Origin of the sequence: Nocardioides pinisoli, from assembly GCF_024199985.1 — a bacterium.
Classification (GTDB): domain Bacteria; phylum Actinomycetota; class Actinomycetes; order Propionibacteriales; family Nocardioidaceae; genus Nocardioides; species Nocardioides pinisoli.
Genome location: NZ_JANARS010000015.1, coordinates 1 through 53450 on the forward strand (window position 1 = coordinate 1; position 53450 = coordinate 53450).

Genomic DNA, 53450 nt, shown 5'->3' on the forward strand with positions numbered 1-53450 from the left:
GCACGACCCACGATGACCACGGGGGAGCAGGGGCCCGCCACGCGCGCCCCTGCTCTCCTCGGTCCGGGCGCCCCTCGGGGCGGTCTGGGCCGGCCGCGTGCCGGTGGCCGCCGAGTGATCCCGGCCACCAAAGGGCCGGACGCGCCGACGCGGGGGAACAAAACCCGCTCCGCCCGGTCTTGCGCCAGGTGATGACGACGACTGCCGAGACCTCCGCCCTGCCCGCCGACCCCTCGTCGGACGACCTCGACGTCCCGTCCGTGACCGCCCGCCACTTCGGCCTCGCGGTCCTCGCGCTCGCGATGGGCGGCTTCGCCATCGGCACCACCGAGTTCGTCACGATGGGGCTGCTGCCCCAGATCGCCGCGGGCGTCGACGTCTCGATCCCGACCGGCGGGCACGTCATCTCGGCCTACGCCGTCGGGGTGGTCGTGGGCGCTCCGGTGCTGGCGTTCCTCGGCGCGCGCCTGCCGCGACGCGCGCTCCTGGTGGCCCTGATGGCGGCCTTCGCCGTCGGCAACGGCCTGAGCGCCCTCGCGACGTCCTACGAGCAGCTGATGGTCGCCCGCTTCGCCGCCGGCCTTCCCCACGGCGCCTACTTCGGTGTCGCCTCGCTGGTGGCGGCGAGCCTCGCCCGCCCGTCCCGCAAGGGCCGTGCGGTGTCGCTGGTGATGCTCGGCCTGTCGGTGGCCAACGTGATCGGCGTACCGGCAGCGACCGTGCTCGGACAGGAGCTCGGCTGGCGCGCGGCTTTCTGGGCCGCAGGCGGCCTGGCCGTGGTGACCCTCGCCCTCGTGGTGTGGTTCGTGCCGTCGGTGCCCGGCGACGCCGGCGCGAGCGGACGGCGCGAGCTCTCCGCCTTCACGGTCCCGCAGGTGTGGTTGACCCTGCTGGCGGGCGCCGTCGGCTTCGGCGGCATGTTCGCCGTCTACTCCTACATCGCCCCCGTCGTCACCGACGTCGCCGGCCTGGGCGAGCGCTCGGTCGCGGTCTTCCTGCTCTCCTTCGGCCTCGGCATGGTGGCCGGCACGTGGCTGGCGGGGATCATGGCGGACTGGTCGATCTTCCGCTCGCTCATCATCGGCGGGGTCGGCATGGCCTTCACGATGCTCGCCTTCTGGCTCGCCGCGCCGCACGGCTGGGCCGCCCTGCCGGTCGTCTTCCTCATCACCACCCTCGGCTCGGTGCTGGTCGTCAACCTCCAGCTGCGGCTGATGGACGTGGCCGGCGACGCCCAGACCCTCGGCGCCGCGATGAACCACGCCTCGCTCAACATCGCCAACGCGCTCGGCGCCTGGCTGGGCGGCCTGGTCATCGCGGCTGGCTGGGGGCTCCGTGCCCCCGCCCTCGTCGGGCTCGGCCTCTCCATCGCCGGGGTGGCCATCCTGCTGCTGTCGGCGGCCCTCCACGTGCGTGGGCGCGACGCCGTACGCGCCTGACCTGCCCTGCCTCGCGCCCGGAACGTGCACGCTTTTTCCGTTGATGTTGCGTGCTGTTAACACGGGCGGAACTCTTGTGTAGCGCGGACTTGTAACGATCCAATCCACGAGGGGCGGGCGGTCCGCCCCACATCTTCCGGAGGGGGACGTCATGGACGAGGACAAGATCGCACGCGCGGTGGAGCGCCGTCGCCAGCTGGCCGACCGCAACATGGGGGCGGTGGTCGACCTGCTCCGGCGACGCGAGGAGCTGCGGGGGATCTACCCCGCGGCCGACCTGGTCGCCGAGAACGTCGGCTGGGCCGTCTGAGCCGCCCGGGCGCGCGGCCCCGCTCGGGCGGGGCCGGTGGCCAGCAGCACGCGGGCCTGGAGCGCTCGACCTAAAGCGCCCAGCAGTTGCCGACCTGCGGCAGCCCGGCGAAGCGCGCCTCGAAGAACGGCAGCGCCTCGGCCAGGTGCGGTGCCATGCCGCCGACGTGGAGCGGCGCGACGTTGGTCGAGAAGCGGACGTTGGCGCCCGCCGCGCACCAGGACCGCGCCATCGCCCGCCCGACGCCGTACGGGATGGTGTCGTCGAGCGCGGAGTGGGTCACCAGCACCGGCACCCGGGGCCGGATCGTGCCGATGCGCTGCGAGGCGATGATCGCGGCGAACGGCTCGCGCGTCATCAGCTCCGACATCGGCCGCCCGTCGGCGCTCAGGGTGGAGGACCGGACGAACGCGTTGTCGAGCAGGTCGAAGACGCAGTCCTGCTCGACGCCGTCCATCGCCGCGCGGCCGGCGGCGTTGAGGTACGGCGTCAGGTCGACGTCGTGGCTGGCAGCCAGCCCGCGCAGCGCGAAGAACGCGAACGCCGAGAAGAGCCCGCCGTCGAGGTTCGTGGCCACCTTGGCCAGGTCGGCCGGCACCGCGCCGACCACCGCGCCGCGGACCCTGAGGTCGGGGGCGTAGGTCGGAGCCAGCTCGACGGCCGACGCGGCTGCGCCGCCACCTTGGGAGTAGCCCATGAGGCCGACCGGGCTGGTGGTGGTGAGCCCGGTGCCCGACAACCGCTGCGCGGCGCGTACGACGTCGAGCGTGGCGCGGCCCTGCGAGACGCGGTCCATGTAGGTGTGGATGCCGGCCGTGCCGAGTCCCTCGTAGTCGGGCATCGCGACGGCGTAGCCGCGCAGCAGCAGGCCCTCGATGCCGACGCCCTCGTACTCGATGCCCTCGGAGAACTGGCGCGACGGCGCGCAGCGGTCGGCCATGCCCTGGGTGCCGGGGGCGTAGCCGATGACCGGGCGCGAGCCGGTGCCGATCCACGGCGAGCGGGGCACAAGGACGGTGCCGGACGCGGCGATGGCCGTGCCGCGACGGTTGGTGGTCGTGTAGAGGACCCTCTGGGCGTTGCGAACCAGGCTGGTCGCGTCGAGCGGGTCGAGCAGGAAGGTCATCGGCTCGCTGCGGATCACGACGCCGTTGCCGCTGGGCAGGACGGCCGGTGCCTCGTAGAACGCCGGCCGTGGCGGCTCGTCGACCGCAGCGCGCGCCGGCGTCGTGGCCAGGGCGAGGGTCGCGGCGGCGGCCGCGACCGTGGTGGTGAGCAGGGCCGTGAGCGTCGCTGTCACGCGACGCAGGGGTGCGGTGTGCATGGCGGTTCCCTCCCGAGGGCCGGACCCGGACCGGCCGATGAGGGGAACCTACTGGTGAGTCACGTCACGCGACAGTGTGACGCCGGTCACGCCCAGCCGTAGACCATGCCCATCGCCCGGCGCACCTCGTCGAGCGTCGCCTCGGCGACCTCGTTGGCGCGGGCGTTGCCGCGCTTGAGCACCTCGTCCAAGTAGCCCGGGTCCGCCTCGAGCTCGGCCCGGCGGGCCCGCAGCGGGGCGAGCTCGGTGTTGATGGCGTCGGTCAGGCGGCCCTTGAGCGCCCCGCCGCCGCCGTCGCCGATCTCCTCGGCGACCGCTGCCGGGTCGACGCCCTCGCACAGGCCGATGAGCGTCAGCAGGTTGGCCACCTCGGGACGGCCGTCGGGGTCGTAGGTGATGACCCGGTCGCTGTCGGTCTTGGCGCCTTTGAGCTTCTTGGCGGTCTCGTCGGCGCTCATCCGCAGCTCGACGACGTTGCCCTTCGACTTGCTCATCTTGGTGCCGTCGGTCCCGAGGATCAGCGGTGCCTCCGACAGGAGCGCGCCGGGCTCGGGGAACACCGGGGCGTAGCGGTCGTTGAAGCGGCGCGCGACCACGCGGGTCTGCTCGAGGTGGGGGAGCTGGTCGCGGCCGACCGGCACCACGTTGGCCTTGCAGAACAGGATGTCCGCCGCCTGGTGCACCGGATAGGTGAGCAGCAGCCCGCCGATCGAGGTGATGCCGGCCGACTTGGCCTCGTCCTTGACGGTGGGGTTGCGCTGCAGCTCGGCGACGCTGACCAGGCTGAGGAAGGGCAGCATCAGCTGGTTGAGCGCCGGCACCGACGAGTGCGTGAAGATCGTCGCCTTCTCGGGGTCGAGGCCGGCGGCGATGTTGTCGACGAGCAGGTTGCGCACGTTGCCGGCGATGTCGCCGGCGACCTCGCGGTCGGTGATGACCTGGTAGTCCGCGATCAGCTGCCAGATCTCGGCGCCGCTGTCCTGGAGACGGAGGCGGTTGCGGATCGAGCCGAAGTAGTGGCCGATGTGCAACGCCCCGGTGGGACGGTCCCCGGTCAGCATGCGCAGCGAGGCGGGGTCCTTCGCCATCTGCTCCTCGATGGCGTCGCTGCGAGCCTGTGCGGCGCGGAAGGTGTCACTCACGCGGCCGATCCTTTCACGGGGCCGATCGGCGCCGCGATCGGGTTCTGTAGGGTTCGGAGGTGCCCACCATCGGAGTAGCGATCGCGATCCCCGAGCCCTGGGCGACCGAGCTCCAGGACTACCGGACCAGCGTCGGCGACACGACGGCGACGCAGATCCCCACGCACATCACGCTGGTCCCGCCGACCGAGGTGCCCGACCCCGAGCTCGGGGCCGTGACCTCGCACCTCACCAAGGCCGCGGCCACCGTCTCGCCGTTCGACATCCACCTGCGGGGCACCGGCACGTTCCGTCCGGTCTCGCCGGTCGTGTTCGTCACCCTGGCCGAGGGGATCTCGGGCTGCGAGGTGCTCGCCGGCGCCGTACGTCAGGGACCGCTCGAGGTCGACCTGCGCTTCCCGTACCACCCGCACGTCACCATCGCCCACCACCTCGACGACCAGGCGCTGGACCGGGCCTTCGCGGAGCTCGCCGACTTCGAGTGCCGCTTCGGCGTCGACGCGTTCAGCCTCTACGTCCACGACGCCGACGCCGGCTGGCAGGTCACCGACCACTACGAGCTGGGGTAGCCGTGCCCGTCCTCGACTCCGTCAAGCAGCGTGTCGCCGACCTGCGGGGGCACCGCCCACTGGTCGACCACCTCGTGCGCGCCGTCGAGCACTACGGGCAGGTCAACGGCAGCGCCCTCGCCGCCGCGGTGACCTACTTCGCGTTCCTCTCGTTCTTCCCGATCCTCGCGCTCGCGTTCGCCATCTTCGGCCAGGTGACCAAGGTCTACGAGGACGCGCAGGACACGCTCGTCGACGCCGCCAACTCCGTCCTCCCCGGCCTGGTCGGCGGCGACAGCGGGGTGCCGCTCGACACCCTGCAGGCCGCGGCCCCGGGGATCTTCAGCATCGGCATCCTGCTCACCCTCTACTCCGGCCTGGGGTGGCTGTCCGGCATGCGCACCGCCCTGATGGCGATCTTCGAGGAGCCGGAGCGCGAGAAGCCCAACTTCGTCGTCGGCAAGGTGCGCGACGTGCTGGCGCTCCTGGCGCTCGGCTCGATCCTCGTCACGAGCGTGGCGGTGTCCGGCGTCGCGACCAGGCTGCTCACGCCGATCATGGACGCGCTCGGCCTCGGCGTCGTCGCGGAGGACTTCTTCTGGGTGCTGGCGCTGGTGCTGGGCCTGGCGGCCAACACGCTGCTCTTCTTCGCCTTCTTCCGCCTGCTCGCCCGGCCCGACACCCCCAGCCGGTCGCTGTGGTCCGGCGCCCTGGTCGGGGCGATCCTCTTCGAGGTCCTCAAGCAGCTGTCCACCTACCTGCTCCGGGCGACGGCCAACTCCGAGGCCTTCCAGGCCTTCGGGATCGCGCTGATCCTGCTGGTCTGGATCAACTACTTCTCCCGCGTCGTCGTCCTCGCCGCCGCGTGGGCGCACACCTCGCGCGAGGCCCGCGCGCTCCGCGACGCCCACCGGGTCGCCGACCAGATGCCCGAGGGTCCCCGGATCGACCTCGCCGCGGCAGCGCCCGCCGTACGCCCTGCCGCCCCGGCCGCGGCGCCTCAAGCCGCCTTCGCCGCCGGCGCCGTCTCGATGCTCGGGCTCGTCGCCCTCCTCCGCCGCCGCCGCTGACCTCCGCGCCCGCCCGCCCCGTCCCCGCCGTTCTCCCCGCGGCCCCCGAGCGGTGAGTGAGGGGGATTGTGGCGCGCGAGAACCCCCCCCCTGTAGCACCGCCGACCGTGCGTCACGGGGGTGTTCGCTTGTGAGCGGTGCCTGAGGGGCACTCGAAGGTGGCGCAATCCTCATGACACACCGCCCACCGCGGGCGGCGCGGGGTGGCGCTCGCGGGCCGCTCATCGTCCACAACGGGTCAGTCGGCCTGATCGTCCACAGGGCTTGCGGAGATCGGTCGAGCCTCACGACGTCTGCGGGCTCACTTGGCGCCATGAAGCGTGTGCCGCAGCACCTGTGCACCGGTCCGATCCCGCGCGACCAGGCTCTCGAGATGGGAGTGACTCGTGACGTTCTCGAGGGCGTGCAGTTTCGACGGCTCCACCAAGGCGTGTACGTCCACCGCGACCACCCCATGACCTGGTCGGACCATGTCGAGGCGGCCCGGCTGGCGCTGCCGCCGTCGGCTCGTACGACGGGCGCGACCCGGCTGCGTCAGCTCGGGTTGAAGGTGGGCCCGCCCTCCCCGCTCCACTTCGTCGTCGCGGGCGACCTGCACCTGACGCTCGACGGTGTCTTCCTGCACCGAACGGTGAAGATGCCGCCGCACGATGAGGACGGCGTCAGCGCCGAGGCCGCCTTCATCGCGTTCTGCGCCGAGGCGCGCTTGATCGATGCGATCAAGGCGGGGTCGGTGCTGCTGAACAAGACGGCCATGGACCGACGGCTCCTCGAGCGCATGCTGGCTGAGGAGCCGTGGCGCCGGGGTGCGGCTGAGGCGTCGTACGTCCTGCCGTTCCTCGAGGGGGACTGCCGGTCCCTTCCCGAGTCCGAGCTGTTCGCGTACGTCCTGTTCGCCGAGCTGCCGGTGCCTGCGGTCAATCAGGTGATTGAGCTCTCAGACGGCGCCGCAGTCACGCCTGACCTGTGGTTCGCCGGCCACGGGCTCGCCGTCGAGTACGAGGGCGAGCACCATCAGGACGACCGGGCGCAGTACAACGCCGACATCGACCGGTACGCCGCCTACCGTCGCAGCGGCGTCCCCTACGAGCAGGTCACGAAGGAGCGGCTGCGTTCGCCCAAGGCGACCGTCCGCCTCGTGCACCGGGCGCTCGTTGACCGCGGGTACGAGGGACCGCCGCCGAGCTTCGACGGCGCCTGGCCCACGCTGTTCATGGCGCTTCGCGAGCTCGTACGTCGTGCCCGAACGGCGTGAGGTGGCGAGCGGTGCGGCAGGAGGATTCGATGACCCCGGAACGCCCCCCACACACCGCCGGTCGGCGTGTCACGCAACAAATGCCGACGAGCGGTGCACGAAGAGGATTCCGAGACTCGTGAATCCCCCTCACGCACCGCTCGCGGGGTTGCGTGTGGAGCGGGTGCGGCTCAGTGACCGTGCTTGATCGCGGTGCGGAGGTCCTTGTTGAGCTGCGAGATCACGTCGAGCGGGATCTCCTTGGGGCAGGCGGCGGTGCAGGCACCGATGTTGGTGCAGCCGCCGAAGCCCTCGTGGTCGTGCTGGGCGACCATGTTGACCACGCGCTCGTCACGCTCGGGCTGGCCCTGGGGGAGCAGGCCGAGGTGGGTGACCTTCGCGCCCATGAAGAGCGACGCGGAGCCGTTGGGGCAGGCGGCGACGCAGGCGCCGCAGCCGATGCAGGTCGCGACGTTGAAGGCGCGGTCGGCGTCGTCCTTCGGGACGGGGACCGAGTGAGCCTCGGGGGCGGAGCCGGTGTTGACCGAGACGTAGCCGCCGGCCTGGATGATGCGGTCGAAGGCGCCGCGGTCGACGACGAGGTCCTTGACGACCGGGAAGGCGTCGGAGCGCCACGGCTCGATCGTGATGGTCTCGCCGTCGCTGAACGAGCGCATGTGCAGCTGGCAGGTCGTGGTGACCTCCGGGCCGTGCGCGTCGCCGTTGATCATCAGCCCGCACATGCCGCAGATGCCCTCGCGGCAGTCGGAGTCGAACGCGATCGGGTCCTCGCCCTGGTCGTTGAGCTGCTCGTTGAGCACGTCGAGCATCTCGAGGAACGACATGTCGGGGGAGACGTCGGCCAACTCGTAGGTGTGCATCGCGCCGGCGCTGACGGCGTCGGGCTGCCGCCAGATCTTCAGGGTCAGGTTCACTTGTAGCTCCGCTGCTTCATCTCGATGGCCGTGTAGACCAGGTCTTCCTTGTGCAGGACGGGCCGCTCGTCGAGGCCGGCCCACTCCCAGGCGGCGACGTAGGCGAACTCGTCGTCGTGGCGCAGCGCCTCGCCGTCCTCGGTCTGCGACTCGCCACGGAAGTGGCCGCCGCAGGACTCGCGCCGGTTGAGCGCGTCGATGCACATCAGCTCGCCGAGCTCGAAGAAGTCGGCCACGCGGCCGGCCTTCTCGAGCGACTGGTTGAGCGACTCGCTGGTGCCGAGCACCTTGACGTTGCGGTAGAAGTCGTCGCGCAGGCCACGGATCAGGTCGATCGCCTTCTTCAGGCCCGTCTCCGTGCGCTCCATGCCGCAGTACTCCCACATGATGTTGCCGAGCTCGCGGTGGTACGAGTCGACGCTGCGGGTGCCGTTGACCGACAGGAAGTGCTGGATCCGGTCCGTGACCGACGTACGGGCCTCGACGACGGCCGGGTGGTCCTCGCCGATCGGCTCGAACGGGCCGTCGGCGAGGTAGTCGCGGATCGTGTGGGGCAGGACGAAGTAGCCGTCGGCCAGGCCCTGCATCAGCGCCGAGGCGCCGAGGCGGTTGGCGCCGTGGTCGGAGAAGTTGGCCTCGCCGGTGACGAACAGACCGGGGATCGTGGACTGGAGGTCGTAGTCGACCCACAGGCCGCCCATGACGTAGTGCACGGCCGGGTAGATCCGCATCGGGACCGAGTAGGGGTCCTCGCCGGTGATCCGGGCGTACATGTCGAAGAGGTTGCCGTACTTGTTGGCGACGGCGTCGCGACCGAGCCGGTCGATCGCGTCGGCGAAGTCGAGGTAGACACCACGTCGTACGCCGTCGACCTCGGGCCCGACGCCGCGGCCCTCGTCGCAGACGTTCTTCGCGGCCCGCGACGCGATGTCGCGGGGGACCAGGTTGCCGAAGGAGGGGTAGATCCGCTCCAGGTAGTAGTCGCGGTCCTCCTCGGCGATCTCGCGCGGGTCCTTGTCGCAGTCGGCCTGGTTCTTCGGCACCCAGATGCGGCCGTCGTTGCGCAGCGACTCCGACATCAGCGTCAGCTTGGACTGGTGCGAGCCGGAGACCGGGATGCAGGTCGGGTGGATCTGCGTGTAGCAGGGGTTGGCCATGTAGGCGCCCTTGCGGTGCGCGCGCCACGCGGCGGTGACGTTGGAGCCCATCGCGTTGGTGGACAGGTAGAACACGTTGCCGTAGCCGCCGGAGGCGAGCACGACGACGTCGGCGAGGTGGGTCTGGACCTCGCCGGTGACCATGTCACGGGCGATGATGCCGCGGGCCTTGCCGTCCGCGACGATCAGCTCGAGCATCTCGTGGCGGGTGAACATCGACACCGTGCCGGCGGAGATCTGCCGCTCGAGCGCCTGGTAGGCGCCGATCAGCAGCTGCTGGCCGGTCTGGCCGCGGGCGTAGAACGTGCGGGAGACCTGCACGCCGCCGAAGGAGCGGTTGTCGAGCAGGCCGCCGTACTCGCGGGCGAAGGGGACGCCCTGCGCGACGCACTGGTCGATGATGTTGGTGCTGACCTCGGCGAGGCGGTAGACGTTGGACTCCCGCGAGCGGTAGTCGCCGCCCTTCACGGTGTCGTAGAAGAGGCGGTGGACGGAGTCGCCGTCCTCCTTGTAGTTCTTCGCGGCGTTGATGCCGCCCTGCGCGGCGATCGAGTGCGCGCGGCGCGGGGAGTCCTGGTAGCAGAACGTCTTGACGTTGTAGCCGGCCTCGCCGAGCGTGGCCGCCGCCGAGGCGCCGGCCAGGCCGGTGCCGACGATGATGATCGAGAGCTTGCGGCGGTTGGCCGGGTTGACGAGGCGGGCCTCGAACTTCCGGTTCTGCCAGCGGTCGGCGATCGGGCCCTGCGGCGCCTTGGTGTCGACCAGCGGCTCGCCGGGCGTGTAGTAGCCCATCGCGTCGTCGTACTCGCCGTCGAGCGCGCCGGTGGGCGAGGCCTCCGTCGAGGTGACGGTGTCGGGCATGTCCATGTCGTGGCTGTGGCTCACGTGCGGTGACCCCTTACTTGGTGATGATGCCCGCGAGCACGGCGAGCGGGACGAGGGAGAAGCCGATCGAGACGATCAGCGCGGTGACGAAGCCGAAGACCTTGGCGCGCTGCCGCTTGGCCGCGGTGCCGGTCCAGCCGAGGGTCTGCGCCGCGCTCCAGATCCCGTGGTGCAGGTGGGCGCCGAGGGCGAGCATCGCGACGATGTAGATCAGCGTCATCCACCACAGGTCGAAGGTGTCGACCATCAGGTTGTAGGGGTCGTTGGTCGCGCCGCCCTGCGGGTTGACCTTGCCGATGGTGAAGTTGAGCAGGTGCCAGATGAGGAAGACGAGGATCGTCACCCCGCCCCAGCGCATCATCAGGCTGGCCCGCGTCGCGCCGGTGTCCTTCTTCATGACGTACTTCGTGGTGCGCGCACGAGCCGCGCGCCGCCAGAGCACCAGGGCGCAGTAGACGTGCACCACCAGCGACAGGATCAGGCCCAGTCGCAGGATCCAGAGCGCGCCCTCGTGCGGCAGCATCGGCTCGCCGAGCTCGCGCAGGTGGTGGGCGTACTCGTTGAACGCGTCGTGACCGGCGAAGGCCTTGAGGTTGCCGTACATGTGCGCGAGCACGAAGCCGAGGAAGATGAAGCCGCTGACGGCCATGCCCAGCTTGAGCGCGATGGTGGTGCGCGAGGCCCGCGCGCCCTTCACCAACGACGGCCGAGGGGGAGTGAGTTGGGTTGCCACCCCGCCACGGTATCGCGGCGTTCACGCTCACGACGCGCCGAGGCCGTGTGAGGTTTTGCTGGGCGCGTTGTCTTCCGCTCAGGCGTGACACAGGTCATAGTCGGGACCGTTGTCCGGGAGCACGTTCCGGAGCCGCGACGTTCACGGAGGACGCATGGCGACGACCGACCACGGGGTGACCAGTGCGGGCCGCGCGCGCATCGATGCGCGGACGCTTCGGCAGGACCGGTGGTGGCTCTCGCCGCTGGCCACCTTCGTGGTCTTCGCCGGCTTCGTCGTCTTCGCCACGATCCGCGCATTCATGGGCCGCGACTACTACGCCTCGCCCTACCTCTCGCCGTTCTACTCGCCCTGCCTGGGTGACTGCGTCGAGGGCGCCTCCGACTTCGGCCAGCCGTTCGCCTGGTGGCCGCTGTCCGCGGCTCTGATCATCCTCGTCTTCCCGCTCGGCTTCCGGATGACCTGCTACTACTACCGCAAGGCCTACTACCGGGCGTTCTGGCTGAGCCCGCCCGCCTGCGGCGTCGCCGAGCCCCACGGCTCCTACTCGGGTGAGACCCGGTTCCCGCTGATCCTGCAGAACGTGCACCGGTGGTTCTGGTACGCCGCTGTGCTGGTCGGCCTGGTGCTCACGTTCGACACCGTGCTGGCCTTCCGGCCGATGCCCGCGGAGTACGCCGTCGGCGACGGTGAGACCAGCGGCGTCCACATGGGCCTGGGCACGCTGCTGATGATCATCAACGTCGTCTTCATCTGGCTCTACACGCTGTCGTGCCACTCGTGCCGCCACATCGTCGGCGGCCGGCTGCGTCACTTCTCCAAGCACCCGGTCCGCTACAAGCTCTGGACCTGGGTCTCGCGGCTCAACGAGAGCCACGGCACGTGGGCGTGGTACTCGCTGTTCTCGGTCGCCATCGTCGACTTCTACATCTACCTGCTCGCCACCGGAGTCATCCAGGACGTGAGGTTCTTTTGACCCCCACGACGTTCTCATCTCCCCCGCTTCGCTCCTCCGCCGACAACGCCGCGGGGACCCCGAAAGGCTTCAGATGATCAGCGAATCCAGACATCCGATGACGGGCAACGAGATGTCGCCGGAGGCGCGTGGCGGCATGGAGCGGCACGCGTACGACGTCGTGGTGATCGGCGCGGGCGGGGCCGGGCTGCGGGCCGCGATCGCCGCGCACGAGGCGGGCGCGCGCACGGCCGTGGTGTGCAAGTCGCTGCTCGGCAAGGCGCACACCGTGATGGCCGAGGGCGGTGCGGCGGCGGCGCTCGGCAACCGGTGGCCGGAGGACAGCTGGAAGGTCCACTTCCGCGACACCATGCGCGGCGGGAAGATGCTCAACAACTGGCGGATGGCCCAGCTGCACGCGCAGGAGGCGCCCGACCGGGTGCTCGAGCTCGAGGACTGGGGAGCGCTGTTCGACCGCACGGAGGACGGGCTGATCTCGCAGCGCGACTTCGGCGGCCACAAGTACGCCCGGCTCGCCCACGTCGGCGACCGCACCGGCCTCGAGCTGATCCGCACGCTGCAGCAGCGCACCGTCCAGCTCGGGATCGACGTGTACATGGAGTGCACGGTCACCGAGGTGCTCAAGGACGGCGGCCGGGTCGCCGGTGCGTTCGGCTACTGGCGCGAGACCGGCCGCTTCGTGACCTTCGAGGCGCCGAGCGTGATCCTCGCGACCGGCGGCATCGGCAAGTCCTACAAGGTGACGTCCAACTCCTGGGAGTACACCGGCGACGGCCATGCCCTCGCCCTGCGTGCCGGCGCGACCTTGATCAACATGGAGTTCGTGCAGTTCCACCCGACGGGCATGGTCTGGCCGCCGTCGGTGAAGGGGCTGCTGGTCACCGAGTCGGTGCGCGGCGACGGCGGCATCCTGCGCAACTCCGAGGGCAAGCGGTTCATGTTCGACTACATCCCCGACTTCTTCCGGTCCGAGACGGCCGACACCGAGGAGGAGGCGGACCGGTGGTACGACGACAAGTTGAACAACAGGCGCCCGCCCGAGCTGCTGCCGCGCGACGAGGTCGCCCGCGCGATCAACTCCGAGATCAAGGCCGGGCGCGGGTCACCGCACGGCGGCATCTTCCTCGACATCGCCAGCCGCCGCGACGCCGACTACATCCGCAAGCGGCTGCCGTCGATGTACCACCAGTTCAAGGAGCTCGCCGACGTCGACATCACCGCCGAGCCGATGGAGATCGGCCCGACCTGCCACTACGTGATGGGCGGAGTCGAGGTCGACCCCGACACCCAGCAGTCGGCCGTGCCGGGCCTCTACGCCGCGGGCGAGGTCAGCGGCGGCATGCACGGCTCCAACCGGCTCGGCGGCAACTCGCTGTCCGACCTGCTGGTGTTCGGCAAGCGCGCCGGCGAGGACGCGGCGGCCTACGCCACGACCGGCGACCGGCCGACCGTCGACGAGGCCGACCTCAAGGCAGCCCAGGCCAGCGCGCTCGCGCCGTTCGAGGTCGAGGGCGGCGAGAACCCGTACACGATCCAGCACGACCTCCAGCAGTCGATGAACGACCTGGTCGGCATCATCCGCACTGCGCCCGAGCTCGAGGAGTCGCTCGGCGAGCTCGAGCGGCTCAAGGAGCGGGCGGACCGGATGGTCGTCGAGGGGCACCGGCAGTACAACCCCGGCTGGCACCTCGCCCTCGACCTCCGCAACATGCTGCTGGTCAGCGAGTGCATCGCCAAGGCGGCGCTCGCCCGGCAGGAGTCGCGCGGCGGTCACACCCGCGACGACTTCCCCGGCCCCGACCCTGAGTGGGGCGCGAAGAACCTCGTGCTCTCGATCGACGCCGACGGCACCGGGGTGGAGATCGCGGAGAAGCCGCTGCCGGTGATGCCCGACGACCTCCAGCAGCTCTTCGAGGACAAGTGAGGGGACAGCCATGGCCTACGACCTGAAGATGCGCGTCTGGCGCGGTGACGCCGACGGTGGCGAGCTCACCGACTACACCGTCGAGGTGTCCGAGGGCGAGGTCGTCCTCGACGCGCTGCACCGGCTGCAGGCGACCCAGACCGGCGACCTCGCGATCCGCTGGAACTGCAAGGCCGGCAAGTGCGGCTCGTGCAGCGCCGAGGTCAACGGACGACCGCGGCTGATGTGCATGACGCGGCTCTCCGACTTCGAGCCGTCCGAGACGATCACTGTCACGCCGATGCGGACCTTCCCGGTGATCCGCGACCTCGTCACCGACGTGTCCTTCAACTACGAGAAGGCCCGCGAGCTGCCCTACGCCGAGCTCGGCCCGCGCGACGCCGACGGCAAGCGCCGGATGATGCAGGTCGACGTCGAGCGCGGCCAGGAGTTCCGCAAGTGCATCGAGTGCTACCTGTGCCAGGACGTATGCCACGTCGTGCGCGACCACGAGGACAACAAGCAGCACTTCGCCGGGCCGCGCTTCTTCATCCGCTACGCCGAGCTCGACATGCACCCGCTCGACACCCACGACCGCCGCAAGCTGGCGCAGGATGCCGCCGGGCTGGGGATGTGCAACATCACCAAGTGCTGCACCGAGGTGTGCCCGGAGGGCATCCACATCACCGACAACGCGATCATCCCCATGAAGGAGCGCGTGGTGGACCGGAAGTACGACCCGCTCGTGTGGCTCGGCAACAAGATCGGCCTGCGCAACAAGGACAACGACGGCCGCGCCGAGGTGTGAGGCGTGCTCAGTCCCGTGCGCACCCGGCGGCGGGGACACGCTCAGCTGTCCGGCTGCAGGGGCAGCAGGCGTGACGACGGCGAGGTCCGCTGCAGGTAGAGGCTCGAGGCACGCGCGACGAGGGGGTGCCGGTCGGTGTGGTGGACGGCGCGCTTCCGCAGCCAGAACCCGCCGGCCCTGAGCTGGCTGCCGAGCACCTCGGCGGGCCCCGGCAGCCGCCCCTCCCGCTCGAGGAACGCCCGGCGGTAGCGGCGGAAGAGACGTCCGTGGTCGAGGGCCAGCGACACCAGCGCGGCCTGGGTGGCGGCGAGCAGCTCGGGGTCGGTGACCTCGTCGAGGGCCGGGCCCGCCGGTGCGACGTCGTGCGCCACGAGGTCGGCGAGCTCGCCGTGCACCGTGACCCCGCGATGCTCCAGGGCCGCCACCAGCCGTTCACCGTAGGCCTGCGCCCAGGCGAGGTGCGCCGACGGCAGCTCGAGCGGCCGGGCCGTCGTGCCTGCGAGCCGCGCCCGGATCCCGGCCTCGATGACGAAGCGGTGCTGGGTGGCGTTGAAGCGCTCGCCGACCGCCTCGTTGAGGCGGCGTACGACCTCGAGCTCGGCCGCGCCCAGCGAGACGTTGCGGACGACCTGCCGGTCGCCGGGCCAGCCCGTGGGGAGGTGGGCGGCCTCGGCGAAGCGCGCCAGGAGGACGGTGCCCGGGGTGCCGGGCGGCGGCACGGTGACGAGCCGGATCCGCTCGACCGGCACCGCCGACGCCCAGGTGTCGACGACGCGGAGGAGGTCGTGGCGCCAGTGGAAGGAGACGCCCTCGCTCGGCGGCGCACCCTCCTGTCCCCGCACCGACGCCACGAAGTCCGCCCAGGTGGTGGTGCCACCGTTGACGATCGTCTGCTGCCACGCCGAGACCAGCGTCCGCGCCATGTCGCGCGCACCGACGACGACGTGGACCCGGTGGCCCCCGAGCGCCTGCACCAGCCGGCGTGCCTGGCGGGGTCGCGCCAGCGACAGCTCCTCCTCCGAGACCACGACGGTCGGCCCGTCGTGGGCGTCCACCAGGTCGACCAGCCGGCCCAGCGCCCCTGCGGCCTCCCCGCGCTGCTCCCCGCCGACCCGTTGGCCGAGCAGGTCGTAGGCCGCGAGGCGCTGGGCTCGGTGGCCCCCCGGGAAGAGCACCCCCGCGGCGGCGAGCTGCTCCGCCGTGGCCGCAAGGGCGCCCTGGATCGTGGTCGTCCCTGTCTTGTAGAGACCCACGTGGAGGAAGACGTCTGCCATGGCCACGACGCTAGGAACGCGACGACGCCCGGGGCATGGGGCTGGAGTCCCGTGGCGCCGGGAGGATCCGGCCGTTCCGGACCGGCACGCCGCACGCCTAGCGGGTCGCGGTGATCCCGCCATCCACGGGGATGAGGGCGCCGTGGACGTAGGCGGCCTCGTCGGAGGCGAGCCAGGCGATCGCCGCGGCCACCTCGTCGGGGGTGCCGGGACGTCCTGCCGGAGTGCCGGCGGTCATCCGGGTCACCACGTCCTCGTCACCGGCGGTGATCGGCGTCCGGGTCGCACCGGGTGCGACGGTGTTGACCCGTACGCCGCGGGGGCCGAACTCGGCCGCCCAGCTGCGCGCCAGCTGGGCCTCGGCTGCCTTGGTGGCGGAGTAGAGGCCGACGAAGGCATGGCCGACGGACGCCATCCACGACCCGACCACGACGATCGCGCCGCCTCCCTGCTCGACCATTGCGGGGGCGATCGCCGCGGTGAGGACCTGGGGTGCACGCACGTTGACGGCGAGCGTGGCCTCGAGGTCCCGGTCGGTCAGCGAGACGGTGTCGACGGGCGGGCAGATCGCGGCGTTGTGCACGAGGACGTCGATCCGTCCGTCGAGGGCCGCTGCCCAGTCGGCGGCGAGCTCGCGCAGCACCGCCGGCGGCGCGGTGAGGTCGCCGGGCACGAAGACCGCGGACCCGCCGGCGGTGGTGATCGCCTCGGCGACCGTCCGTCCGCGGCCGGCGTCGCGGCCGGTGACGACGACGCGGGCTCCGCGTCGGGCGAGGTGGTGGGCGGTGGCGGCGCCGATGCCGCTGGTGGAGCCGGTGACGACCGCGGTGCGACCGGCGAGGGTGGGTGAGGTGCTCATGGGCAGGAGTCCACCCCGGTCCGCAGCCGCGCACCAGCGCACGTCCTGCCGGGGCACGGCACGACCACGCAGGACGCCGTACGTCTCCGTAGGCTGGGCGGGTGCCTGCCGACCGATCCGCGCTGGGAGCGTTCCTGCGCTCGCGCCGCGACGCCCTCACCCCGGCGCAGGCGGGGATCACGCCGTTCCCCGGGCCGCGTCGGGTGCCCGGGCTCCGCAAGGAGGAGCTGGCCGTGCTGGCGGGCCTGAGCCCGGACCACTACAGCCGCCTCGAGCAGGGCCGGCAGCACACGGTGACCGACGACGTCGTCGAGGCGCTCGGTCGGGCCCTGCGCCTCGACGACGTGGAGCGCGCCCACCTCCGCGACCTCGCCGCCCCGCCGCGGCGGGCCGGCGCAACCTGGGAGGTCACGCAGCGCGCCGACCCCGGCCTCCTGCGCGTGATGTCCACCCTCGACCACGTCCCGGTCCTGCTGCTGGGCCGGCGCTCGGAGGTGCTGGGCTGCAACGCGCTGCTGCGGGCCGTGCTGGGGGCGGAGGTCGACACGGGATCGGTCCTCGTGCGCTGGCTCTTCCTCGATCCCCGCGCGCGCCGACGCCTCGAGAACTGGCCGGACTACGCGGCGGCGGCCGTGGGTGCGCTCCGCTACGAGGTCGGGCGCCACCCGGCCGACCGCAAGCTCCGGGCACTGGTCGACGAGCTCCGCGCGGGGGACCCGGACGTGTCCCGGTGGTGGGACGACCACGGCGTGACCGACCGGACGTCGGTCGACAAGCGCATCGCCCATCCCGTCGTCGGCCGGCTCTCCTTCGGCATCGAGGCGCTGGTGTCGCCCCACGACCCCGAGCAGCGGCTCATCGTCTACACCGCCCCTCCGGACTCGCCGACCGCGGCCGCGCTGCCGGTGCTCGCGTCCTGGGGGCTCGAGGAGCCCGTGAGACCTATCCCATAGGTCCGGCAGGTGTTCGCGACGTGACGCTCGTCCTATCCTGCGCAGCATGACCGACGTCGAAGGTGGACTGGACGAGCCCGAGGAGCTGCAGCCCGCGGAGGGGTCGCTCAAGCTCGTCGGTGACCACGACGCGTACGACGTCGCGGCGTGGGAGGCGGCCACCGCTGCCGTGCTGCGCAAGGCGCGCCGCCTCGGCGAGGACGCGCCCGACTCCGACGTCTGGTCGGCGCTGACCCGGACGACGCTCGACGGCGTCGAGGTCGCCCCGATCGGCCAGCCCGCCGACCTCGACGGGCTCAGCACCACGGGTCGTCCGACGCGCGCCGGTGCGTGGGACGTACGGACGCAGGTGGAGGTCGTCGACGCCAAGGCGGCCAACGAGGCCGCACTGCAGGACCTCGAGAACGGCGCCACCTCGCTGCTGCTGCACCTCGACGAGGACGCGTCGCCCGACTGGGCCACGCTGCTCGACGGCGTGCTGCTCGACCTCGCGCCCGTCGTGCTGGACCGGCCCTCCACCGAGCAGGTGGAGGCGTTCGCCGACTTCCTCGAGGGCGTCGAGGGCGCGGTGCACCCGGCGACGAACCTGTCCTTCGACCTCCAGACCCTCGAGATGCTGCCGTCCCGGGTGCGCGACGACGGCGTCACCGCGCGCGACCTGTTCGCTCTCGTCGCGCGCCGCGGCTTCCAGCTCGGCGTGCGCGCCCTGGTGGTGGACGGGACGGCGCTGCACGACGAGGGCGCCAGCGACGCGCAGGAGCTCGGCTGGGCGATCGCGACCGGTGTGGCCTACCTCCGGCTCCTCGCCGAGGAGGGCTTCTCCGTCGAGCACGGCGCCCGGATGGTCGAGTTCCGCCTCGCCGCCACCGACGAGCAGTTCCCCTCCATCGCCAAGCTGCGCGCGGCCCGCCGGCTGTGGGCCCGCGTCCTCGAGGCCAGCGGTGCGGAGGACGGCGCGGGCACCGAGATGGCGCTGCACGCGGTCACCAGCCGGCCGATGACCAGCAGGCAGGATCCGTGGGTCAACATGCTGCGCGGCACGGTCGCGGCGTTCGCAGCGGGGGTGGGCGGCGCCGACGCGGTGACCGTGGTGCCGTTCGACGAGCCGCTCGGTGCTCCTGACGCGTTCGGTCGCCGCATCGCGCGCAACACCTCCTCCCTGCTCATCGAGGAGTCGCACGTCGCGACGGTCACCGACCCCGCCGGCGGTTCCTACGCCGTCGAGAGGCTCACCGACGACCTGGCCGCCGCCGGGTGGGCGGAGCTCGGCCGGATCGAGTCCGCCGGAGGCGCGCTGGCCGACGAGGCCCGCCAGGGCGTGAAGGAGCGTGTCCGGGCCGTGCGTGCCGAGCGCGACGCGCAGGTCGCCGACCGGTCGCGTCCGCTGACCGGGGTCTCGGAGTTCCCGCACCTCGGCGAGGTGCTGCCCGAGCGCGAGCACCTCCCGCACCGCCACGTCCGGCGCTACGGCTGGGCCTACGAGGACATGCGCGCCCAGCCCGCCACCCGCCCGGCCTTCCTCGCGACGATGGGCACCGTCGCCGCGCACACGGCGCGCGCGACGTTCGCGACCAACCTGTTCGCGGCCGGCGGTGTCGCGGTCGAGGCGGCCGGCGCGACCGCCTCGGTCGAGGACGTGACGGCGGCCTACTCGGGCCAGCCGGTGGTCTGCCTCGCCGGCACCGACGCGGCCTACGCCGAGTGGGGCGCCGACCTCGTGGCCGCGCTGCGGGCGGCAGGGGCGTCGTACGTCGTCCTGGCCGGCAAACCGGGGGAGAAGACCGTCACCGACGTGGACGACTCGTGCGCCATGGGGGTCGACGCGCTCGGCTTCCTGGCCCGGATCCGAGAGGAGCTCGCCAAGTGAGCACGCAGGGGAGCATCCCGGAGAACTTCGCCGAGGTGGGTCTCGACACGCCCGCTCGTTCCTCGCGGGCTGCTCGCCCGACGAGTGGCGGGGACCGCGAGCCGTGGGCGAGCCCGGAGGGCATCGACGTGCTCCCGGTCTACGGCCCCGAGCACCTCGAGGGCCTCGACGGTCTCGACACGTGGCCGGGCCTGGCGCCGTTCCTGCGCGGGCCCTACCCGACGATGTACACCACGCAGCCGTGGACGATCCGGCAGTACGCCGGCTTCTCCACCGCCGAGGAGTCCAACGCGTTCTACCGTCGCAACCTCGCCGCGGGGCAGAAGGGGCTGAGCGTCGCCTTCGACCTCGCCACCCACCGCGGCTACGACTCCGACCACCCCCGGGTGCGCGGCGACGTCGGCATGGCGGGCGTGGCGATCGACTCGATCTACGACACCCGCACGCTCTTCGACGGCATCCCGCTCGACGAGATGTCGGTGTCGATGACGATGAACGGCGCCGTGCTGCCGGTGCTCGCGCTCTACATCGCGGCGGCCGAGGAGCAGGGGGTGAAGCCGGACCAGCTCGCGGGGACCATCCAGAACGACATCCTCAAGGAGTTCATGGTCCGCAACACCTACATCTACCCGCCCGCGCCGAGCATGCGGATCATCAGCGACATCTTCGCCTACACGTCACAGAAGATGCCCCGCTTCAACTCCATCTCGATCTCGGGCTACCACATCCAGGAGGCCGGGGCGACGGCCGACCTCGAGCTCGCCTACACGCTGGCCGACGGCGTGGAGTACATCCGCGCCGGCCTCGACACGGGCATGACGATCGACCAGTTCGCGCCGCGCCTGTCGTTCTTCTGGGCGATCGGGATGAACTTCTTCATGGAGGTCGCCAAGATGCGCGCGGCCCGGGCGCTGTGGGCGCGGCTGGTCGACGACTTCGAGCCGCAGAACCCCAAGTCGCGCTCGCTGCGCACCCACTCCCAGACCTCGGGCTGGTCGCTGACCGCGCAGGACGTCTTCAACAACGTCGGGCGCACGTGCATCGAGGCGATGGCCGCGACGCAGGGCCACACGCAGTCGCTGCACACCAACGCGCTCGACGAGGCGATCGCGCTGCCGACCGACTTCTCCGCGCGCATCGCCCGCAACACCCAGCTGCTGCTGCAGCAGGAGTCGGGCACCACGCAGGTCATCGACCCGTGGGCCGGCTCCTACTACGTCGAGAAGCTCACCCACGACCTCGCCGAGCGGGCCTGGGCCCACATCCAGGAGGCCGAGCGGGCCGGTGGCATGGCCGCGGCGATCGAGCAGGGCATCCCCAAGATGCGCATCGAGGAGGCGGCCGCCCGCACCCAGGCGCGCATCGACTCGGGCGCGCAGAAGGTCATCGGCGTCAACACCTACCGCCTCGCCGCGGAGGACAAGCTCGACGTGCTCCGCGTCGACAACGACGACGTCTACCGCCAGCAGGTCGCCAAGCTCGAGCGGCTGCGCGCCGAGCGTGACGACGACGACGTACGCCGTGCGCTGGAGGCGCTCACCAACAGCGCCGAGCGCGGCCCGGTCGGCGGCGGCTCCCTCGACGGCAACCTCCTCGCGCTGGCCGTCGACGCCGCCCGCGCGAAGGCCACCGTCGGGGAGATCTCCGACGCGCTGGAGAAGGTCTACGGCCGCCACCAGGCGGTGATCCGTACGATCAGCGGCGTGTACCGCGACGAGGCAGGCGCCGCCGAGGGCAGTGCCGTCGCCGCCGTGCTGCAGGCGACCGAGGAGTTCGAGGCCGAGGAGGGCCGCCGCCCGCGCATCCTCGTGGCCAAGATGGGCCAGGACGGCCACGACCGCGGCCAGAAGGTCGTCGTCACCGCCTTCGCCGACCTCGGCTTCGACGTCGACGTGGGGCCGCTGTTCTCCACGCCCGAGGAGGTCGCGCAGCAGGCGATCGACGCCGACGTCCACATCGTCGGCGTCTCCTCGCTCGCGGCGGGCCACCTCACGCTGCTGCCCGCGCTCAAGCAGGCGCTGGCCGACCAGGGGCGCCCCGACATCATGGTCGTCATCGGCGGCGTGATCCCGCCCGACGACGTGCCCGTGCTGCACGAGATGGGTGCCGCCGCGGTCTTCCTGCCCGGCACCGTGATCGCGGAGTCGGCCCTCGACCTGATCGCGCGCCTGCGGGAACAGCACGCCGGCTGATGCCCCGGCCGATCGACGTCGAGGCCCTCGTCACCGACGTGCAGGCCGGGCAGCGGGCGGCGGTCGCGCGCGCCATCACCCTGGTCGAGTCGTCGCGCCCCGAGCACCGGGTGGCCGCGCGAGAGCTGCTGATGGCGCTGGCGGCGACCGACCGCCCGATGGCGACCCGGGTCGGCATCTCCGGCGTGCCGGGGGTCGGCAAGTCGACCTTCATCGAGGCGCTGGGCACCCGGCTCACCGGGGCCGGGCACCGCGTCGGCGTGCTCGCCGTGGACCCGTCGTCGGTGCGCACCGGCGGCTCGGTCCTCGGCGACAAGACCCGCATGGCGACGCTGTCGGTCGACCCGAACGCCTTCATCCGTCCCTCGCCCTCGGCCGGCACCCTCGGTGGCGTGGCCCGGGCGACCACCCAGGCGATGCTGGTCCTGGAGGCGGCGGCGTACGACGTGGTCCTGGTCGAGACGGTCGGCGTGGGGCAGTCGGAGGTCACCGTCGCCGGGATGGTCGACACGTTCCTCTTCCTCACCCTCGCCCGCACCGGCGACCAGCTGCAGGGCATCAAGAAGGGCATCCTCGAGATCGCCGACGTCGTGGCGGTCAACAAGGCCGACGGCGAGCACGAGGCCGACGCCCGCGTCGCGGCCCGCGAGCTCGCCGGCGCGCTGAGGCTGGTGCGCGGGCACGCCGAGTGGGCCCCGCCGGTCGTCACCTGCTCGGCGCTGACCGGCGCCGGGGTCGACGACGTGTGGCAGCGGGTCGGTGCGCACCGCGAGCACCTCGGCATCGACGGCCTGGCCCACAAGCGCGCCGGGCAGCAGCTCGAGTTCACCTGGGCGCTCGTGCGCGACGAGCTCGACCAGCGGCTGCGCTCCTCGCCCGGCGTCGCGGCGGTGCGCGACGACGTACGCCGGGCCGTGCTGTCCGGCGAGCTGCCGGCTCCACTGGCCGCGGACCGGCTGCTCGCGGCGTACGACGGGCGTGGCACCTAGGCGTCTCGGACGGTGCGTAGCAGACACGGGGGAGATGCCGCGCCCGTAGACTGGGCCGGTCATGCCAGATCCTCTTCCTGCCACTCCCGTCATCGCCGAGGTCGTCGACAAGTACGCCGACGAGCTCGTCGCCCTCCGTCGCGACCTCCACGCCCACCCCGAGCTGAGCTGGGCCGAGGAGCGCACCTCCCAAGCGGTCGTGACCGCGCTCGAGGAGGCCGGCTGGGCGGTGACGCGACCCGAGGGTGGGGGAGTGCTGGCCGAGCTCGGCCAGGGCGGACGCCTCGTCGCGCTGCGCGCCGACCTCGACGCGCTGCCGGTCGACGACCTCATCTCCGACCCGTGGCGCAGCACCAACCCCGGCGTCGCCCACGCCTGCGGCCACGACGTCCACACGGCCGGGCTCGTCGGGGCCGGGCTCGCGCTGGCGGAGGTGGCCGCCCGCGGCATGCTGCCCGGGCGCGTGCGCCTGCTCTTCCAGCCCGCCGAGGAGGTCATGCCCGGCGGCGCGCTGCACCTGATCTCCGCCGGCGCGCTCGAGGGCGTCTCCCACGTCTTCGGCCTGCACTGCGACCCGAGCCTCGACGTCGGCCGCATCGGCCTGCGCGAGGGCCCGCTCACCGGCGCCGCCGACGCGCTGACCGTTCGGCTCATCGGCAAGGGCGGCCACACCTCACGCCCCCACCTCACCGAGGACCTCACCTTCGCCCTGGGCAAGGTGATCACCGAGCTCCCGGCGATCCTCAGCCGACGTCTCGACCCGCGCGCCGGGGTCAGCGTGGTCTGGGGCATGGTGCGCGCGGGCTCGGCCCACAACGTGATCCCGCACGGCGGCGTCGTGGCCGGCACGGTCCGGATGCTCGACGCGGTCGCGTGGGCCGACGCCGAGCACCTGATTCGCCAGCTGATCAGCGCCATCGTGGCGCCCTACAGCGTGACCGCCGAGGTGACCTACCAGCGCGGCGTGCCCCCGGTGGTCAACCACGAGGAGTCCACCCGACTGCTCGGCATCGGGGTCGAGAACGTCCTGGGTCCGCACGGCCACGTCTCCACCGCCCAGAGCCTGGGCGGCGAGGACTTCGGGTGGTACCTCGACTCCGTCTCCGGCGCCATGGCCCGCCTCGGCACGCGCACCCCCGGCGGACCGACGTACGACCTCCACCAGGGCAACCTCCGCGTCGACGAGGGTGCCACGACCATCGCGGCGCGCGTGCTCGCCGAGGCAGCGGTGACGGCGCTCAACGACTGACCGCTCAGGCGGTCGGCAGGGGGAACCCGAAGGTGAAGGTGCTGCCCTCGCCGGGGGTGGACTCGACGTCGAGACGACCGTCCATCAGCGCCGCGAGCTCGCGGGCGATCGCCAGGCCGAGACCGACGCCGAGGCGGTCGCCGTCGGGCTGGTGGCCGACCTGGACGAACGGCTCGAAGAGCGTGCGCAGGTCGTCGGGTGCGATGCCGATGCCGGTGTCGCTGACGACCACCTCGACCCACGTGCCGGCGTCCGGGTCGCCCTCGGGAGCCGGCGGGACGCTGATGCGTACGTCCACTGAGCCCTGGTCGGTGAAGGCGATGGCGTTCTGGACGAGGTTGGTCACCACCTGACGGATCCGCCGGGCGTCGCCGATGCCGGCCTCCGGCACGTCCGCGTCGACGGCGAAGGTCATCGCGATGCCCTTCGCCTCGGCGAGCGGACGCGACCAGCAGGAGATCTCGCCGAGGATCTCGCGGAGGTCGACGGCGCCGGGCCGGAGCACGGTCTGGTGGGCCTCCAGGCCGGAGAACTCGAGGATCTCCTGCACCAGGTCGAGCAGCCGTTCGCCGGAGCGGTGCACGATCCGCGCGAAGTGCGCCGGCTCGGGCGCGAGGTCGGTGTCGAGCAGCAGCTCCGACGCGCCGATGAGGGCGGCCAGCGGGGTGCGCACCTCGTGGCTGACGGTGGCGAGGAAGAGCGTCTTGGCGGCGTTGGCCTCCTCGAGCTCGCGGAGGACGCGGTTGGCCTCGGTGACGTCCTCGGAGACGCCGTGCACGCCGACGACCTCGCCGCCCACGATCACCGGGATCGCGGTGCAGCGGATGTCGGTCAGCTCACCGTCGGTGCTGATCACGCGGGCGTCCACGACCTGCGGCTCACCCGCCATCGCGCCCTCGAAGCCGGCCTGGATGCGGTGCAGGTCCTCGGGGTGGATGACCTGGGCGAAGTGGGCCTTCCGCAGCTCCTGGAGGGTCAGGCCGGTCATCTCGAGCGTGTGGTCGTTGGCGTCGGTGAAGTAGCCCTGCTCGTCGACGGAGTAGGTCGCGTGCGGGTGGTGGGTGAACATCGACGCGTAGCGCTCGTTGCTCTGGGACATCGCCTGCGCGCCGAGGGTCGCGTCGGTCGCCGAGGAGCGGTCGCAGTCGTGGTCGTGCTCACCGAGAGCCATCAGGACCTCCGAGAATCGTGTTGGCGTGCGCTGCACCGTACCCCGCGCCATGCGCCGCGGATGCATCCTCCCGGTGCGTCGACGTGTTCGAAAAGAATCGTCGGGCCAGTGGATCAACGCGTGGATCGAGGCCGGCCACTGTCGGAGGGTCCTGACGCAATGTGATCATGACGACGCAGCTGGTGGGCCGGATCTCCCGGCCCGGGCCACCGGTCACGGAGGCGACGACCACGCCGACCGGGCACGTGCACGAGTCGGCGCGGGGGCCGTGGGCGGGTGGGTGCCTCAGCCGCCGTTGACCTGGCCCCTGACGCAGGCGACGAGCCCCGGGAGGTCGAGGGTGTAGGTAGGACCACCGGTCTGCCCGTATGCCTCCAGGCGACCCGCTGCGCGTTCGACGAGTGTGGACGCACCGACGGCGTTGCCGCGCGCGTGATGGGTCAGGCCCACGCACAGCTGCGCCAGGCCTTGCCACAAGGCGCGTTCCTCGTCGGGGCACGACTTCCACCGGACCTCGAGAGCCTCATGAGCCGCGAAGGGACGTCCGTCGTCCAACAGGCTGCGGGCGTAGGCCAGGGTCTCTTCGGGAGGCAGTGGTTCCTCCGAGATGGGCTCGACCCCGACTGCGCCATAGGGCAGGGGCCGTCCCAGTGCGTCGCGTGGTCGGGCCTGTTGCGCACGTCCCTCTGCGTTGCGATCGCGATCGGCGACCATGTCACGAACCTCCTGGGGCTACACGAAGCGCGACTGAAGGGCCACTGCCACGTCGCTTGACGGATGACGGCATCACCAATCGGCGCCGCGTCGCACTGGAAGCGACGGTAGCGCCTTCGACATCGTCCCTTGTCGTGCCTCGGTGCCATAGTCGACGCATGAACAGGTCCCGCGCGCTCGCGCTGGTGCTGCGTCTCACCGGCGCCGCGTTCATCGTGGTGTTCGCGCTGCTGTTCCTGGCATCGGTCACCCGGACCGACACCCCGGAGCTCCTCTACCGCCTCTTCGCCTGGGGCGACGTCGGAGACGCCGAGGAACAGATGCTGGCGGCGGTCTACATCGTGTGGGGTGCCTGCCTCTGGATCGCGGCACGCGCCCCTCTGCAGCACCGGCTCTTCATCGACTTCACCATCATCGCGAACCTCGCCCACGCCGCGGTGATGGCGGTGCAGTCGTTCACGTACGAGGGCGAGCACGCACACCTGTGGGGCGACGTGGTGATCCTCGTCGCCGTCATGGGCGTCCTCGCTGCGCTCTGGCTGCCGGTCCGTAGACAGTCGGCGTAGTCGTCCTCACCTGCCGCGCGGTGGGGGCAGTTCCGCGTGGGGTCAGGGTGCCGGCCTAGGACCCGGCGATCGCCCGCACCCTGGTGAGGAGCCGGGACCGCTCCTCGGGGGTGAGTGGGACGTCCAGAGCCGTCAGCCACTCCTCGACCTCGCCCTCGAGGAGCCCGCGGTGCTCGGTCGGCTCGCCGGGACGGCGGACGGTGAGCGACTCGTGGGTCACGGTCACGTGCCGACCGGGAAGGTGCTTGGTGAGGATCAGGCCCGTCGTGAAGTGCGAACCGGGGAAGGTGCTCGTGTAGTGGTGCCCGATCACCACGTCGACCGGCTTCACCTCGAGCTCGTCGGTGGTGTGCGCGAGCTCCCACCCTTCCTCGCGGCGCCTGGACAGGGCCCAGTCACCCCCGTCCGTGCGATGCAACCGGTAGCCCCAGCCCGGTGGGTAGTCGTCCTCCGCGCCGTCGACCATCGGGATGGGGCGCAGCAGGCTCATCCCGAAGCCGGGGTCGCACAGCATCCGCCGACCCTCGACGACCACCTCCACGACCATGTGGGTCCGCCCCTGCTGGGTGCCGGCGTCCGGGTCGCCGACCCGGCCCAGGTGACGCCGTACCTCGTATCCCAGCCGCTGCAGGGCGGCGGCGAAGATCGTGGAGTGCTCGAAGCAGTAGCCGCCCCGGCCACGGTCGACGAACTTCCGCTGGACCACGTCGAGGGAGATGCCCGGCGCCTGCCCGAGGAGCACGTCGATGTTGTCGAACGTGTACGTCCGCACGTGCGCCTCGTGCAGCTCGGCGAGCGCCTCGTGACCCGGCTCGCGCGCCCCGACACCGAGTCGCGCCAGGTAGCCGTCGAGGTCGAGCTGGTCGGTCTTCCACGGGTCGGACGACATGGACGTAGTCAACCGCACGATCCGCCGACACCAGCCGGCGTGCCGGGGCCGACGGCGGTCCATGGCCGAGCCCTCCGAGCCTCGGAAGTGAGTTCCGATGTCCCTGCCACGCATCTTCTGCCTGGTCTCCGCGGCCGACGACCTGTCGCTCCTGTCCGACCTCGCCGAGGCCGGGATCGACGGCTTCCAGGTCCGCGACAAGGCCGCCACCACCCGCGAGCTCGTCGAGCCGATCCACGTGGTGCCGTCACCGCGGTGACGGCCCAGGACACGACTTGCGTCCACGCCGTCCACCCCGTGCCTGTCGAGATCGTCGCGCAACAGGTGGACGCGGTGCTCGCGGACCTGCCCGTCGCCGTCGTGAAGACCGGCATGCTCGGCTCGCCCGACGTCGTACGCCTGGTGGCCGGCAGGCTCGGCCAGCTGCCGCTCGTCGTCGACCCGGTCCTCGTCGCCACCAGCGGCGCTGTGCTGGGCGACGACGCCGTCGTGGCGGCCTACTGCGACCACCTGCTCCCCACCGCCACGGTCGCCACCCCCAACCTCGACGAGGCCCGCGCCCTCACGTACGCCAGCGCGCTGGCCGCCCGGCTCGCCCACGGGGACGTGCTCGCCCACGCCGCCAACAGCGCTGCGGCGTACGTCGCCGACCGGCTCGACGACAGCAGCGGCTGGGGACTCGGCCGTGGCCGCGGCCCCGTCTCCCACCTCGCACCCTCGCGTCCGGCCACTAGGGTCGGCCCATGGCGCGCCGCGGGGACGAGTGGCACTGGCGACCGGAGCCGGGATGGCTGTGGCTGTCGCTCCTCGGGCTGACGAGCGGCGCGCTCGTGGGCGTCGTCTTCGCCGTGGTGGTCGTCGTGGTGGACGTCTTCGGGGCGGGCGCGCTGAACAGTGACTCCGGCGGGTCGCTCGGCGCACTCCTCGGCCTGGGGGTGTTCGGAGCCGTGCTCGGCGGTGCAGTGGGGCTGGTCCTCGGCTCTGCCACCGGGGGAGTGCTCATGCTCCTGGTGGGCCGTCGCATGCCGGGGCGCGGGCAGGCGGTCCTCGCCTTCGTCGTGGCCGCGGCCACGGTGGGTGTGCTGGGGCGGCACCTCCTGGCCCCGGTCCTCAGGGTGGAGTCCGCCGCTGTCATCGTGCTGCTCTCGGCGAGCGCGCTGATCGCCGGCCTGGTGGCGGTCTGGTTCCGCAGGCAGCTGCCGGGACCCGGACGAGCTCGCGGCCCCCTCAGGCCGTGATCGCGGGCTCCGCGCCGCCCGAGAGGAGCTCGTCACGCAGCGCGACCAGGCGACCCACCTCGGTGAGGAAGCGTCCGGTGCTCTCGCCCACCTCGAGCTCGTCGAAGTAGTGGTGCCGCATGGCGACACGGGCGAGGTGGTGCTCGTCGTGCCCGAGCCGGGCGTCGAGGAGCGACGCGAGGTCACGGACGTCGTCGGCCCCGATGACGTCCGCGCAGCGGCTGATCGGGGCCTGGTGGTGGAGCGCGTCGACGTCGCCGTGGGGGTCGGTGAGGAAGATCGGCTTGTCGGTGTGCAGGTAGAGCCAGTCCAGGCCGACCGAGGACACGTCGGTGACCATGGCGTCACAGCCGGGCATCACGGCGAGGATGTCGCCGGTGAGCACCTGGGTGTGCCAGGCGGCGGGGTCGAGCCGCGCGGCCTCGTCGATGAGTCCCATGACTGCCAGGTGCGCGTCGGCGATCGCGGGCGTGAGGCTCGTCGTCACCTTCGGGTGCGGCTTGTAGACCAGCCGGACGTCGGGCACCGCGAGGATCGCCCGGACGATCGCCTCGCCGAGGGAGTCGAGCGACGTGTAGTCGTTGTAGTCGGCGTCACCCTCCCACGTGGGGGCGTACATCACCGTGCGTCGCTCGCTCGGCGCCAGCAACGGCGTGCGGGGGAGGTCGAGCTGGGGCCGGCCGACGCGGACCAGCCTGGCGGCGTCGAAGTCGAGCAGCCCGGTCAGGTAGCGCTGGACCGCGGCGTCGCCGGCGACGAAGACACGGTCATAGGCCTTGGCGTTGTTGCTCGCCATGGACTGCTTGTCGCTCTCGCCGTGGTTGACGTGCACGTGGAGCATGCGGCTGTCGAGGAGCGACTCGAAGTTGAGCACCGAGTTGTTGCAGTAGAGCACGACCTTGGCGTCGAGCTCGGCGTAGAGCTCGGTGAGCTCGGGGAACGACGGCGCGGTGAGGACGGTCAGGCTCGTGCGCGACGCGATCAGGGCGGCGGAGTCGGGGTCGCGCAGCACCAGGCCGACCGGGTGGACCCGGTCCAGCACCTCGAGGACCTCCAGCCACTGGGCGAGCTGGTAGGTCCTGGTCGGGTCGCCCGCGAAGTAGGCGATCACGCGCACGTCGTTCACGACGAAATCCTACTCGCGACCCCGCGTCACGGGGGTGCTGTTCCACAGACGCAGAAGGGCCCGGCGCACAGCACCGGGCCCTCCTGGAGTCAAGGCTCGCGTCGCCCCTACTGCGGTCGGTAGGGCACGCCGTCAGCAGCCGGGGGCCGGGAGCGGCCCACCAGCCCGGCGACGGCGAAGATCGTGACGACGTAGGGCAGCATCAGCATGAACTGGCTGGGCACGTTCGAGCCGATGACCGAGAGGACGCCCTGCAGGTTGGAGGCGAAGCCGAACAGCAGCGCGGCCAGGGTCGCCCGGATCGGGTCCCACTTCCCGAAGATGACCGCCGCGAGAGCGATGTAGCCCGCGCCACCGGTCATCTCGCGGTTGAACTGCGGCACCGAGACCAGGGTGTAGAAGGCGCCGCCGAGGCCGGCGACCGCTCCGGCGATGAGGATCGTGCGGTAGCGGGTGCGGTTGACCTTGATGCCGACGGTGTCGGCGGCCATCGGGTGCTCGCCGACCGCGCGGACGCGCAGGCCCCAGCGGGTGCGGTAGAGGGCGAACGTGACCACCGCGACCGCGATGTAGAGCAGGTAGACCACCGGCGTCTGGCGGAACAGGATGGGCCCGATCAGGGGGATGTCGCCCAGCACCGGGATCGGCACCACCTTGAAGCGGGCGGAGGTGTTGAGGTCGGCGGCGTTGGGGGCCAGCACCTGGCTGAACATGAAGCTCGTGATGCCGATGACGAGCACGTTGAGGACCACACCGACGATGATCTGGTCGACGAAGTAGCTGATCGCGAAGAGGCCCAGGACGAGGGCGACGAGCGCGCCGGCGACGGCGGCGGCGAGCAGCCCGGGCCAGGGCGACCCGGTCATCGAGCTGACCACCGCGGCGGCGAAGGCGCCGAAGAGCAGCTGGCCGTCGATGGCGATGTTGACCACGCCGGCCCGCTCGCCGAGGACGCCACCGAGGGCACCGAAGACGAGGGGTACGGCGAGGGCCAGCGAGCCGGCCAGGAGGCCGACCACCGGCAGGGTCTCGCCGACGGCGGCCCAGACCAGGAACCCGGTCATCCAGGCGACGGCGAAGATCGAGACCAGCCACATCGGGGTGCGCTTCTTCGCGAGGTAGCGGCGCACGGACTCACCCGTGAGCAGGGCGCACACGACCGTCAGGGCCCAGGCGGTCGGCATCGTCGGCAGCGTCAGGTCGGGCAGCTGGAAGATGTCGGTCTCGCGGGCGAGGCGGAGCGTGGTGTCGCCGGACTCCGGCTGCAGCAGGAGGATCAGCGCGAGACCCACGGTCAGGACGCCGAGCACCACGGGCGTCTTGCGGGAGACGAGGGTGACGACCTCGCCGGTCGTCGCGGCCGGAGCCGGCGACGCGCCGGTGGAGGTCGGGTCGGTCAGGGCGCTCACTTGGCCTCCTTGGCGGGGAGCCGGAAGATCGCCCGCACCAGCGGGGGTGCGGCGATGAAGAGGACGATCAGGGACTGGACGACCAGCACGATGTCGACCGGGATGCCCTCGGCCGCCTGCATGGAGAAGCCGCCCGCCTTGAAGGCACCGAACAACAGCCCGGCCGCGAGGATGCCCAGCGGACGCGACCGGCCGAGCAGCGCCACGGTGATGGCATCGAAGCCGATGCCGGCGTCGAGGTCGAGGGTGACCCCGTCGGGCACGGTGCCGAGCACCTGGTTGACACCGGCGAGACCGACGAGGGCGCCCGCGATCAGCATGACCGTGATCCAGGTGCGACCGACGTCGATGCCGGCCGAGCGGGCGGCGCTGGGGTTCTCGCCGACGGCACGGATGCGGTAGCCCAGCGCCGAGCGGTTGAGCAGCCACCAGGCGAAGGCCACGGCGACCAGGGCGATCAGGAAGCCGAGGTGCAGGTTGAAGCGGTCGCCCAGGATGTCGGGCAGGACCGCCGACTCCTTCATCGGCAGGGACTTGGGGTTGGCCGATCCCGGCGCCTGCAGGAGGCCCTCCTTGGAGAGGGCGTAGAAGAGCAGGTAGTAGGCGACGTAGTTGAGCATGATCGTGACGATCACCTCGTGGGCACCGGTGCGCGCCTTGAGGACACCGGCGATGGCCGCCCAGAAGGCGCCGACCACGGTGCCGACGAGGATCGCCAGGGGCAGGTGGATCGCGATCGGCAGGTCGAAGTTGATGCCGACGTAGCCCGCGGCAGCGCCGGCGAGCAGCATCTGCCCGCGGCCACCGATGTTGAACAGTCCGGCGCGGAAGCCCAGGCCGACACCGAGGCCGGCGAGGATCAGAGGGGCGGCGAACTTCAGGGTCTCCGTCAGCGGACGGATCTGGGTGGCGAAGTCGCTGACGAGGTTGTTGTAGACCGCCCCGCGGAAGAGCGCGGTGTAGGCGCCCCACACGGCGTCCCAGACGGCGGAGAAGAAGTCGCTCGGCCGGGCGAAGACGTACCCGGCCGTCTCCCGCACGGTGTCGTCGGTGGCGGCGACCATGACCGAGCCGACCAGCACGGCCAGCACCACCGCCAGCACGCCGGCGAACGCGTCGCCGGCGACGATCTGGCGCATCAGGGAGTGGCCCTTGCCGGGCTCCGGGGGCTGCCCCCCGGATTCCTTCTCGGCCGGTGCCGGGGCCTGCTCGTTGGTCACTGCGTCGTTCACGCCACGTCTCCCTCGAGGTCCTTCGGCCGCTCGCCGGTCATCATCAGGCCCAGCTGTTCGCGCGGGGTGTCACCCGGGACGATGCCGACCACGCGACCGCGGTAGAGGACCATGATCCGGTCGGCGAGCGCGACGACCTCGTCGAGCTCGGTCGAGACGACCAGGACGGGGACGCCGCTGTCGCGCGTGGCCACCACCTGCTTGTGGATGAACTCGATCGAGCCCACGTCCACGCCGCGGGTGGGCTGTGCGGCGACGAGCAGGCGCAGGTCGCGGGACAGCTCGCGGGCGACGACGACCTTCTGCTGGTTGCCGCCGGAGAGGTTGCCGCACGCGGTGTCGATGTCGCGCGCGCGGACGTCGTACTGCTGCAGCTTCTCCTGGGCGAAGGCGCGCAGCTTGTCGATCTGCAGCGAGCCACGGCGCACGAACGGCAGGTGGAAGCTGCGGTTGAGCATGAGGTTCTCGGCGATCGTCATGTTGCCGACGAGACCGTCCTCCTGGCGGTCCTCGGGGATGAAGCCGACGCCGGCGTCGAGGACCTGGCGCACGGACCTGCCGAGCAGCTCCTTGCCGTCGAGGCGCACGGACCCGGTCACGTGGTCCTGGAGGCCGAGGATGGCCTCGGTGAGCTCGGTCTGTCCGTTGCCCTGCACGCCGGCGACGGCGAGGACCTCACCGGCCCGGATGGAGAAGCTGATCCCGTCGACCTGGACGTGGCCCGTGGCGTTGACGACGCGCAGGTCCTTCACGACGAACACCTCCTCGCCGAGCTTCGGCGGACCCTTGTGGACCACCAGCTCGACGGGCCGGCCGACCATCATGGCGGCGAGCTCGGCGTTGGACGCCGTGGGCTCGGCCTCGCCGACGACCTTGCCGAGGCGGATCACGGTGATCTTGTCCGCGACGGCACGGACCTCGCGCAGCTTGTGGGTGATGAAGACGATGGCCTTCCCGGCCTCGCGGAGCTGGCGCATGATCTCCATCAGCTCGTCGGTCTCCTGCGGGGTCAGCACCGCGGTGGGCTCGTCGAAGACGAGCAGCTCGGCGTCGCGGGAGAGCGCCTTGATGATTTCGACCCGCTGCTGGACGCCGACGGGCAGGTCCTCGACGAGCGCGTCGGGATCGACGTGGAAGCCGAAGCGCTCGGAGATCTCCTTCACGCGCGCGCGGGCGGCGTCGAGGTCCAGGGTTCCGGCGAAGCCGGTCGACTCGTTGCCGAGCATGACGTTCTCGGCGACGGTGAAGACAGGGATGAGCATGAAGTGCTGGTGGACCATGCCGATGCCCGCTGCCATCGCGTCGCCGGGTCCGCTGAAGTGCTGCACCTCGTCGTCGAGCAGGATCTCGCCCTCGTCGGCACGGTAGAGGCCGTAGAGGACGTTCATCAGTGTCGACTTGCCGGCGCCGTTCTCGCCGAGGAGTGCGTGGATCTCGCCGGGTTCGACGGTGAGGGAGATCCTGTCGTTGGCGACCAGGCTGCCGAAGCGCTTGGTGATGCCACGGAGCTCGAGCTTCATGAGATCGCATCCTATGCAGGTGCCAGGGGCGGGGGATGGTCGGGCAAGAGCGAGGGGAGGCCGACTCGCGTCGACCTCCCCTCGTCCGGTGGAGCTGCTTACTGGTTGAGGTACGAGGTGACCTCGATGGAGCCGTCGATGATGCCGGCCTTGACCTCGTCGAGCTCGCCCTGGAGCGAGCCGGGCACCTTGCTCTCCCAGTTGTGGAAGGGGGCGATGCCGACGCCGTCGTTCTCCAGCGTGCCGACGTAGGGCGTGAAGTCGAAGTTGTCCTCACCGGCGGCCATGATGGCCTCGTAGGTGGACACCTTCATGTTCTTCAGGATGGAGGTCATGACGACCTCCTGCGTGTTGGGGTCGGTCTCGAAGAGGTCGGCGTCGACGCCGACCATCGCGATGTCCTTGCCCGAGTCCTCGATCGCGGTCAGCGCGCCCTGGTAGATCGGGCCGCCGACGGGAAGGATGACGTCGACGTCCTGGTCGAGGATGCGCTTGGCGGTGCTGGTGGCGGCCTCGTTGGCCTCGAAGCCACCGGTGAAGGAGCCGTTCTCGCCGTCCCAGCCGACGACCTCGACCTTCTTGCCCTTCTCCTTGTTGTAGTACTCCACGCCCTGCTTGAAGCCGTCCATGAAGATGGTGACGGTGGGGAAGGGCTGACCGCCGTAGGTGCCGACCTTGCCGGTCTTCGTGGTGTCAGCAGCGGCGTAGCCGGCGAGGAACGCGGCCTGCGCGGTGTCGTAGAGCAGCGGCTTGATGTTGGGCTCGTCGGCCTTGCCGTCGAAGGTCTGGCCGTCGTCGCCGCCGTCCGCGGAGTCGTCGATCAGGACGTACTCGATGTCGGGGTTGGCGGCCGCCGACTCCTTGGTGGCGGCGGCGAGCGCGAAGCCGACGGTCACGATGGCGTCGCATCCCTGGGAGACGAGGGCCTCCAGGTTCGGGCCGTAGTCGTTCTCGCTGTTGGACTCCACGTCCTTCAGCTCCACGCCGAGCTCGTCGGCTGCCTGCTTGGCGCCCTCGTAGCCGAGCTGGTTGAACGACTTGTCGTCGAAACCACCGGCGTCGGACACGATGCACGGCAGGAAGTCGCTGGCAGCCGAGCTGCTGTCGTTCCCGCTCCCGGTGTTGGTGTCTTCCTCGGGCGCGTCACCACACGCAGCCAGGGTCGCGGCGGCGAGCAGCGCCACGAGGCCGCTCGAGACGACCTTCCTCGTCTTCAACACAAATGCCTCCAAGTTCATGCACCCCGGGGTGGGGACAGCTTTTCGGGAGCATGATGCCTGCCGGGGCGCACCCCGTCACGAGGTTCGGGACTTCCGAAATGCGTTTGAGACATAAAACCCGCCGGACATCTTTCGGCGAGACCTGCCAAAGACCGTGGCTTCCCCGTATGCGCCATAGTGTCCGCGTGGATGACAGGGTGCACGACCCGGTGGACGACCGGGAGGGCGGCGGCTGGGGCCAGGACGACTGGGACGGCCTGAGGCAGCAGGCCGTCGACGTGATGCGGCGCGCGTACGCGCCGTACTCGAAGTACAAGGTGGGAGCGGCTGCGCGCGCGGATGACGGCCGGATCGTGGTCGGCTGCAACGTGGAGAACGCGGCGTACGGCGTCGTGCTGTGCGCCGAGTGCGGAGTGGTCTCGCAGCTGCACGCCACGGGCGGCGGCCGGCTCACGCACTTCGTGTGCGTCAACGCCGAGGGCGAGGTCATCATGCCCTGCGGACGGTGTCGCCAGCTGCTCTTCGAGCACGGCGGTCGTGACCTACTGGTCTGGACCGTCTCGGGCGTCAAGCCCATGTCGGAGGTGCTGCCCGACGCCTTCGGACCCGACGACCTGGCCCACCTGACCGGGGTGGCCGACGCAGCAGCGGAAGGAACCCACTAGTGGCCGCCCACGACGCCGTCGAGGTCATCCTCGCCAAGCGCGACAAGCACGAGCTCTCCGACAGCCAGATCGACTGGGTGATCGACGCCTACACGCGCGGGGAGGTCGCCGACGAGCAGATGTCGTCGCTCGCGATGGCGATCCTGCTCAACGGCATGAACCGCCGCGAGATCTCGCGCTGGACCGGCGCGATGATCGCGTCGGGGGAGCGGATGGACTTCTCCGGGCTCTCGCGCCCGACGGCCGACAAGCACTCGACCGGCGGCGTCGGCGACAAGATCACCCTGCCGCTGGCCCCGCTCGTCGCGGCCTGCGGGGTGGCCGTCCCCCAGCTCTCCGGTCGCGGCCTGGGCCACACCGGCGGCACGCTCGACAAGCTCGAGTCGATCCCCGGGTGGCGCGCGGCGCTGAGCAACGAGGAGATGTTCGCGATCCTCGAGGACGTCGGCGCGGTCATCTGCGCGGCCGGTGACGGCCTCGCCCCGGCCGACAAGAAGCTCTACGCCCTGCGCGACGTGACCGGCACCGTCGAGGCGATCCCGTTGATCGCGAGCTCGATCATGAGCAAGAAGATCGCCGAGGGCACCGGTGCGCTGGTGCTCGACGTCAAGGTCGGCAGCGGCGCCTTCATGAAGGACCTCGCCACCGCGCGCGAGCTGGCCGAGACCATGGTCGCGCTCGGCACCGACGCGGGCGTGCGCACCGTCGCGCTGCTCACCGACATGGCCACCCCGCTGGGCCTCACCGCCGGCAACGCGGTCGAGGTGCAGGAGTCCGTCGACGTGCTCGCCGGAGGCGGCCCCGCCGACGTGGTCGAGCTGACCCTGGCCCTGGCCCGCGAGATGCTCGCCGGGGCGGGTCGTGACGACGTCGACCCCGCCGACAGTCTGGCCGACGGCTCGGCGATGGACGTGTGGAAGAAGATGATCCGCGCCCAGGGTGGCGACCCGGACGCGGCGCTGCCGCAGGCGAAGGAGTCGCACGTCGTCACCGCGCCGGCCACCGGCACCCTCACCAGCCTCGACGCGATGGCGGTCGGCATGGCCGCCTGGCGGCTGGGGGCCGGCCGGGCGCGCAAGGAGGACCCGGTGCAGGCCGGCGCCGGCGTCGTCTGGCACGCCCGCCCCGGAGACCGGGTCACCGAAGGCGATCCCCTCTTCACCCTGCTCACCGACGAGCCGGAGCGCTTCGAGCGGGCGCTGGCCTCGCTCGAGGGCGGCTTCTCGGTCTCCTCCGGTGAGGGCGACGACCTCGCCGAGGCCCGCCGGGAGATCGTGCTCGACCGCATCGGCTGACCCCGCCGCGGGCTCTCCCCAACTCTGGCGATGACCGGTCAGTAGCAACCGGCTCGCCCGGGTCCCCTCCTACGTTTTCTTTACCTTAGGGATCGTGGGGAGCCCATGAAGCACAGCAACAAGGGGCGCGCGGACACCGGCGCCATCGTCATGTCGACGGCCGTGCTGGCGGCCGTGGTGCTGGTGACCGGCCTCGCCGTGGGCGCGGGCGCCACCTGGTTCGCGCTCTCGCGCGACGACGGCGAGGCGTCGTCGTCCGACGGGTGCGCCGACTTCCGCAGCGTCGACGTCGCGGTCGCCCCGGAGATGTACGGCGTCGTGGTGGCCGCCCTCGCGGACGTCACGCCCGACTGCGTGCAGGTCGACCCGGCGATGCGGTCAGGCATGGAGGTCTCCCGCGGCGCGTCCATGGGCGGCGCGCTGCCCGACGTCTGGATCCCGGAGGCGCACTTCGTCGCCACCGAAGCCTTCCTCGGCAGCGCGGCCCGGCCGCGGCTGCTGGCGCAGAGCCTGGCCACCACGCCCGTCCTGCTCGTGGGAGGTGCCGCAGCCAGGCAGTTCCCGTCGTGGGGCGAGGCCGAGGCCTCCGGACTGGTCACGTCGCCGGATCCCGAGTCGTCGACCGTGGGGGCGCTGGCGCTCACGGCGCCGGAGGCGGAGGCCGGCATGGTGGGCCGGACCAGGGAGGAGGCCCGCCAGCTGATGGTCCCCTTCGCGCAGGCGCAGAGTGCTCGCACCGTCAGTGGCCTGGACACGAACGTGCGTCCCGCCATGTTCGTGCGCCGCTCGCCGCGCCTCGTCGTGACCACCGAGCAGCAGCTGCAGACGGACGACGGACGTCCCGACCTCCGCGACCTGACCCCCGACGTGGGTGCGCCGGTCCTCGACTTCCCGCTCATGGTGAGCCGCGACGCCGCGCCGGGCTCCCGGGCGCTCGCGCGGGCGCTCGCCGACCACCTCCGCAGCGAGGAGGGACGGTCGCTGATCGCCGCCGAAGGGCTCCGCGTGCCGGACGGGGCGGGCGGGGCCACGTTGGCGCCGCCCTCGGCGAAGGCGATCGCCGAGGCGGTCTTCTCGTGGAGCGTGCTCAGCGTGCCGTCGGCGATGCTCGCCGTCGTCGACGCGTCCGGCTCCATGGACGCGGAGACCGGCACCGGCTCGCGCATGGACCTGCTGGCCGACGCGGCGCGGATCGGACTGGGCTTCCTCCCCGACCACGCCCGGGTGGGCCTGTGGATCTTCTCGATCGACAAGGGAGGTCCTGGCCAGGACTGGCGCGAGCTCGAGCCGATCCGCCGCCTCGACGACCTGCGCTTCGGCCGCACCCAGCGCTACGCGCTGCGGGAGCGCGCCGCCGAGCTGCCCGCCCTGACCGATGGCGGGACCGGCCTGTACGACACGGCGCTGGCGGCCTACCGGGAGGCGCTGCGCAACTACCGGCCGCAGTACTCCAACTCGGTCGTCCTGATGACCGACGGCCGCAACGAGGACCCCGGTTCGATCAGCCTCGAGCAGCTGCTGCAGCGACTCGAGGAGCTGCGCGACCCCGACAAGCCGGTGCGGATGGTGGGCATCGCGATCAGCGGCGACGCCGACATCGCCGCCCTGCGCCGGATGGCGCAGGTGACCGGCGGTGAGGCCTACCTCGCGGCCGAGCCCGAGGACATCCTGGGGGTGTTCGCGCAGGCCGTGCTGTCGCGGTGAGGCTCAGGCCAGGAGCAGCACGACGTGGGCGGCCACGCAGGCCGGCTTGTCGTGGCCCTCGATCTCGACGGTGTGCTCGACGACGAGCTGCTTGCCGGCGGGCAGGTCGCGGACCTCGCCGAAGCGCACGTTCGAGCGCAGCCGGCTGTCGACCGGCACCGGGCTGGGGAAGCGCACCTTGTCGAGCCCGTAGTTGAGCCGGGCGCCGGGAGTCTCGAGCCGGAAGACCTGTGAGGCGAAGTGCGGCAGCAGGCTCAGGGTGAGGAACCCGTGGGCGATGGTGGTGCCGAAGGGGCCCGCGCCCGCCTTCTCGACGTCGACGTGGATCCACTGGTGGTCGAGGGTGGCGTCGGCGAAGGCGTCGATCCGGGCCTGGTCGACGACGAGCCACTCGCTGGTGCCGATCTCGGACCCGGAGGCGGCGGCGACCTCGTCGAGCGTGGTGAAGGTGCGCATGCGCACGAACATAGTGCTTCACCGTGGCGGGCCCTGATTGGATGTGCCGATGAGCACTCCCACCCGCGACCAGGTGCAGGCCGCCCCGAAGGTCCTGCTGCACGACCACCTCGACGGCGGGCTGCGCCCGCAGACGATCGTCGAGCTCGCCGCCGACGCCGGCCACGAGCTGCCGGCCGCCGACGCGGAGTCGCTCGGACGCTGGTTCGCCGAGTCGGCCGACTCGGGCTCGCTGGTCCGCTACCTCGAGACCTTCGACCACACCGTCGCGGTGATGCAGAGCGGCCCGGCGATCGCCCGCGTCGCCCGCGAGTGCGTGGAGGACCTCGCCGCCGACGGCGTCGTCTACGCCGAGGTGCGCTACGCCCCGGAGCAGCACGTCACCGGCGGGCTGACGCTCGACGAGGTCGTCGCCGCGGTCCAGGAGGGCTTCGACGCCGGCATGGCGGCCAGCGGCGGCCGGATCGTCGTACGACAGCTGCTGACCGCGATGCGGCACCAGGCGCGGTCGATGGAGATCGCCGAGCTCGCGATCGCCTGGCGCGACCGGGGCGTCGCGGGCTTCGACATCGCCGGCGCGGAGGCCGGCTTCCCGCCCACCCGCCACCTCGACGCCTTCGAGTACCTCCAGCGCGAGAACGCCCACTTCACGATCCACGCCGGCGAGGCCTTCGGCCTGCCGTCGATCTGGGAGGCCATCCAGTGGTGCGGCGCCGACCGGCTCGGCCACGGCGTGCGGATCATCGACGACATCACCGTCCACGACGACGGCTCCGTGGAGCTGGGCCGGCTCGCGGCCTACGTCCGCGACAAGCGCATCCCGCTCGAGATGTGCCCGAGCTCCAACATCCAGACCGGGGCCGCGGAGTCGTTCGCGGAGCACCCGATCGGGCTGCTGACCGACCTGCGCTTCCGGGTCACCGTCAACACCGACAACCGCCTGATGAGCGGCACGTCGATGACGCAGGAGATGTTCGGCCTCGTCGAGGCGTTCGGCTACACGCTCCAGGACCTGCGCTGGTTCACGATCAACGCCATGAAGTCGGCGTTCCTGCCCTTCGACGAGCGCCTCGCGATCATCGACGACGTCGTCAAGCCGGGCTACGCGGCGCTCATCGTCGACTAGCGGCGCCGGTGCCGGCGGTCAGCTCGGCGTAGGCCTGGTCGCCCGTCGCCCGGCGGCACCCCTGCCGCACGGCGTGCGCGACGACCCGCTGCTGGGCGCGCATGAGCGCGAGCCCGCGGCGCAGGAGCACCAGCGGGGGCTTGCGGTGCTCGCGCAGGTCGCGGGTGAGGCGGCGCCAGAACGTCAGGAGCGGGTGCTGGGTGATGCAGTAGGCAGCGGCGAGGATGCCCTCGTCGCGGCAGGCGGCCACCACGTCCGGGGCGAAGATGCCCTCCGCGACGAAGCGGGTGGCGCCGGCGAGGTCCACGGTGTGCGAGCCGCACCGGCCGTTGCGGGCGATCTCGTAGACCGGCACCTCGCTGCGACCGGTGGCGCACAGCTCCCGCAGCGCGGCGAGCGCGTCGGCCTCGTGCCATGAGTCCGGGTGGTCCCAGTCGACGAGCCCGGCGTTGGCGCCGGAGGTGATGCGGGGGAGCGAGGGGTCGTCGCCGTCCTTGTAGAAGTCGTCGAGACGCAGGACGGGGAGTCCGAGGCGCTCGGCGAGCCGGGACTTCCCGGCGCCGCTGGGGCCGGCCAGGACGACCACCTGGGCAGTGCTCATTTGTTACGGACTCATTTCGTCGTTCGGCCACGGGGGGTAAAGGCTGGACATTAGTCTCGCCCAGACCCCCGATCGACACCTCTGTGGGAGGACCTTCATGAGTCTCGACGACTCGACCGCGCCCGAGACCGCGGACACCTCCGGCGGCCCCGGAGGTCGCCCCGCCAAGACCTTCGTGCTGGGCGGGCTCGCGCTCGCGCTCGTCGTCGGCCTCGTCGGCTTCTTCACGGTGCGCGGCGCCAGCGGCGAGCCCGAGAGCGCCGACTGCGTCACCGAGGTGGTCACGCTGACCACCGCCCCGGTGATGGAGGACCTGGTCAAGCAGGCCGTCAAGGACGTCAACCAGGACGAGCCCTGCATCGACATCCAGGTCACCGCCGGCACCGTGAAGGACGTCGTCGCGCTCCTCAGCGACCCTAACGCCGAGCTCCCCGAGATCTGGATCCCGGACAGCCCGACCTGGAAGGGCCAGCTCACCAGCGCCGGCTGGAGCGGCACGCCGATCGCCGAGGTGCTCGCCCAGACGCCCGTCGGCCTCATCGGCGGCCCCGCGGCCAAGGCCCCGGCGTCCTGGTCGGCCGTGCTCGACGGCGGCAGCCTGGCGATGGCCGACCCGAGCGCCGAGGGTGCCTCCGCGCTCGCGCTGCTCGCGCCATACGCCGAGATGAAGAAGACGGGTGAGACCGCCCTGACCATCGAGGAGAAGACCGTCCCGGTCGCCCAGACCTACGGCGAGCGCGCCGTGGCCGGCAGCGCCAACGAGACCGACCTCTCCACCATCACCGCCTCCAGCACCCAGCTGGTCCCCGCGACCGAGAAGGCCTACCTGGCCGCGCGCCGCAGCAACGACCAGCTCACCCTGGTGGCGCCGCGGACCGGCGTGCCGATGCTGCAGTACCCGCTGATCGACGTGAACCGCGGCACCAAGGACATCCTGTCCACCGGTGGCGACCTCTCGTCCCGCGTGGGCCGCGCCTTGGGTCGCTGGTTCGCCTCGAGCGCCGGCGTCGAGGCCATCGCGGCCGCCGAGCTGCGCGGTCCCGAGGGTGCCCCGCTGCCCAACGACATCGGTCTCGGCAGCGCCCAGGTGCTCCCCAAGGTGCCGCAGAAGACCACCGACGACGCGCTGCGCCAGTGGCGCGTGCTGTCGGTGCCCTCCAGCATCCTCGCGGTCGTCGACCTGTCCGGCTCCATGAAGATGGCCATCGGCGACACCACCCGCATCGGGCTGGCGGTGACCGCCTCCCAGGTGGCGCTCGACGCCTTCCCGGCGCAGGCACGCATCGGCATCTGGGGCTTCTCCAAGAACCGCGGCGAGAACGGTGCGTCCTACGCCGAGTACTCGCCCCTCGAGCGGCTCGACGCCCCGGGCGCCGACGGTAGGACCCACGGTGACGAGGTCCGGACCGAGGCCAGCGCTCTCCCGGGCAAGGTGCGCGGCGGCACCGGCGTCATGGACACCACCCTGGCTGCCTACAAGCACGCCCAGGAGATGTGGGACCCGGCGTGGTTCAACTCCGTGGTGATCATGACCGACGGCGCCAGCGACGACTCGAGCTCGCTCTCGCTGGACTCGCTCGTCAACCAGCTCAAGTCGCTGCGCGACCCCGCCAAGCCGGTCAAGGTGATCATCATCGGCATCTCGCAGGACGCCGACACCGGTGAGCTCGAGCAGATCGCGGCCGCGACCGGTGGCCAGAACTACCTCGTGAACAACCCCAACGAGATCCTCGGCGTGCTGGCCTCGGCCCTGCTCAACCGCTGACGAGTCGGCGCGAGCCGACACGCACACGACGTCGAGTCGGCGCATCCTGACCACAGGATGCGCCGACTCGATGTCTTTCGTGCGTGATGACGTGCCGACTCGACGCCCTCAGACGCCGATCGGGTGCCAGACCGTCTTGGTCTCGAGGAACTGCGTCATCCGGTCCAGCCCGGGCTCGGCGAGCCAGTCCGTGTCAGGGGAGGGGCGGCGTACGCGCTTGAGGTTGTCGGCCGCGGCCACCTCCAGCTCGGCGGCGAGCTCGACGTCCTCGACGCCGGTCAGGTCGATGCCGTTGACGTCCATGTGCGAAGCGAGCCACGGGGCGATCTCGGCCTGCGAGCCGGTGAGCACGTTGACGACGCCGCCGGGGAGGTCGCTGGTGGCCATGACCTCGCCGAGGGTGATCGCGGTCAGCGGGTTGTCCTCGCTGGCGATGACGACGACGGTGTTGCCCGTGACGATCAGCGGCGCGACGACGCTGACGAGGCCGAGCAGGGGGCCGCGCGGAGCGACGACCGCGATGACGCCGCTGGGCTCCGGGGTCGACAGGTTGAAGAACGGGCCGGCGACCGGGTTGGCGTTGCCGACGACCTGGGTGATCTTGTCGGCCCAGCCGGCGTACCAGACGAGGCGGTCGATCGCGGCGTCGACGGCGGCGCGGGCCCTGGCCGGGCTGACGCCCTCCGAGGCGCGGATCTCGGCCTCGAACTGCTCGCGACGGCCCTCGAGGACCTCGGCGATGCGGTAGACGACCTGGGCGCGGTTGTACGCCGTCCTGCCGGACCAGCCGCCGAACGCGGCGCGGGCGGCGACGACCGCGTCGCGGGCGTCCTTGCGTGAGGCCTGCGCGGCATTGGCGAGCAGCTTGCCCTTGGCGTCGTTGACGACGTAGGAGCGCCCCGACTCCGAGCGGGGGAACTGCCCGCCGATGTAGAGCTTGTAGGTCTTGCGCACGTCGATGCGGGACATCAGCTGGCCTCTCCCTTGAGGTATCCCTCGAGCCCGTGGCGACCGCCCTCGCGGCCGTAGCCGGACTCCTTGTAGCCGCCGAACGGCGAGGTCGGGTCGAACTTGTTGAACGTGTTGGCCCAGACCACGCCCGCGCGCAGGCGGTTGGCCATGGACAGGATCCGCGAGCCCTTGTCGGTCCACACTCCGGCGGACAGGCCGAACGGGGTGTTGTTGGCCTTCTCGACCGCCTCCGACGGTGTGCGGAAGGTCAGCACGGACAGGACGGGGCCGAAGATCTCCTCGCGGGCGATCCGGTGGGCCTGCGAGACGCCGGTGAAGATCGTCGGCGGGAACCAGAAGCCCTTGGTGGGCAGGTCGCAGGCGACCTCCCAGCGCTCGGCGCCCTCGGCGTCACCCACCTCGGAGAGCTCGCGGATGCGCTTCAGCTGCTCGCCGGAGTTGATGGCGCCCACGTCGGTGTTCTTGTCGAGCGGGTCGCCCATGCGCAGCGTCGACATGCGGCGCTTGAGCCGCTCGAGCACCTCGTCGGCCACCGACTCCTGCACGAGCAGGCGCGAGCCCGCGCAGCAGACGTGGCCCTGGTTGAAGAAGATGCCGTCGACGATGCCCTCGACGGCCTGGTCGATCGGGGCGTCGTCGAAGACGATGTTGGCGGCCTTGCCGCCGAGCTCGAGGGTGACCTTCTTCTCGCTGCCGGCGACCGCGCGGGCGATCGCCTTGCCGACCTCGGTGGAGCCGGTGAAGGCCACCTTGTCGACGTCGGGGTGCGACACGATGGCGCGCCCGGTGTCACCGGCGCCGGTGACGATGTTGACGACGCCTGGCGGAAGGTCGGCCTGCTGGCAGATCTCGGCGAACAGCAGCGCGGTCAGCGGAGTGGTCTCCGCGGGCTTCAGCACGACGGTGTTGCCGCAGGCCAGGGCCGGGGCGATCTTCCACGCCAGCATGAGCAGCGGGAAGTTCCACGGGATGACCTGGCCGGCGACGCCGAGCGGGGTCTCGCCGTAGCCGGAGTACTTCAGCTTGTCGGCCCAGCCCGCGTAGTAGAAGAAGTGGGCGGCGACGATCGGCACGTCGACGTCGCGCGACTCCTTGATCGGCTTGCCGTTGTCGATCGACTCCAGGACGGCGAGCTCGCGGCCGCGCTCCTGGATGATCCGGGCGATCCGGTAGAGGTACTTGGCGCGCTCGGCGCCGGACATCCGCGACCAGACGCGGGTGTAGGCGCGGCGGGCGGCCTTGACGGCCTCGTCGACGTCGGCGTCGCTGGCCTCGGCGACCTCGGCCAGCACCTCCTCGGTGGCGGGGTTGACCGTCTTGAACGACGTGCCGGTGCCGTCGACGAACTCGCCGTTGATGAACAGGCCGTAGGACGGCTTGATGTCGACGATGGCGCGTGACTCGGGTGCGGGGGCGTACTCGAACATGGTGGGACCTCAGTCCAGCGTGAAGTAGTCGGGACCGGAGTAGCGACCGGTCGTCATCTTGGTGCGCTGCATGAGCAGGTCGTTGAGCAGCGTGGAGGCGCCGAAGCGGAACCAGTCGGGGTCGAGCCAGTCGTCGCCGCAGATCTCGTTGACCATCACGAGGTACTTGATCGCGTCCTTGGTGGTCTTGATGCCGCCGGCGGGCTTGACGCCGACCATCTGGCCAGTCTGCTCGCGGAAGTCGCGGACCGCCTCGAGCATGATCAGCGTGACCGGGAGGGTGGCGGCCGGCTGCACCTTGCCGGTGGAGGTCTTGATGAAGTGCCCGCCGGCCATCATCGCCAGCCAGCTGGCGCGGCGGACGTTGTCGTAGGTCTGGAGCTCGCCGGTCTCGAAGATGACCTTGAGGTGCGCGCTGGTGCCGTCGGGGCGGGCGCACGCCTCCTTGACCTGGGCGATCTCCTCGTAGACGTCGAGGTAGCGACCGGACAGGAAGGCGCCACGGTCGATGACCATGTCGATCTCGTCGGCGCCGGCCTCGACGGCGTCACGGGTGTCGGCGAGCTTGATGTCCATCGCCGCGCGACCGCTGGGGAACGCGGTGGCGACCGCCGCGACGTGCACGCCGCTGTCGCCGAGCGTCTGCTTGGCGGTGGGCACCATGTCGGGGTAGACGCAGACGGCCGCGGTGGCCGGGCAGGTCGGGTCGGCGGGGTCGGGGCGCATCGCCTTGGAGGCGAGCGCGCGGACCTTGCCGTGGGTGTCCTGGCCCTCGAGCGTGGTCAGGTCGACCATCCGGATGGCCAGGTCGATGGCGAAGGCCTTCGACGTGGTCTTGATGGACCGGGTGGCCAGACCGGCGGCGCGGGCCTCGCACCCGACCTGGTCGACCCCGGGGAGTCCGTGGAGGAAGCGGCGGAGCGAGGACTCCGAGCGCACGACGTCGTCGAAGACCCCGGTCGCGGAGGGGGAGCTCGCCGTTGAGCTGGCAATGGGTGTCACCGACCCAGCATAGAGTTGGCCGAGACACCCCCGGCAATCCGCAGGGGCCCAATGTCTGCCCAAAACGGCGAGGAGATCATGGCACGCCTGCAGGACGATCGTGAGGCCGTGGTGGAGCGGTTCACGCCCACCAGTGGACGGGTCTCCGGGTGGGCCGCCCTGGCGCTCAGCGTGACGGTCGTGGTGGCCGCGGTGGCCTATCGCGACGAGGGCTTCCCCATGTGGGTGGGCGCCGCCGCGCTGCTCGTCGGCGTGCTGGCGTGGGCCGCGATGCTGCGTCCGGCGCTGTGGGTCACCGAGGAGCACCTGGTGATGCGCAACCTCGGCGAGACGGTCCACATCAGGCTGGCCGCGGTCGAGGAGATGGCCGTGCGCCAGGTCCTCGCGGTCCGCGCCGCGGACCGGCGGCTGGTCAGCACCGTCCTGGGGCGCACGTGGCGCAAGACGGTCACCTCCCGTCGCGACCCGTCCGCCGCGGACGGTCCCCGGGAGGGGATGGGCTACGTCGACTGGGCCGAGCACCGCATCCGCGAGCTCGTCGACGCTGCGCGCGAGCGCGCCGGCGTCACCGCCGGCTCCCGGGAGCAGCTCGCCCTGCCCGACGCCGTACGACGCGAGCCCGCGGCCGTGCCCCTCGCGCTCATCGGGGTGGCCCTCGTGCTGCTCGTCGTCAGCCTCTTCCTCTGACCTCGGCGACGAACGCCGCCTCGATGCCGTCGAGCACCAGGGTGAGGCCGTGCTCGAACTCGTCGCCGTAGGCGTAATCCTTGCCCGCGATCCGCTCGGCGACGAGCTCGGCCATCCAGGGGCGGTCGACGAGGGCTGCGGCGATCTCGTCGATGAACTCGTCGGCGGTGCCGGGTTCGAAGGGCAGGTTCACCTCGGTGAGCACGAAGCCGAAGGTGTAGGCGTCGAGCACCGAGAACGCGTGCGCAGCGAGGGCGACGGTGAAGCCGTCCGTGCGCAGGCAGCCGAGCACGGCGTCGTGGTGGCCGAACGTGGCCGGACCGGCGGAGCGGCGGGACTCGAGCAGTCCGAGGCCCCACGGGTGCGCGGCGAGCACGGCACGGGCCGAGCGAGCCCGCGCCTCCATCTCGCCGCGCCACGGCGCCCCGATCGTCGGTGTCGTGATCTGGGCGAAGACCCAGTCCGCGAGGCCGTCGAGGAGCGCGTCCTTGCTGGCGACGTGGTGGTAGAGCGACATCGCCTCGACCCCGAGCTCGCGGCCGACGCTGCGCATGCTCACCCCGGCCAGCCCGGACGCGTCGGCGACCCGGCTCGCGGCGTCGACGACGCGGTCGGCGGACAGAGGTGGTCTGGACACGTGCGGCTCCTCGGTTGGTGTCTTACGGGTGTAAGGCTACGGTGTCCGCATCAGGCTTACGGGTGTAAGGCACGGGAGGCGCGGATGAGGGCAGCAGTCGTGGAGCGGTACGGACCGCCGGAGGTCGTCTCGGTGCGGGAGCTGCCCGACCCGGTCGCCGGGAAGGGCCAGGTCGTCGTGCGCGTCCGCGCGACGACCGTCAACTCCGGGGACGCCCGGATCCGCGGGTGCCGCTTCCCGCGCGGTTTCTCCGTCCCGGGGCGCCTCGCCCTCGGCTGGAGCGGGCCGCGTCGGTCCGTGCTGGGCGTGGTCTACTCGGGCGTCGTCGAGTCGGTCGGACCTGGTGTCGCGCGGGTCTCGGTGGGGGACGAGGTCGTCGGGATGACCGGTGCCGCGATGGGTGCGCACGCCGAGCTCGCCGCCGTACGCGCCGACCGGCTCACCCCCAAGCCGCCGGGCGTCACCCATCAGGATGCCGCAGCGGTGGTGTTCGGCGGCAGCACTGCACGACACGTCCTGCGCGACGTCGTGGCGCCGGGCCGTCGTGTGCTGGTCAACGGAGCCGCCGGTGCCGTCGGGACCGCCGCCGTGCAGGTGGCCCACCTGGCCGGCGCGCACGTCGCAGCCGTCTGCAGCGGGTCGAACGCCCACCTGGTCCGGTCGCTCGGAGCGGACGAGGTGGTCGACCGGGGGAGGACCTCTGTCCACGACCTGCCCGCGGTGTACGACGTCGTGCTCGACGCGGTGGGCAACCTCGACCGGCGCTCGGGGCGCAGGCTGCTCGCGCCCGACGGCGTGCTGATCCTGGCTGTCGCGGGCCTGGCCGACACCGTCCTGGCGCGCGGCAAGGTCCGGGCCGGCCCCTGGCCGGAGGACCCGGCCGACTTCGCGTGGCTGCTCGAGCGCCTCGCGGCGGGCGAGCTCCGGCCGGTGGTCGGGCGGACGCTGCCGCTCGACGAGATCGTCGAGGCCCACCGGATCGTCGACTCCGGTCACAAGGTCGGCAACCTGGTCCTCACGCCGTGACGCGGCGGGCCGCGGCGGCGGTGCCGGGGGTGGGCCACCACCGCGCGATCGCCGCCGACTGGCCCAGCGTCCACGTCGAGCTGCACACCCAGTAGACGAGCAGGGCCACCGGGACCACGCCTCCCGCCAGCAGCATCCCGCCGGCCGACATCACCGGCATGATGCGCTGCGCGGCGACCATCGCCTCGGGCATGCCGTCGACCGAGGTGTTGGGGGCCACGACGAAGCGCTGGGTGACGTAGGACAGCGCGGCCGCGGTCAGGGCCAGCCCGGCGACGACGGCGAGGTGGATCCCGCCGGAGCCGAGGTAGCCGTGGCCGGCGAGCGAGACGCCGACGATCGAGGCGGCGCCGAACGACGACACCAGCCCCGGCCCCATCGCGCCGACCGCCACTCCGGAGGCGACGTCGGAGACGAGGTGGTAGAGCCCGAGCCAGACCGGCAGCTGCACCAGCACCGGCAGGCAGCCGAGCCGGCTGACCCCGTGCTCGGCGGACACGGCGCGGCGCTCGTCCATGTGGGCGCGGAGGCTCTCGGCGTCGGTGCGGCCGCGGTAGCGCTCGGCGATGCCCTGCAGGTGCGGCCGGGCGCGGGCCGAGGCGTGGGCCTGGCGGACGCCGTGGACGACGAAGGGCAGCAGGAGGAGCCGGACGAGGACGACGAGGGAGGCGACGCCGAGCACCCACGTGACAGCGGAGTCGGGGGAGGCGCCGAGCGCGGTCAGGGCGTCGTGGGTGGTGGCGAGGACGGTCGCGAGGGCGTGCTTGAGCGGGTCGAGCAAGGACATGGGTGTCTCCTGGATGAGGTGGAAGGGTCTGCAAGGCGTCGCGCGGGGCGACGACTCAGACGCGTCCAGGAGCACGCGGGCGCACCGGGTGGACCACGTCGGTGGTCCGTCCGGCGAGCACGAGCGGGATGTCGGCCGCGCGACGGCGCGGCCGGAGCGAGTGGATGCCGTCGTCGGGCACGGCCAGCAGGCAGTGCACGCCGGCCAGGGCGCTGGCCGCGGAGAGGGCGGTCATCACGACGACGGTCTGGGCGGTCGCCGTCGGGTCCAGCGACGCGGCCGCGAGGAGCGACGCGACGCCGAGCAGGGCGAGGACGAGCGCGAGGCGCGCCCGTGCTGCCGCATCGACGACGGTCCGGACCATGGACCGAGGGTAGCGGGTGGTCAGCGCAGCTCGTAGGCGCCGAGGTCGGTGCGGCCGACCACCTTCCGAGGCTCGTAGCGGGCCGGGTGGACGTACTGCTGCTGGGCCCGCCAGCGCGGCGGCACGTGGGCGCCGCGATCGACGGCGCGCGACGACCGGGTGAGCCGGTAGTCCTGCCGGGCAGGGGCCACGAAGCCACCGGGCCCCACCCGGCGGTTGGCCCGGGCGTCGGCGGCCTCGCCGGTGAAGAGCGCGCCGGGTCCGACCAGGAGGTTGTTGCGCAGGTGGGCGTCGCTGCCCTCGGCGAGGGCGACGAAGGTGCCGCTCGCGCGCTCGTTGACGAAGGTGTTGTTGACGACCCACAGGTCGCGCGAGGGGTGGGTGAACCCCTCGGCGCCGTAGGACACGAGCGTGGCGTTCTCCGAGCGCGGACCCTGCACGACGACGTTGCCGGCGACGAGGGAGCTGCCCCCGTTGGGCAGGTCGATGGAGTAGCTCGCGGTGGCTGCGCCGTCGCTGATCCGGTTGGCGGCGATGGTGTTGCTCGCCGCCCGTGACTTGAGCTCGTGGCCGGTGTCCGCGCCGGACAACCAGCACCCGGCCACGGTCAGGGAGCGCACGGCGCCGACGTAGAGGTTGTGCGAGTAGCCGTCACCGGCCCCGTTGCCGAAGAAGCGTGACCCCGTGATGAACACGTCGCTGTCGGAGTCGTCCCCGGTGAGGATGCCGTTCTCGTTGTGGTGGAACCAGCTGCGGTCGACCGTCAGGCCCGTTCCCTCGAGGCGGATGCCCGCGCCGTTGCCGTCGGCGACGGCCGCGCCGCTGAACTCGATCCGGTCGACCGTGGTGTTGTCGCCCTGCAGGACCCAGATCGCCTTGCCCTGGGCGTCGTTGCCGTCGGCGCGGAGGTGGGCGCGGGCGCCGTCGCCGGCCAGGGTCAGGTCGTCCTGGGTCCAGGTGGCGACGTCGCCGGAGTAGGTGCCGGGGTCGATCAGCACCGTGTCGCCGTCACGGGCGACCGCGGCCGCCGCGCTCGGCGTGGTCAGCGCCCGGTCAGGCCCCACGCGCCACGTGCGCGGACCCCCGTCGGCGTACGACGTCGTGCCGGGCGACACGGCGAGCAGGCCCGCCGCGAGGGCGAGGGACGAAAGGACCCGCCGGGCGGGCACCTCAGCCGCCGACGGGCTGGCCGAAGGCGGCTCCCCGCAGGTCGGCCTTGATCGCGTCGAGCCGGCCGGCGGCGGAGATGCGGGCCGCGTCGGCGCCGCCCCCGTCGGTGCCCGTCTCCACGGGGACGACGACCTCGAGGTAGCACTTGACCTTGGGCTCGGTGCCGCTGGGACGCACGATGACCCGGGCGCCCTCGGCCAGCGTGTAGCGCAGCCCGTCGGTGGGCGGGAGCGTCGCCGATCCCTCCGAGAGGTCCTCGACCCTCTCGACGGCGAGCCCGCCGAGGGTGGTCGGGGGCGCGGCGCGCAGCCGGTCCATGGTGGCCGGGATGGCGGCGAGGTCGTCGAAGCGGACCGACAGCTGGTCGGTGGCGTGCAGGCCGTGCCGCTCGGCGATGTCGTCGAGGATGTCGGTGAGGCCGCGTCCCTCGGCCTTGGCCTGCGCCGCGAGCTCGCACACGAGCAGCAGCGCCGAGACGCCGTCCTTGTCCTTGACGTGCTCGGGGTCGCAGCAGTAGCCGAGGGCCTCCTCGTAGCCGAAGGCGAGGCCCTCGACGCGGCCGATCCACTTGAAGCCGGTGAGCGTCTCCTCGTGCGGCTGCCCGGCCGCGGCGGCCATCTTGCCGAGCAGGCTGGAGGAGACGATCGAGTTGGCGTAGGTGCCCTGCCGCCCCCGGGCGAGCAGGTGGTGGGCCAGCAGGGCGCCCACCTCGTCGCCGCGCAGCATCCGCCAGCCGTGGACGTCGGGCACCGCGACGGCGCACCGGTCGGCGTCGGGGTCGTTGGCGACCACCAGGTCGGCCTTCTGCTCCGCGGCGAGGGCCATCGCGAGGTCCATCGCGCCCGGCTCCTCGGGGTTCGGGAAGGAGACGGTCGGGAAGTCGGGGTCGGGGTGCTCCTGCTGCTCGACGATGTGCGGGGCGTCGAATCCCGCGGTCTCCAGCACCTGCGCGACCGTCGTACCGCCGACGCCGTGCAGCGGGGTGTAGACGATGCGCAGGTCGCGGGGGCCGTCCTCGGCCAGGCTCGCGGCGGTGTCGAGGTAGCGGTCGACGATCTCCTCGCTGACCAGACGGCCGGCGTCGCCCCGGGGGAGCTCCGCGAGCGGGCCGACGGCGGCGATCCGGGCGGCGATCTCGGTGTCGGCGGGCGGGACGATCTGGCTGCCGTCGCCGAGGTAGACCTTGTAGCCGTTGTCCTGCGGGGGGTTGTGGCTGGCGGTGACCATCACGCCGGCCGCGCAGCCCAGCTCGCGGATCGCGAAGGCGAGGACCGGCGTGGGCAGCGTCCGCGGCATCACGAGGGCCTTGAAGCCGGCGCCGGTCATCACCTCCGCGGTGTCGCGCGCGAAGACGTCGGAGTTGTGCCGAGCGTCGAAGCCGATGACCACGGACCCGCCGCGGTGGCCGGTGTCGAGGAGGTAGGCCGCCAGGCCGGCGGCCGCGCGGGTGACCACCACGCGGTTCATCCGGTTGGGGCCGGCGCCGAGCGCTCCGCGCAGGCCGGCGGTGCCGAACTCCAGGGTGCCGGCGAACCGGTCGGCGAGGTCGGTCTCCTCGCCGCGCTCGGCGGCGGCCACGAGGGCCTCCAGCTCCGCGCGGGTCTGCTCGTCGGGGTCCTCGGCGGCCCAGGCGCGGGCCGCCTCGAGCAGGTCGGTCTGGTCGGTCGGCACGATCATGGACGCACGCTATCCCCACGGGCCGTGACGTTGTCGGTGGGCGGTGCCACGATCGGCTCATGATCGATCACCTGGGCATCAACTGCACCGACCTGCCGCGGGCGGCGGCGTTCTACGACCGTGTCCTGGGCGTGCTGGGGCACCGACGCCTGATGGACTTCGAGGAGGCCATCGGCTACGGCACCGAGGAGCCGGACTTCTGGATCAGCACCTTCGAGGGCGTCGGTCCCAACCGGGAGGTCCACGTGGCCTTCCGGGCCCCGGACGCCGCCACCGTGCGGGCGTGGCACGCCGAGGCGGTGGCCGCCGGCGCCGAGTCGCTCCACGAGCCGAGGCTGTGGCCGGAGTACCACCCCGGCTACTACGGCGCCTTCGTCCGCGACACCGAGGGCAACAACATCGAGGCCGTCTGCCACACCGGCGACTCCTGACGGCTAGCGTGTGCGGGTGCCAGCCGTCGTCCGCTCCGTCAACGCCGGCACGGCCGGCCCGGTCCCGGGGCTGAAGCGGCCGAGCGGCATCCACAAGCACCCGGTCGACGTCATCGAGGTGCGCGACCCCGGCCCCAAGCGCGGCGGGCTCGGGAGTGGCGTCGTCGGCGACGCGATCATCAGCCGCAAGCACCACGGCGGGACGACCCAGGCCGTCTACGCCGTGGCCCGCGAGGAGCTCGACTGGTGGGGCGGGCACCTCGGCCGCGACCTGTCCGACGGGATGTTCGGCGAGAACCTGACCACGGTCGGCCTCGAGGTCGACACCGCGGAGGTGGGGGAGCGGTGGCAGGTGGGCGGCACGCTCCTCGAGGTGTGCGGCCCCCGCATCCCGTGTGCGACGTTCGCCAAGCACATGGCCGAGCGGGCGTGGGTACGACGCTTCGCCGAGCGCGGACTGACCGGCGCCTACCTCGCCGTCCTCGAGCCGGGCCCGATCCGGGCGGGCGACGCGATCGAGGTGGTGCACCGACCGGGGCACGGGCTGACCCTGCCGATGTACTTCCGAGCCCTCATGGGCGACAGGGAGCTCGCTGCCGTCTTCCTGCGGTCGGGTCTGCTGCCGGAGGTCGAGCACGACTGGCTCGCCCGGCGGCAGTAGAAGTGGCAGGACGAGACGTGGCCGCGGACCCGACCGGGTCCGCGGCCACCGTCGTGCCAGGGGCG

The 53450-nt window shown here is 71.8% G+C and carries 51 protein-coding genes; 26 read left to right on the forward strand and 25 right to left on the reverse strand.

Features of this window, described 5'->3' with window-relative positions; translation table 11 throughout:
• Positions 1-191: 191 nt before the first annotated feature.
• Both NCI01_RS21515 and NCI01_RS21520 read left to right on the forward strand, forming a co-directional pair.
• A complete protein-coding gene (locus tag NCI01_RS21515) occupies positions 192-1439 on the forward strand; it encodes an MFS transporter (protein ID WP_254183544.1) in 1248 nt (415 codons plus the stop codon).
• A gap of 151 nt (positions 1440-1590) precedes the next feature.
• On the forward strand, positions 1591-1749 hold the full coding sequence (locus tag NCI01_RS21520; RefSeq protein WP_254183545.1) for a hypothetical protein: 159 nt from the start codon (positions 1591-1593) through the stop codon (positions 1747-1749).
• Between the two features lie 70 nt (positions 1750-1819).
• On the opposite strand, the gene NCI01_RS21525 is transcribed toward NCI01_RS21520, so the two are convergent.
• Together NCI01_RS21525 and trpS are read right to left on the reverse strand one after the other, a co-directional pair.
• The gene (locus NCI01_RS21525) at positions 1820-3073 is read right to left on the reverse strand and encodes a lipase family protein (protein ID WP_254183546.1); all 1254 of its coding nucleotides are present in this window, start codon (positions 3071-3073) and stop codon (positions 1820-1822) included.
• Between the two features lie 86 nt (positions 3074-3159).
• Complete coding sequence (gene trpS / locus NCI01_RS21530) at positions 3160-4224, reverse strand: tryptophan--tRNA ligase (RefSeq protein ID WP_372495237.1); 1065 nt, start codon at positions 4222-4224, stop codon at positions 3160-3162.
• Between the two features lie 50 nt (positions 4225-4274).
• On the opposite strand from trpS, the gene NCI01_RS21535 reads away from it, so the two are divergent.
• The 3 genes from NCI01_RS21535 to NCI01_RS21545 all read left to right on the forward strand — a co-directional run bounded on the left by NCI01_RS21535 (position 4275) and on the right by NCI01_RS21545 (position 7088).
• On the forward strand, positions 4275-4784 hold the full coding sequence (locus tag NCI01_RS21535) for a 2'-5' RNA ligase family protein (RefSeq protein ID WP_254183548.1): 510 nt from the start codon (positions 4275-4277) through the stop codon (positions 4782-4784).
• 2 nt (positions 4785-4786) lie between these two features.
• Positions 4787-5833, forward strand: coding sequence for a YihY/virulence factor BrkB family protein (locus NCI01_RS21540; RefSeq protein ID WP_254183549.1), 1047 nt, complete (start codon positions 4787-4789; stop codon positions 5831-5833).
• A gap of 454 nt (positions 5834-6287) precedes the next feature.
• A complete protein-coding gene (locus tag NCI01_RS21545; RefSeq protein WP_254183550.1) occupies positions 6288-7088 on the forward strand; it encodes a hypothetical protein in 801 nt (266 codons plus the stop codon).
• Between the two features lie 170 nt (positions 7089-7258).
• Here the strand turns inward: NCI01_RS21545 and NCI01_RS21550 are convergent, their stop codons facing one another.
• From NCI01_RS21550 to NCI01_RS21560, 3 genes are all read right to left on the reverse strand, one after another.
• Complete coding sequence (locus NCI01_RS21550) at positions 7259-8002, reverse strand: succinate dehydrogenase/fumarate reductase iron-sulfur subunit (RefSeq protein ID WP_254183551.1); 744 nt, start codon at positions 8000-8002, stop codon at positions 7259-7261.
• Positions 7999-9951, reverse strand: a complete 1953-nt coding sequence (locus NCI01_RS21555; RefSeq protein ID WP_254183592.1) for a fumarate reductase/succinate dehydrogenase flavoprotein subunit — start codon at positions 9949-9951, stop codon at positions 7999-8001. The genes NCI01_RS21550 and NCI01_RS21555 overlap by 4 nt, the downstream gene beginning before the upstream one ends.
• Before the next feature lie 106 nt (positions 9952-10057).
• Positions 10058-10777: a succinate dehydrogenase cytochrome b subunit gene (locus NCI01_RS21560; protein ID WP_254183552.1), complete on the reverse strand. Its 720-nt coding sequence runs from the start codon at positions 10775-10777 to the stop codon at positions 10058-10060.
• Between the two features lie 154 nt (positions 10778-10931).
• On the opposite strand from NCI01_RS21560, the gene sdhC reads away from it, so the two are divergent.
• From sdhC to NCI01_RS21575, 3 genes are all read left to right on the forward strand, one after another.
• Entirely contained in the window at positions 10932-11753 is an 822-nt protein-coding gene (sdhC, locus tag NCI01_RS21565) for a succinate dehydrogenase subunit SdhC (protein ID WP_254183553.1), read from the forward strand.
• A gap of 73 nt (positions 11754-11826) precedes the next feature.
• A complete protein-coding gene (locus tag NCI01_RS21570) occupies positions 11827-13677 on the forward strand; it encodes a fumarate reductase/succinate dehydrogenase flavoprotein subunit (protein ID WP_254183554.1) in 1851 nt (616 codons plus the stop codon).
• A 10-nt stretch (positions 13678-13687) separates the two neighbouring features.
• A complete protein-coding gene (locus tag NCI01_RS21575; RefSeq protein ID WP_254183555.1) occupies positions 13688-14464 on the forward strand; it encodes a succinate dehydrogenase/fumarate reductase iron-sulfur subunit in 777 nt (258 codons plus the stop codon).
• Between the two features lie 41 nt (positions 14465-14505).
• Here the strand turns inward: NCI01_RS21575 and NCI01_RS21580 are convergent, their stop codons facing one another.
• Complete coding sequence (locus NCI01_RS21580; RefSeq protein ID WP_254183556.1) at positions 14506-15738, reverse strand: hypothetical protein; 1233 nt, start codon at positions 15736-15738, stop codon at positions 14506-14508.
• A gap of 97 nt (positions 15739-15835) precedes the next feature.
• Positions 15836-16597 carry an SDR family NAD(P)-dependent oxidoreductase gene (locus NCI01_RS21585; RefSeq protein WP_254183557.1) on the reverse strand — a complete coding sequence of 254 codons (762 nt, stop codon included), beginning with the start codon at positions 16595-16597 and terminating at the stop codon, positions 15836-15838.
• A gap of 101 nt (positions 16598-16698) precedes the next feature.
• Between NCI01_RS21585 and NCI01_RS21590 the strand changes: the two genes are divergently transcribed.
• From NCI01_RS21590 to NCI01_RS21610, 5 genes are all read left to right on the forward strand, one after another.
• Positions 16699-17550: a helix-turn-helix transcriptional regulator gene (locus NCI01_RS21590; RefSeq protein ID WP_254183558.1), complete on the forward strand. Its 852-nt coding sequence runs from the start codon at positions 16699-16701 to the stop codon at positions 17548-17550.
• A gap of 46 nt (positions 17551-17596) precedes the next feature.
• The gene (locus NCI01_RS21595) at positions 17597-19417 is read left to right on the forward strand and encodes a methylmalonyl-CoA mutase family protein (protein WP_254183559.1); all 1821 of its coding nucleotides are present in this window, start codon (positions 17597-17599) and stop codon (positions 19415-19417) included.
• A 35-nt stretch (positions 19418-19452) separates the two neighbouring features.
• Positions 19453-21609, forward strand: a complete 2157-nt coding sequence (gene scpA, locus NCI01_RS21600; RefSeq protein WP_254183593.1) for a methylmalonyl-CoA mutase — start codon at positions 19453-19455, stop codon at positions 21607-21609.
• A complete protein-coding gene (gene meaB / locus NCI01_RS21605) occupies positions 21609-22598 on the forward strand; it encodes a methylmalonyl Co-A mutase-associated GTPase MeaB (RefSeq protein WP_254183560.1) in 990 nt (329 codons plus the stop codon). Before scpA ends, meaB begins: the two co-directional genes overlap by 1 nt.
• A gap of 61 nt (positions 22599-22659) precedes the next feature.
• Positions 22660-23847 carry an amidohydrolase gene (locus tag NCI01_RS21610; RefSeq protein ID WP_254183561.1) on the forward strand — a complete coding sequence of 396 codons (1188 nt, stop codon included), beginning with the start codon at positions 22660-22662 and terminating at the stop codon, positions 23845-23847.
• A 4-nt stretch (positions 23848-23851) separates the two neighbouring features.
• On the opposite strand, the gene NCI01_RS21615 is transcribed toward NCI01_RS21610, so the two are convergent.
• Complete coding sequence (locus NCI01_RS21615; protein ID WP_254183562.1) at positions 23852-25018, reverse strand: PAS domain-containing sensor histidine kinase; 1167 nt, start codon at positions 25016-25018, stop codon at positions 23852-23854.
• 285 nt (positions 25019-25303) lie between these two features.
• Positions 25304-25732: a DUF309 domain-containing protein gene (locus NCI01_RS21620; RefSeq protein ID WP_254183563.1), complete on the reverse strand. Its 429-nt coding sequence runs from the start codon at positions 25730-25732 to the stop codon at positions 25304-25306.
• A gap of 158 nt (positions 25733-25890) precedes the next feature.
• Between NCI01_RS21620 and NCI01_RS21625 the strand changes: the two genes are divergently transcribed.
• Positions 25891-26298 (forward strand): DUF6632 domain-containing protein, encoded by a 408-nt coding sequence (locus NCI01_RS21625; protein ID WP_254183564.1) that lies wholly within the window; start codon positions 25891-25893, stop codon positions 26296-26298.
• 55 nt (positions 26299-26353) lie between these two features.
• Here NCI01_RS21625 and NCI01_RS21630 read toward each other — a convergent pair whose 3' ends face one another.
• Positions 26354-27187 (reverse strand): arylamine N-acetyltransferase family protein, encoded by an 834-nt coding sequence (locus tag NCI01_RS21630; RefSeq protein ID WP_254183565.1) that lies wholly within the window; start codon positions 27185-27187, stop codon positions 26354-26356.
• A 97-nt stretch (positions 27188-27284) separates the two neighbouring features.
• Here NCI01_RS21630 and NCI01_RS21635 point away from each other — a divergent pair, with 97 nt between their 5' ends.
• From NCI01_RS21635 to NCI01_RS21645, 3 genes are read left to right on the forward strand one after another with little or no spacing between them, the layout of a single operon-like run.
• The gene (locus tag NCI01_RS21635) at positions 27285-27446 is read left to right on the forward strand and encodes a hypothetical protein (protein ID WP_254183566.1); all 162 of its coding nucleotides are present in this window, start codon (positions 27285-27287) and stop codon (positions 27444-27446) included.
• Between the two features lie 38 nt (positions 27447-27484).
• A complete protein-coding gene (locus tag NCI01_RS21640; protein ID WP_254183567.1) occupies positions 27485-28003 on the forward strand; it encodes a bifunctional hydroxymethylpyrimidine kinase/phosphomethylpyrimidine kinase in 519 nt (172 codons plus the stop codon).
• A complete protein-coding gene (locus NCI01_RS21645) occupies positions 27931-28425 on the forward strand; it encodes a hypothetical protein (protein ID WP_254183568.1) in 495 nt (164 codons plus the stop codon). The genes NCI01_RS21640 and NCI01_RS21645 overlap by 73 nt, the downstream gene beginning before the upstream one ends.
• Here NCI01_RS21645 and NCI01_RS21650 read toward each other — a convergent pair.
• From NCI01_RS21650 to NCI01_RS21670, 5 genes are all read right to left on the reverse strand, one after another.
• Positions 28415-29551 carry a CDP-glycerol glycerophosphotransferase family protein gene (locus NCI01_RS21650; RefSeq protein ID WP_254183569.1) on the reverse strand — a complete coding sequence of 379 codons (1137 nt, stop codon included), beginning with the start codon at positions 29549-29551 and terminating at the stop codon, positions 28415-28417. The two genes, NCI01_RS21645 and NCI01_RS21650, sit on opposite strands and share 11 nt — an antisense overlap.
• 107 nt (positions 29552-29658) lie before the next feature.
• On the reverse strand, positions 29659-30960 hold the full coding sequence (locus tag NCI01_RS21655) for an ABC transporter permease (protein ID WP_254183570.1): 1302 nt from the start codon (positions 30958-30960) through the stop codon (positions 29659-29661).
• A complete protein-coding gene (locus NCI01_RS21660) occupies positions 30957-32192 on the reverse strand; it encodes an ABC transporter permease (RefSeq protein ID WP_254183571.1) in 1236 nt (411 codons plus the stop codon). Before NCI01_RS21660 ends, NCI01_RS21655 begins: the two co-directional genes overlap by 4 nt.
• The gene (locus NCI01_RS21665; protein WP_254183572.1) at positions 32189-33712 is read right to left on the reverse strand and encodes an ABC transporter ATP-binding protein; all 1524 of its coding nucleotides are present in this window, start codon (positions 33710-33712) and stop codon (positions 32189-32191) included. Before NCI01_RS21665 ends, NCI01_RS21660 begins: the two co-directional genes overlap by 4 nt.
• 98 nt (positions 33713-33810) lie before the next feature.
• Positions 33811-34932 carry a BMP family lipoprotein gene (locus tag NCI01_RS21670; protein ID WP_254183573.1) on the reverse strand — a complete coding sequence of 374 codons (1122 nt, stop codon included), beginning with the start codon at positions 34930-34932 and terminating at the stop codon, positions 33811-33813.
• A gap of 185 nt (positions 34933-35117) precedes the next feature.
• Here NCI01_RS21670 and NCI01_RS21675 point away from each other — a divergent pair, with 185 nt between their 5' ends.
• The 3 genes from NCI01_RS21675 to NCI01_RS21685 all read left to right on the forward strand — a co-directional run bounded on the left by NCI01_RS21675 (position 35118) and on the right by NCI01_RS21685 (position 38596).
• Positions 35118-35597 (forward strand): cytidine deaminase, encoded by a 480-nt coding sequence (locus NCI01_RS21675; RefSeq protein ID WP_308213245.1) that lies wholly within the window; start codon positions 35118-35120, stop codon positions 35595-35597.
• Positions 35597-36892 (forward strand): thymidine phosphorylase, encoded by a 1296-nt coding sequence (locus tag NCI01_RS21680; RefSeq protein WP_254183574.1) that lies wholly within the window; start codon positions 35597-35599, stop codon positions 36890-36892. Before NCI01_RS21675 ends, NCI01_RS21680 begins: the two co-directional genes overlap by 1 nt.
• 105 nt (positions 36893-36997) lie before the next feature.
• The gene (locus NCI01_RS21685) at positions 36998-38596 is read left to right on the forward strand and encodes a VWA domain-containing protein (RefSeq protein ID WP_254183575.1); all 1599 of its coding nucleotides are present in this window, start codon (positions 36998-37000) and stop codon (positions 38594-38596) included.
• Positions 38597-38599: 3 nt separating this feature from the next.
• On the opposite strand, the gene NCI01_RS21690 is transcribed toward NCI01_RS21685, so the two are convergent.
• Positions 38600-39052, reverse strand: a complete 453-nt coding sequence (locus tag NCI01_RS21690; RefSeq protein WP_254183576.1) for a MaoC family dehydratase — start codon at positions 39050-39052, stop codon at positions 38600-38602.
• Positions 39053-39101: 49 nt separating this feature from the next.
• On the opposite strand from NCI01_RS21690, the gene NCI01_RS21695 reads away from it, so the two are divergent.
• A complete protein-coding gene (locus NCI01_RS21695) occupies positions 39102-40178 on the forward strand; it encodes an adenosine deaminase (protein ID WP_254183577.1) in 1077 nt (358 codons plus the stop codon).
• Here the strand turns inward: NCI01_RS21695 and NCI01_RS21700 are convergent.
• Positions 40165-40779 (reverse strand): ATP-binding protein, encoded by a 615-nt coding sequence (locus tag NCI01_RS21700; RefSeq protein ID WP_254183578.1) that lies wholly within the window; start codon positions 40777-40779, stop codon positions 40165-40167. The genes NCI01_RS21695 and NCI01_RS21700 overlap by 14 nt on opposite strands.
• Positions 40780-40876: 97 nt before the next feature.
• Here NCI01_RS21700 and NCI01_RS21705 point away from each other — a divergent pair, with 97 nt between their 5' ends.
• Positions 40877-42544 carry a substrate-binding domain-containing protein gene (locus tag NCI01_RS21705; protein ID WP_254183579.1) on the forward strand — a complete coding sequence of 556 codons (1668 nt, stop codon included), beginning with the start codon at positions 40877-40879 and terminating at the stop codon, positions 42542-42544.
• A 108-nt stretch (positions 42545-42652) separates the two neighbouring features.
• Here NCI01_RS21705 and NCI01_RS21710 read toward each other — a convergent pair whose 3' ends face one another.
• From NCI01_RS21710 to deoC, 3 genes are read right to left on the reverse strand one after another with little or no spacing between them, the layout of a single operon-like run.
• Positions 42653-43513 carry an aldehyde dehydrogenase family protein gene (locus NCI01_RS21710; RefSeq protein ID WP_254183580.1) on the reverse strand — a complete coding sequence of 287 codons (861 nt, stop codon included), beginning with the start codon at positions 43511-43513 and terminating at the stop codon, positions 42653-42655.
• The gene (locus tag NCI01_RS21715) at positions 43513-44943 is read right to left on the reverse strand and encodes an aldehyde dehydrogenase family protein (protein ID WP_254183581.1); all 1431 of its coding nucleotides are present in this window, start codon (positions 44941-44943) and stop codon (positions 43513-43515) included. Before NCI01_RS21715 ends, NCI01_RS21710 begins: the two co-directional genes overlap by 1 nt.
• A gap of 9 nt (positions 44944-44952) precedes the next feature.
• A complete protein-coding gene (deoC, locus tag NCI01_RS21720; protein WP_254183582.1) occupies positions 44953-45945 on the reverse strand; it encodes a deoxyribose-phosphate aldolase in 993 nt (330 codons plus the stop codon).
• Positions 45946-46023: 78 nt separating this feature from the next.
• Between deoC and NCI01_RS21725 the strand changes: the two genes are divergently transcribed.
• Entirely contained in the window at positions 46024-46632 is a 609-nt protein-coding gene (locus NCI01_RS21725; protein ID WP_254183583.1) for a hypothetical protein, read from the forward strand.
• Here NCI01_RS21725 and NCI01_RS21730 read toward each other — a convergent pair.
• The gene (locus tag NCI01_RS21730; RefSeq protein WP_254183584.1) at positions 46616-47269 is read right to left on the reverse strand and encodes a TetR/AcrR family transcriptional regulator; all 654 of its coding nucleotides are present in this window, start codon (positions 47267-47269) and stop codon (positions 46616-46618) included. The genes NCI01_RS21725 and NCI01_RS21730 overlap by 17 nt on opposite strands.
• An 84-nt stretch (positions 47270-47353) precedes the next feature.
• Here NCI01_RS21730 and NCI01_RS21735 point away from each other — a divergent pair, with 84 nt between their 5' ends.
• Positions 47354-48295 (forward strand): NAD(P)-dependent alcohol dehydrogenase, encoded by a 942-nt coding sequence (locus NCI01_RS21735; protein ID WP_254183585.1) that lies wholly within the window; start codon positions 47354-47356, stop codon positions 48293-48295.
• On the opposite strand, the gene yidC is transcribed toward NCI01_RS21735, so the two are convergent.
• The 4 genes from yidC to NCI01_RS21755 are packed head-to-tail and all read right to left on the reverse strand — an operon-like array spanning position 48285 to position 52293.
• Complete coding sequence (yidC, locus tag NCI01_RS21740; RefSeq protein WP_254183586.1) at positions 48285-49082, reverse strand: membrane protein insertase YidC; 798 nt, start codon at positions 49080-49082, stop codon at positions 48285-48287. The two genes, NCI01_RS21735 and yidC, sit on opposite strands and share 11 nt — an antisense overlap.
• 55 nt (positions 49083-49137) lie before the next feature.
• Positions 49138-49446, reverse strand: a complete 309-nt coding sequence (locus NCI01_RS21745) for a hypothetical protein (RefSeq protein WP_254183587.1) — start codon at positions 49444-49446, stop codon at positions 49138-49140.
• A 20-nt stretch (positions 49447-49466) separates the two neighbouring features.
• Positions 49467-50615, reverse strand: coding sequence for a NosD domain-containing protein (locus NCI01_RS21750; RefSeq protein ID WP_254183588.1), 1149 nt, complete (start codon positions 50613-50615; stop codon positions 49467-49469).
• Between the two features lies 1 nt (position 50616).
• Positions 50617-52293 (reverse strand): phospho-sugar mutase, encoded by a 1677-nt coding sequence (locus NCI01_RS21755; protein ID WP_254183589.1) that lies wholly within the window; start codon positions 52291-52293, stop codon positions 50617-50619.
• A 59-nt stretch (positions 52294-52352) separates the two neighbouring features.
• Here NCI01_RS21755 and NCI01_RS21760 point away from each other — a divergent pair, with 59 nt between their 5' ends.
• On the forward strand, positions 52353-52724 hold the full coding sequence (locus NCI01_RS21760; RefSeq protein ID WP_254183590.1) for a VOC family protein: 372 nt from the start codon (positions 52353-52355) through the stop codon (positions 52722-52724).
• 16 nt (positions 52725-52740) lie between these two features.
• Positions 52741-53385 carry an MOSC domain-containing protein gene (locus tag NCI01_RS21765; RefSeq protein WP_254183591.1) on the forward strand — a complete coding sequence of 215 codons (645 nt, stop codon included), beginning with the start codon at positions 52741-52743 and terminating at the stop codon, positions 53383-53385.
• The last annotated feature ends 65 nt before the right edge of the window (positions 53386-53450 follow it).

Excerpts from the sequence above, each read along its gene's own strand:
- NCI01_RS21515 (WP_254183544.1), top strand. The coding sequence starts at position 192 with ATGACGACGACTGCCGAGACCTCCGCCCTGCCCGCCGACCCCTCGTCG.
- NCI01_RS21520 (WP_254183545.1), top strand. The coding sequence starts at position 1,591 with ATGGACGAGGACAAGATCGCACGCGCGGTGGAGCGCCGTCGCCAGCTG.
- NCI01_RS21525 (WP_254183546.1), bottom strand. The coding sequence starts at position 3,073 with ATGCACACCGCACCCCTGCGTCGCGTGACAGCGACGCTCACGGCCCTG.
- NCI01_RS21545 (WP_254183550.1), top strand. The coding sequence starts at position 6,288 with ATGACCTGGTCGGACCATGTCGAGGCGGCCCGGCTGGCGCTGCCGCCG.
- NCI01_RS21555 (WP_254183592.1), bottom strand. The coding sequence starts at position 9,951 with ATGGGCTACTACACGCCCGGCGAGCCGCTGGTCGACACCAAGGCGCCG.
- sdhC (WP_254183553.1), top strand. The coding sequence starts at position 10,932 with ATGGCGACGACCGACCACGGGGTGACCAGTGCGGGCCGCGCGCGCATC.
- NCI01_RS21570 (WP_254183554.1), top strand. The coding sequence starts at position 11,827 with ATGATCAGCGAATCCAGACATCCGATGACGGGCAACGAGATGTCGCCG.
- NCI01_RS21575 (WP_254183555.1), top strand. The coding sequence starts at position 13,688 with ATGGCCTACGACCTGAAGATGCGCGTCTGGCGCGGTGACGCCGACGGT.
- NCI01_RS21580 (WP_254183556.1), bottom strand. The coding sequence starts at position 15,738 with ATGGCAGACGTCTTCCTCCACGTGGGTCTCTACAAGACAGGGACGACC.
- NCI01_RS21585 (WP_254183557.1), bottom strand. The coding sequence starts at position 16,597 with ATGAGCACCTCACCCACCCTCGCCGGTCGCACCGCGGTCGTCACCGGC.
- NCI01_RS21595 (WP_254183559.1), top strand. The coding sequence starts at position 17,597 with ATGACCGACGTCGAAGGTGGACTGGACGAGCCCGAGGAGCTGCAGCCC.
- meaB (WP_254183560.1), top strand. The coding sequence starts at position 21,609 with ATGCCCCGGCCGATCGACGTCGAGGCCCTCGTCACCGACGTGCAGGCC.
- NCI01_RS21610 (WP_254183561.1), top strand. The coding sequence starts at position 22,660 with ATGCCAGATCCTCTTCCTGCCACTCCCGTCATCGCCGAGGTCGTCGAC.
- NCI01_RS21615 (WP_254183562.1), bottom strand. The coding sequence starts at position 25,018 with ATGGCTCTCGGTGAGCACGACCACGACTGCGACCGCTCCTCGGCGACC.
- NCI01_RS21620 (WP_254183563.1), bottom strand. The coding sequence starts at position 25,732 with ATGGTCGCCGATCGCGATCGCAACGCAGAGGGACGTGCGCAACAGGCC.
- NCI01_RS21625 (WP_254183564.1), top strand. The coding sequence starts at position 25,891 with ATGAACAGGTCCCGCGCGCTCGCGCTGGTGCTGCGTCTCACCGGCGCC.
- NCI01_RS21630 (WP_254183565.1), bottom strand. The coding sequence starts at position 27,187 with ATGTCGTCCGACCCGTGGAAGACCGACCAGCTCGACCTCGACGGCTAC.
- NCI01_RS21635 (WP_254183566.1), top strand. The coding sequence starts at position 27,285 with ATGTCCCTGCCACGCATCTTCTGCCTGGTCTCCGCGGCCGACGACCTG.
- NCI01_RS21645 (WP_254183568.1), top strand. The coding sequence starts at position 27,931 with ATGGCGCGCCGCGGGGACGAGTGGCACTGGCGACCGGAGCCGGGATGG.
- NCI01_RS21665 (WP_254183572.1), bottom strand. The coding sequence starts at position 33,712 with ATGAAGCTCGAGCTCCGTGGCATCACCAAGCGCTTCGGCAGCCTGGTC.
- NCI01_RS21685 (WP_254183575.1), top strand. The coding sequence starts at position 36,998 with ATGAAGCACAGCAACAAGGGGCGCGCGGACACCGGCGCCATCGTCATG.
- NCI01_RS21690 (WP_254183576.1), bottom strand. The coding sequence starts at position 39,052 with ATGCGCACCTTCACCACGCTCGACGAGGTCGCCGCCGCCTCCGGGTCC.
- NCI01_RS21695 (WP_254183577.1), top strand. The coding sequence starts at position 39,102 with ATGAGCACTCCCACCCGCGACCAGGTGCAGGCCGCCCCGAAGGTCCTG.
- NCI01_RS21700 (WP_254183578.1), bottom strand. The coding sequence starts at position 40,779 with ATGAGCACTGCCCAGGTGGTCGTCCTGGCCGGCCCCAGCGGCGCCGGG.
- NCI01_RS21705 (WP_254183579.1), top strand. The coding sequence starts at position 40,877 with ATGAGTCTCGACGACTCGACCGCGCCCGAGACCGCGGACACCTCCGGC.
- NCI01_RS21710 (WP_254183580.1), bottom strand. The coding sequence starts at position 43,513 with ATGTCCCGCATCGACGTGCGCAAGACCTACAAGCTCTACATCGGCGGG.
- NCI01_RS21715 (WP_254183581.1), bottom strand. The coding sequence starts at position 44,943 with ATGTTCGAGTACGCCCCCGCACCCGAGTCACGCGCCATCGTCGACATC.
- NCI01_RS21725 (WP_254183583.1), top strand. The coding sequence starts at position 46,024 with ATGGCACGCCTGCAGGACGATCGTGAGGCCGTGGTGGAGCGGTTCACG.
- NCI01_RS21735 (WP_254183585.1), top strand. The coding sequence starts at position 47,354 with ATGAGGGCAGCAGTCGTGGAGCGGTACGGACCGCCGGAGGTCGTCTCG.
- yidC (WP_254183586.1), bottom strand. The coding sequence starts at position 49,082 with ATGTCCTTGCTCGACCCGCTCAAGCACGCCCTCGCGACCGTCCTCGCC.
- NCI01_RS21745 (WP_254183587.1), bottom strand. The coding sequence starts at position 49,446 with ATGGTCCGGACCGTCGTCGATGCGGCAGCACGGGCGCGCCTCGCGCTC.
- NCI01_RS21755 (WP_254183589.1), bottom strand. The coding sequence starts at position 52,293 with ATGATCGTGCCGACCGACCAGACCGACCTGCTCGAGGCGGCCCGCGCC.
- NCI01_RS21760 (WP_254183590.1), top strand. The coding sequence starts at position 52,353 with ATGATCGATCACCTGGGCATCAACTGCACCGACCTGCCGCGGGCGGCG.